Genomic DNA, 40507 nt, shown 5'->3' with positions numbered 1-40507 from the left:
GCTCCGACGTCGGCGCCGGCCGCACCAAGGCCGTCCAGCAGGAGGACGGCTCCTGGCACATCGAGGGCGTCAAGCGCTTCATCACCAGCGGTGAGCACGACATGGAGGAGAACATCCTCCACTACGTCCTCGCCCGCCCCGAGGGCGCCGGCCCCGGCACCAAGGGCCTCAGCCTCTTCCTCGTCCCGAAGTACGAGTTCGACTGGGAGACCGGCGAGCTCGGCGCCCGCAACGGCGCCTACGCGACGAACGTCGAGCACAAGATGGGCCTCAAGGCCTCCAACACGTGCGAGATGACCTTCGGCGACAAGCACCCCGCCAAGGGCTGGCTCATCGGCGACAAGCACGACGGCATCCGCCAGATGTTCCTCATCATCGAGTTCGCCCGCATGATGGTCGGCACGAAGGCGATCTCCACCCTCTCCACGGGCTACCTCAACGCCCTGGAGTACGCCAAGGAGCGCGTCCAGGGCACCGACCTGGCCAACTTCATGGACAAGGCCGCCCCCAAGGTCACCATCACGCACCACCCCGACGTGCGCCGCTCGCTGATGACGCAGAAGGCGTACGCCGAGGGCATGCGCTCCCTCGTCCTCTACACGGCCACCGTGCAGGACGAGATCCAGCTCAAGGAGGCCGCGGGCGAGGACGCGAAGGCCCTCCACGGCCTGAACGACCTCCTGCTCCCGATCGTGAAGGGCTACGGCTCCGAGAAGGGCTACGAGCAGCTCGCGCAGTCGCTCCAGACCTTCGGCGGCTCCGGCTTCCTGCAGGAGTACCCGATCGAGCAGTACATCCGGGACGCCAAGATCGACACCCTCTACGAGGGCACCACCGCCATCCAGGGCCAGGACTTCTTCTTCCGCAAGATCGTCCGCGACCAGGGCGCGTCCCTGAACGCGCTCTCGGAGGAGATCAAGAAGTTCCTCGCGGTCGGCACCGGCGGCGAGGAGCTGGCCGGCGCCCGCGACGCGCTCACCAAGGCCGCGGTGGACCTGGAGGGCATCGTCAAGAAGATGCTCGACGACCTCATGGCCACCGGCGAGGACGTCAGGAACATCTACAAGGTCGGCCTCAACACCACCCGCCTGCTCATGGTCTCCGGCGACGTCGTCGTCGGCTACCTGCTCCTCAAGGGCGCGGCCGTCGCCGCCGAGAAGCTGGCCGCCGGCGCGACCGGCAAGGATGTCGCCTTCTACCAGGGCAAGATCGCCGCCGCGAAGTTCTTCGCCGCGAACGTCCTGCCGGGCGTCTCCGCCGAGCGGCGCCTCGCCGACGGCGTCGACGGCGGCCTGATGGACCTGGACGAGGCAGCGTTCTGAGAACACGCCTCGTCCTACTCGGAACGGCCCGTCCCCGGGGAGGGGGGCGGGCCGTTCCCCCTTTCCTCAAGGCTCGGTTCTCCCCCAGCTCCGCTGGGGGGACCCCCACCGGGGCGCTACAGCCGGGCTCACTCGCCGGGTTCCGCGGGCGGAGGCACGGACTCTGCGGCCCTCACCACCGGCCCCGGGCGCGGGAAGGGGTCCCCGTATGGTGGGCCCATGAGCAGCGCAGCTTCCCGACCGGCGTCCGCACCCTTCGGGCCCGGACACACCGATGACCTGATGTCCTTCCTCGCGGCCTCGCCGTCGCCGTACCACGCGGTGGCCAACGCCGCGGACCGGCTGGAGAAGGCGGGCTTCCGCCGGGTCGAGGAGACCGCGGCGTGGGACGGGACGAGCGGTGGGAAGTTCGTGACCCGCGGCGGCGCGATCATCGCCTGGTACGTGCCCGAGGGCGCCGCCCCGCACACCCCGTACCGGATCGTCGGCGCGCACACCGACTCCCCCAACCTGCGCGTCAAGCCCCAGCCCGACATGGGCGCCCAGGGCTGGCGGCAGGTCGCCGTGGAGGTCTACGGCGGCACCCTCCTCAACACCTGGCTCGACCGCGACCTCGGCCTCGCCGGCCGCCTCACCCTCCGCGACGGCAGCCACCGCCTGGTCAACGTCGACCGGCCGCTGATGCGCGTCCCGCAGCTCGCCATCCATCTCGACCGCTCCGCCAACGACGGTCTGAAGCTCGACCGGCAGCGCCACATGCAGCCCGTGTGGGGCACCGGTGAGGTCCGCGAGGGCGACCTCGTCGCGTTCGTCGCGGGCGAGGCCGGCGTGGAGGCCGAGGACGTGGCCGGCTGGGACCTGATGGTCCACGCCGTCGACGCCCCCGCCTACCTCGGCCGGGACCGCGAACTCGTCGCCGGGCCGCGCATGGACAACCTGCTGTCCGTGCACGCGGCCGTCGCCGCGCTCGTCGAGGTCGCCGGGCGCGAGGACCTCCCGTACATCCCGGTCCTCGCCGCCTTCGACCACGAGGAGAACGGCTCCGAGGCCGACACCGGCGCCCAGGGCCCCCTCCTCGGCACCGTCCTGGAGCGCTCCGTGTACGCCCGCGGCGGCGGCTACGAGGACCGGGCCCGCTCCTTCGCCGGCACGGTCTGCCTCTCCTCCGACACCGGCCACGCCGTCCACCCCAACTACGCGGAGCGGCACGACCCGACGCACCACCCGCGCGTCAACGGCGGCCCGATCCTCAAGGTCAACGTCAACCAGCGGTACGCCACCGACGGCACCGGCCGCGCCCTCTTCGCCGCCGCGTGCGAGAAGGCGGGCGTGCCGTGGCAGTCGTTCGTGTCCAACAACGACATGCCCTGCGGGACCACGATCGGCCCCATCACGGCCGCCCGCCACGGCATCACCACCGTCGACATCGGCGTGGCGATCCTCTCCATGCACAGCGCCCGCGAGCTCTGCGGCGCCGAGGACCCCTACCTCCTCGCCAACGCCCTGGTCGCCTTCCTGGAGGGCTGACCCCTCAGGCGTCCATGCCCGCGAGGATCAGCGGGAGGCGGCTCGCGCCGTCTCCCGTGATCCGCACCGGGACGCCCCAGTCCTGCTGGTGGACGTGGCAGGCCGGGTACTCGTTGGCCGGGTCGTCGTCGCAGGACGCGGCCATCGCCGAGACGTGCAGGACGCCCTCGGCGAGGTCCGGGTTCAGCACCAGGTCGCGGAAGAGGTCCGTGCCCGTGCCCTCGCCGGAGAGCAGCAGCTCCGGCGGGGTCGAGGAGACCAGCAGGCGGGTCGAGGGGCCGTACCGCTCGTCCAGCTTCTGGCCCGTCGGCGCCTGGAAGACGACGTCGAGCCGGAAGGCGCCCGGCGCCACGTCGGTGGCCTCGCGCTTCGTGCGGTGGGCGACCGCTTCCACCCGCACGGCCTCCTCCGGGAGCCGCAGCCGGGTGAGCCGGTGGCGCGCCGACTCGACGACGACGATGTCGTCGCCGACGAGGACCGCGTCGCTGGGCTCGCGCAGATCGGTCGCGAGGGTGGTGACCTCGCCGGTGGCGGGGTCGTAGCGGCGCAGGGCGTGGTTGTACGTGTCGGAGACCGCGACCGAGCCGTCGGGCAGGGCGGTCACGCCGAGCGGGTGCTGGAGCAGCGCCTGGCCGGCGGCGCCGTCCCGGTGACCGAAGTCGAAGAGGCCGGTGCCGACGGCGGTGTGCACGGTGCCGTCGGTGTCGACGTACCGCAGGGCGCTGGTCTCCGAGTCGGCGATCCAGAGGCGGTCCTCGGTGGCGGCGAGCCCGGACGGCTGCGCGAACCAGGCCTCGGCGCCGGGGCCGTCGACGAGCCCCTCGTTCGTCGTCCCGGCCGCGACCTCGACGGTCCCCGTCCCGGGGTCGTACGTCCAGATCTGGTGCACGCCGGCCATGGCGATCCACACCTTGCCCTGCCACCAGGCGACGTCCCACGGCGAGGACAGGTCCACGTCGAGCGCGGGCCCGGAGGTCGGCGAACCCTGCCACCACTGCCTGCCGGTACCGGCGATCCGCTCCACCTCGCCCGTCGCCGGGTCGAAGCGCTGCAGCGCGTGGTGCACGGTGTCCGCGACGACGACCGTCCCGTCCGGCAGCAGCGCGAGCCCCTGCGGCTCGCGGAAGACGCCCTCGCCGCCGATCCGGCGCAGGACGGTCTCCCCGTCGGCGGCCAGCTCGACCAGCTGGTGCCGGGTGGTGTCGGAGACGAGGATGTTCCCCTCCGGGAGGACGACGGCCTTCCCCGGGAAGCGCAGATCGGTCGCGACGGGCTCCGGCGGCACGTACGGCCCGTCGCCGCGCCGCAGCGTCCCCTTCGCCTCGTGCTCCGCCTCCAGCTCCTCGACCAGCGTCCGGAGCGCGTTGGCGTGCCCCTCGCCCGCGTGCTGGGCGACGACGTACCCCTCGGGGTCGATCACGACGAGCGTCGGCCACGCGCGCACGGCGTACTGCTTCCAGGTCGCCAGCTCCGGGTCGTCGAGCACCGGGTGGTGCACCTCGTACCGCTCCACGGCGTCGACGACCGCCTGGTGCTCGGCCTCGTGCACGAACTTCGGCGAGTGCACGCCCACGATGACGAGCGTGTCCCGGTGCTTCTCCTCCAGCTCCCGCAGTTCGTCGAGGACGTGCAGGCAGTTGATGCAGCAGAAGGTCCAGAAGTCCAGCACGACGATCTTGCCGCGCAGGCCGGCGAGGGTCAGCTCGTCGCCGCCGGTGTTGAGCCAGCCGCCCTTGCCGATCAGCTCGGGGGCACGGACACGGGCACGCTTGCGGGGTGCGGGCGCAGGGGTGGGCGCCGGAGCAGCATCGTTCATCCTTCAAGCTTGCCATCCGCCCGTGAACGGGCCGTGAAGGGCCCGCCACGACCCCACGCGAGCGCACAGGCGTGCGGACGTACGTGCGTACGGGTGGATCGGTGGGGCCGGGTGGGGGGTGCGGGCGTGTCCCGGGGCGAGTCGGGGGCCCGGCGGGCGATGGCATGGGCGCATGACGCATGCGGGCAGATCATCCGACTACTCGCGCATCCGGGGGAGGCGGGCCGTCCGGGCCGGTGCCGGGATCCTCGCCGGGGTGCTCGTCCTGCCCTGCCTCGTCCTCGCCGCCGGGGCCCCCGCGCGGGCGGGCGGCGCGGGCGACAGGGCACTGCGGCTGACCGTCACCGTCAACGGCCGCGGGGACGACGGGGAACGGCCGGCCCCCGTACGGGCCGGCGGCGAGGTGGTGAAGCGGTACCGGCTGGTGAACCGGGGCGGCGCCGATCTGCACGGGGTGCGGGTGCGCGACCCCGGACTCCCCGCGGGCGTCGCCGCGCGCTGCCCGCGCCGGACCCTCGTCGGGCTCACCTCCATGGAGTGCGCCGCCCGCTTCCGCGCCCTTCCCGGGACCCGCGAAGGCACCGTCCGCGCCGAGGGCCGGATCCCCTCGCTCGGGCTCGCCGTCGCCGCGACCGCCCGCAGCGGGTACAGCGGTGTCCTCGGGGCCCTCGTCCTCGGCGAGCGGGTGCGCGTCGCCGCGCCCGCGGCGAAGGGCGCGGCCACCGTCACGTACACCGTCGCCAACCGCGGGAACCGGCCCCTGTACGACGTACGCGTCACCGATCCCGGGCTCGGGCTCGGTGGGCGCGGTGTCGACTGCGGCGCGGGCCCGCTCCGGCTCGCCCCCGGCGCCTCCGCCCGCTGCACGGCGACCTTACGGCGCCCGCCGGGCGTCCACCGCAGTACCGGTCTCGCCACCGCGACCGACCGGGTCGCCACCTACGCCCCCGACGGGCGCCGGCTCGCCGCGCCCCTGCTCACCGCCCGTACCGGCGCCTCCTTCACCGTGCCGGAGCCGGCGCCTGAGCCCGTACGGGAGGCGCCTCCGGAGGGGCGCGGGGGGTCGGCTGCTGCCGGTGCGCCCGGAACCCCCGGGGCGCGCGGAGCGGCCGGCGCGCCTGGTGCGGCCGGTGCGCCCGGCGTGCCCGGCGTGCCTGGTGCGACCGGTGGTGCGGCCGCCGCGCCCGTACCTCCGCTGACGGGCGTCCTGCCCCTCGGCCCGCCCGGGGCGGAGGCCGCCGTCCCCGGGGCCGCAGTGGTCGGGGAAGGGGCCGGGGCCGGTGTCGGGGCCGATGCCGGTGTCGATGAGGGGCTGGTGGAGCCCGCACCGGCCGCGCCGCCCGCCCCTGCCGCACCCGAGGCCGCCGACGCGTCCGACGCCGTCGACTCCGCCCGCACCGGAGGCACCGGAGGCACCGGAGAGGCCTCGGCCGGGGGGCGTACCCCGCCCGATGCCGCCCGGCAGGCCGCGACGCTCGACGGCGAGGGGTTTCTCGGGCGGTTGCGGCGGCGGGGACGGGAGGCGGACGAGATGGGGGTGGTCGTGATGCTGCTGCTGATCCTGGTGCCGGCGGCGCTCGCCGCCGCGCTCCTCGGGAACCGGAGGACCTGACCCGTGGCCGTGCTCGAAACGCTCTTCGTCGTGCTCGGGGTCGCCCTGCTCGGCGCGCTCGCCGTCGTCGTCAAGACGCGGCTCTTCCCCCTCCCCGAGAGCGAGGAGCCGCGCGAGGACGTCGCCGAGTACATCGCCATGATGGTCTCGGTGCTCTACGCCATCGTGCTCGGCCTCTGCCTGGTCTCGGTCTGGGACACCCGCACCTCCGCCTCCGACCACGCCCAGGCCGAGGCGAGCGCCCTGCACCAGACGTATCTGCTCGCCGACGCCTTCCCCGGCGACCGGCGCGAGCCGCTGCGGGCGGCGGCGCGGACGTACGCCGACCACGTGGTGGACGTCGAGTGGCCGATGATGGCCGCCCGGCAACCGCTCGATCCCTCCGGCTGGCGGCTGCTCGAACAGCTCCGGCGGGCGGGCGAGGTCGACGACACCGCCACCGTCTCGCAGCAGATCGCCGCGCAGGAGGTCCTCGCCCAGCTGGGCAACGTGGACGACGCCCGGCGCAGCCGGGAGGCGGCCGCGCAGGAGCGGCTGTCGCCGGTGCTGTGGGCCGGACTGATCATCGGCGGTGTCCTGACCCTCGCCTTCATGTTCATCTTCGGCATCCGTCACACCCGCACCCATGTGGTGATGGTGATGGGTCTCGCCGGTTTCATCGCCTTCACGGCGCTGCTGGTCCATCAGCTCGACGAGCCCTTCGGCGAGATGCTCGGCACGCCACCGGAGGCCTTCGTCCGCTACTTCGGGTGATCCCGCTGTTTCACGTGAAACAGCGAGAGGGAGACATTGCGCATGAAATACCTCGTGCGGGACAAGTTCTTCGCCATCGGCGACGACTACTGGATCGAGGACGAGGACGGCCGGCCCGCCTTCCTCGTCGACGGCAAGGCGCTCCGGCTGCGCGACACACTGGAGCTGAAGGACCGTGACGGGCGGGTGCTCGTCACGCTGCGGCAGAAGCTCGTCAGCCTGCGCGACGCGATGACGATCGAGCGGGACGAGCAGCCGCTGGCGACCGTCCGCCGCAAGCGGCTCTCACTGCTGCGCAACCACTACCGCGTGACGCTCGTCGACGGCACCGAACTGGACGTCAGCGGCCGGATCCTGGACCGGGAGTTCGCCGTCGAGTACGAGGGCGAACTGCTCGCCCACATCTCCCGCCGGTGGTTCCGCGTCCGGGACACCTACGCGGTGGACGTCGTCCGCGAGGACGCCGACGCCTCCCTGCTCATCGCGGTGGCGGTGTGCGTGATCCGGATGGCCGAGCGGGGAGGGGAGTAGCGGGAGGGGGACCGAGACGGGTGGGTCCTGTAAGGCTCTGGCCAACGCGGCTTGTTTCCGGCGCTCGGACCGGGAAACATACGGGTGCATCTGCAAAGTGATGTCGTCGTACCGCCATGGGGGCTCCGCGAGATGGGTTTTGACGAGGAAACTGCCGGCCTTCGGTCCACCGGGGCCGCCGCTGCGGCGCCGGCCCAGGAGCCGGCGGCCATGCGCCTGAACCAGCTGGACGACGGCACCGGCGGCCGGGGGATCGTCGGTGGCGGCGCCCCGGACCTGCGGACCGCGCCGGAGAAGAAGAGGGCGGCGGCGAACACCATCGAGACCGAGCTGGAGCCCAACACGGGCAAGGCCGCCAAGTGGGCCGACGAGGCCACCACCACGGCGATCTCCACCTTCGGCGGCTGGTCCGTCGCCGCCGGCCTGAAGACGGTCGACACCACCTGGAACAACCAGGTCAAGGCGCTGCTCGCGCGCCTCGCGCACGAGAAGGGCGCGCTGCGCGGCACCGTGACCACCCTCACCGGCCAGGACGTGGGCGTCCGCACGCAGATCGCGAGCGTGCCGCCGGTCTCCTCGATCTCCGGCTACTGAGGAGGGTCCCGCCATGCTGACCTATTCCGAGATCATGACCACCGACCTGGGCAAGCTCTCCGCCGCCGCCGACAAGTGGGACGAGATGGCGAAGGAGCTGCACCGGGTCGAGGGGCGCTACCGGGACAGCGTGCAGACGCTGCCCGACTCGCCGTTCTGGATCGGCGTGAGCGCCACCGCCGCGCGGACCAACTTCTCCGCGACCCGGTACGAGTACCAGGCCGCGCAGACCCAGGCGAAGGCCACCGCGACGCTGCTCCGCAACGGGCACCAGCAGTTCGTCGAGCTGAAGAAGCAGCTGGAGTCGGCCCGCGCCGACGCGGTGAAGGCCGGCATGAAGGTCTCCGAGGAGGGCCGGGTCGCCTACGACTACGGGCGGCTGACCCCCGGGGAGAAGCAGGCCGTCACCCACGACCCGGACTACGCCAAGAGCATCCGGGAGGCGGAGACCGCCTGGGCCGAGCAGCTCGACAGCTGTGTGAAGGCCTTCGACCTCGCCGACCAGGACCTGAAGAAGGACCTGGAGGCCGTGGTGAAGGACAGCGGCGGCGGCAAGAACGACGAGACGCTCGGGACCGGCTTCAACGGCGGCGCGGACAAGGTCGCCGCGGCCGACGACAAGGCCAAGGCCGACCGGATGGACCTCGCCTGGCTGGAGATGAAGGACAACGAGACGCTCGACGACTACATCAAGCGGCTCCAGAAGGAAGGCCTCACCCGGCTCACCGGCAACCCGCAACTCGCCGAGCTGGTGACCAAGTTCACCAACGGCGCGATCACGGCGGGCGCGTTCACCGGCGCGCTGACGGCCGTCGGCATGTACTCGTACAAGCTGTCCAAGGCGCTCCGGCCGCCCTTCGTGCACCCGACCGCGCCCGGCACGTTCCTCTCCAAGCACTTCAACATGCGGCTCGCGGGCGCCGCGCCCGGCAGCCTCCTCAGCAAGATCCCGCCGGGTCTCGCCACCGCCCTCACCGGCTCCGACGAGGCCGCCATGTGGGGCGGGTTCATGCGGAACGGCTCGTTCTTCATGCCGACGGCCGCCGAGGCCAACCTGATCAAGGTCGCCCAGAACGGCGGCCTCGCCAACGCGGCGAAGGCGGCCGGCTGGCTGCGCGGCGCCGGTGTCGTCGGCGGCGTCGCGGCCACCGCCTACGGCGTGGCCAACCTCACCACGTACAACACCGACATGATCAAGGCGGACCCGGCGAAGTTCGCCTCGGACCTGACCGGCACGGCCTTCAGCGCCTCCATGACGGCGCTGACCGTCGCCCCGACGCCGGTCACCCTCGGCCTCGCCATCGGTACGGGCGTGGCCTACGGCGCGGCCCTGATCTGGGACAACCACGAGGCCATCGGCAAGGGCCTGGAGGACGCCGGCGAGTGGGTCGGCGACAAGGCGTCCGACATCGGCGAGGGGATCAAGGACGGCGCGAAGAAGCTGGGCAGCGCGCTGAACCCGTTCGACTGAGCAGCGGCCGCGATACGACCGAGAGGGACACAGGGATCATGCACACCGACGTCACGCCCTTCGAGCTGCACCGGTGGAAGGAGGGCGGCCGGCACGACTACCGGGCCGGGTTCAAGGGCGTCTCGCCGGAGTTCGGCGAGATCGTCCTCACCGCCCCGCTGCCCCGCGGCAACGCGGAGGCGGCCGTCGTCTCCGAGCTGCGCGGCGGCCTGCTCCCCACGGCCTCCTTCGAGGCGCGCGGGATCCACACCGACGTCGTGAAGCTGCCCACCCTCAACCGGTCCACCCTCCGCGTCGGCGACCGGATCGTCCCCATGTCCCGCAACCGCGCGGGCTTCACGCTCGACCAGCGCGCCCTGCACCTGCGGTTCGCGGGCGACGAGTACCGGCTCTCCGCCCTCGACAAGCGCGGCTACGTCCTCACCCGCCTGCCGGACGACGAGGACCCCGGCGTCACCGTCACCGTCCACGAGACCGGACGCGGGAAGAAGGAGCGGCTCCAGGTCCGGGTCGCCGGCCGCGCGGAGGGCGGCGACCTGTCCCTGGCGCTGATCTTCGCGGGGGTGGACCGGTCCGCGCTGACCCGGCTGGGCGCCGTGAAGGCGGGGGTCTCGCGGGTGACGCACCTGTTCGCCGAATCGCAGTACTGATCCGCCCCTGTTCCGCACCCCCTTCTCTTCTTCCGAGCGAGTGAGCGAAAAAAGATGCCTTCCTTCGATGTGACCCGGTCCCGTTTCCGCCTCAGTGACGACCACGTGTTCGTGCTGGCCCAGATGGCGACCGGGCAGCCGGTCCCGGAGGCCCTGGAGGGCGCGCGGGCGGCGCTGCGGGAGGCCGACCTGATCAACGCGGCCGGGGAGCTGTCCGCCCTGCTGCTGCCCCTGATGAAGACCGTCGTCCAGCCGAACGTGATCGTCTCCCTGGAGGCCGGCGGCCGCCAGGGCACCCTGCTCCACGGGCTCCTCATCGGCGAGGAGAACGTCGTCTGCCACGAGAGCTGGCCGGGCGAGGAGGAGGCCGTCTACCGGCTCGTGGAGCCGCGCACGGTGGTGTGGACGCTCGCCGACCTCGTCGCGCTCCGCCAGTCCGGCGGCGCACCGGCGGACGAGGCGGTCGTGGAGACGACGATCGGGGCCCTGGAGGCGGGCCTGGCCGCCCTGGAGAAGGCGGCGTCGACGCCGGGCGCGGACGAGCGGGCGCTGGTGGCCGCGGCCCTGGAGGCGGCGGGCGGACCGGCCGCCCCGCTGGCGGACCTGATCGTCGAGCTGCGCTCCCAGTGGCGCGTCACCGCCGCGTGGCAGGGCGGCCCGGAGGACGAGCGGCGGGTCGTGGCGCGGATCGTGGCGGCCTGGGACTGCGGGCCGCTGGGCTACTGGCTGCGCGAGCTGCCGGCCGAGCCGGTCGCCGAGGGCTCGGTCACTCCGGAGAGCGCCTTCCGGCTGCGCCGGGTGACGCCGAAGCGGCTGTGGCAGTCGCTGACGGACCTCCTCCCCGACGCCGCCGAACTCGCCTCCTGAGCAGGGGCCCGGGGCGCCCGGGCCTCAGGCCTCGGGCGCCGTCCGGGGCCTGTACGTGACCTGCTCGACCGGGTCCTCGTGCGGGTGGAAGAGGGCGGGCAGTCCCTCGACGGTGAGCTCGCCGCGCAGCCAGGCGAGGAGCGTCCCGGTGAGGGTGCCGGTGAGCGGCCGGCCCACGCGCGCGTGGCGGGGGTCGACGATCAGCGGCCAGGTGTCGGGGTCGTCGCCCTCGGCGAGCCAGCCGAGCTGGTCGCCGTCGATGGTGGTGGCGAACGGCAGGAAGCCGCGGGGTTCGGGCCAGACGGCCAGCGGATGGAACTCGGGGTAGTCGGCGCGCAGGGAGCGGTAGTTGCCGGCGTACCACTCGGCCCAGGGCGCGAGGTCGTGCGGCCCGTTGCCCCAGGGGAGCGGGAAGCGCAGCCAGTCGCACCAGGTGCCGGCGCCGTACGTCTCCATCAGGCGGACGTACTCGCCGGGGAGTTCGGTGCCGAGCTGGTCGTAGGTCCACTCCCAGTCGCGCGGGCCGAGGTACGGCTCCGGGGGTGGCGGGACGGCGGCGGCGAGGGTGTCGAGTCCGGTGCCGCCGCTCGCGAACGCGGCCCGCTGCCCGGGCGTCGGCACGGGGCGGCGCGGCGGCGGGACCCACGGCCCGGTGGCGTCCTCGGCGCGGCCGCTGCGGGCGAGGGTCCGGGGCAGGCCTTCGTCGACGAGGAGCGCGAGGGTGGGCAGCAGGGTGGTGCCGGGGCGGCGCCAGGGGTCGCGGCCCTCGGCCTTCTCGTGCGGGTCGTGGAGGAGCACGGGCCAGGCGTCGGGGTCGTCGGAGGCGCCGGTGTCCCAGAAGAAGGTGCCCGAGGTGCGGGTCTCGGCGAAGGGGAGCACGCCGGGCGCCATGCGGCGGTACTCCTGGACGAATCGGCCGTAGTCGAAGAGGCCGTGGCCTTCGGCGTACGGCGTCTGGATCCAGAACCGCTCGCCGAGGAGGACGGGGCCGTAGACGGTGGCGATCGCCTTGTAGTCGGCGGGCAGCCGGAGCCCGATCCACTCCTCGACGGCGTCCCAGTCGACGGGGATCGCGGGCCCCTCGGGCGGCGGCCCGAAGAGCCCGGCGAAGGCGGCGACGGCGGCGGTGTCCCGGGGGTCCGTGCTCATCGGACCCTGGTCCGGCGGGGCGCGGCGACGCCGAGGACGCGGTCCTTGAGGGCCGGGAAGTCCTCGCGGATCGCGGCGGGCTTCGCCGGGTCGAGGACGGCCCGCAGGACCTCCTCGCCGGGCCCGGCCTCGGCGAGGATCTCGCCCCAGGGGTCGACGACCAGCGAGTGCCCGGCCTGTTCGACGCCCGCGTGGGTGCCGGCGGTGCCGCAGGCGAGGACGTACGCCTGGTTCTCGACGGCCCGGGCCTGGGCGAAGAGCCGCCAGTGGGCGCGGCGGCGGGCGGGCCAGCCGGCGGGGACGACGAAGGCCTCGGCCCCGGCGTCGACGAGGCCGCGGAAGAGCTCGGGGAAGCGCAGGTCGTAGCAGGTGCCGACGCCGACGGTGAGGTGCGGCAGGTCGAAGGTGACCAGGTCCTCGCCGGCGGCCAGCAGGACGGCCTCGCCCTGGTCGAAGCCGAAGCGGTGGATCTTGCGGTAGGAGGCGACGAGTTCGCCGTCGGGGGAGAAGACCAGCGAGGTGTTGTAGAGGGAGCCGCCGGCGGACTCGACGAAGGAGCCGGCGTGCAGCCAGACCTCGGCGTCCCGGGCGGCGGCGGCCATCGCCGTGTAGGTGGGGCCGTGGAGGGGCTCGGACTCGGCGGCCCAGAGGTCGGCCGAAAACGCACCCGTGGGCCACAGTTCGGGGAGGACGACGAGGTCCGCGGCCCCGCGCTCCTCCCGTACGAGGCGGGCCGCCCGGGCCCGCCGGTCGGCGACCGGTTCGTCCGGGTCTACCGCGATCTGGATCAGCGAGGCGCGCACACTACCACCGTCCTGGCGTTGAAGCCGTCAACACCGGCCTACGATCGTCACACGAAAGCACTGCCGGGGTGCTCCCGGGGAGCGTAACTTAGCGTCCGAGCCTCCCATTCCGCTGTCGCCCAGTCGTGTTTTCAGCCCGCACCGAAGAACGTCGAGGGGTCCCGTGACCGTCCATCCCAGCCTCCAGAACTACGCCGACGCCTGGACCCACTCCATCGAAGCGATAGCCGAGCTGGTGCAGCCGCTCGTGGAGGGCGAGTGGAACCGGGCGACCCCGTGCCCCGGCTGGTCGGTCCGGGACATCGTGTCGCACGTGATCGGCCTGGAGACCGAGATGCTCGGGGATCCCCGGCCGATCCACTCGCTCCCCCGCGACCTGTACCACGTGCGCAGCGACTTCGCCCGCTACATGGAGGTGCAGGTCGACGTCCGCCGGCACCACACGGCGCCGGAGATGACCTCGGAGCTGGAGTACATCCTGATCCGACGGGCCCGTCAGCTGCGGAACGAGACCCGCTCGCCCGAGCACGTCATCCGGGCGCCGCTGGGCGGGGAGCAGACGCTGGAGCAGGGGTACCGGCTGCGGGCCTTCGACACCTGGGTGCACGAGCAGGACCTGCGGTTCGCGCTGGGGGTGCCGGGGAACCTCGACTCGCCGGGCGCCTTCGTGGTGCGGGACATGCTCCTGTCGGCGCTGCCGAAGGTGGTCGCGAAGGACGCGGGCGCGCCGGCGAACTCGGCGGTCGTGGTGGACGTGACCGGGCCGGTGGAGTTCCTGCGGACGGTGCGGGTGGACGCGGAGGGGCGTGGCTCGATCGACGGGGCGCCGTCGCTGGGCCCGGCGGTGACGCTGGCGACGGACTGGGAGACGTACGTGCGCCTGGCCTGCGGCCGGGTCCGGCCGGCCGAGGTGGCCGACCGGGTCAAGGTGGAGGGCGACCGGGAGCTGGCCGAGGCGATCCTCGACCGCTTCGCGGTGACGCCGAACTGACCGGCCGGGGCCCTACACGGGCACGTGGACGGCCTCCACGCGGCTGGCGACGAGGCGTTCGCGCTCGCGCCGGTGGGTGCGTGACTTGAGGCGCAGGATCTGGACGACGCCGAGCGCTTCGAGGACGAAGACGGAGGAGAACGCGATCCGGTAGTCGTCGCCGGTCGCGTCGAGGAGCACGCCGACGGCGAGCAGCGTCGTCATCGAGGCGACGAAACCGCCCATGTTGACGATGCCGGAGGCGGTGCCCTGACGCTCGGGCGGGTTGGCCGGGCGGGCGAAGTCGAAGCCGATCATGGAGGCCGGTCCGCAGGCCCCGAGGACCAGGCACAGGGTGACGAGCAGCCACATCGGGGCGTGGTCGCCGGGGTACGCGATCGTGGCCGCCCACAGCAGGGCGGTGGCGGCGACCGTGCCGAGGGCCAGCGGGGCGCGGGCGCCGCCGTGCCGGGCGATGATCTGGCCGTAGGCGAGGCCCACGGCCATGTTGGAGAGCACCACGAGGGTGAGGAGTTCGCCCGCGGTGCCCCGGTCGAGGCCCTGGGCCTCGACGAGGAACGGCAGCCCCCACAGCAGCAGGAAGACCATCGCGGGGAACTGGGTGGTGAAGTGCACCCACAGGCCGAGCCGGGTGCCGGGCTCGCGCCAGGACTCGGCGATCTGCCGGCGGACGTAGGCGGCGCCCGCGTGGCGGACGGGGGCGGGCTCGTACCCCTCCGGGTGGTCCTTCAGGAAGAGGAGCAGCAGGACCAGGACGAGGACGCCGGCGAGGGAGCTGCCGACGAAGGTGGTGGTCCAGCCGAGGCCGTGCAGGGCGCGGGAGAGGACCACGGTCGAGATCAGGTTGCCCGCCATGCCGATGAGGCCGGCGAGCTGGGCGATGAGGGGGCCGCGGCGGGCCGGGAACCAGCGGCCGCCGAGGCGCAGGACGCTGATGAAGGTCATGGCGTCGCCGCAGCCGAGGAGGGCGCGGGAGGCGAGGGCCATGGGGTACGTCGGGGAGAGCGCGAAGCCCAGCTGGCCGAGGGTGAAGAGGACGACGCCGAGGGCGAGGACCTTCTTGGTGCCGAGCCGGTCGACCATGAGGCCGACGGGTATCTGCATGCCCGCGTAGACCAGCAGCTGGAGTATGGAGAAGGTGGAGAGCGCCGAGGCGCCCACGTGGAAGCGGTCGGCGGCGTCCAGTCCGGCGACGCCGAGCGAGGTGCGGAAGATGACGGCGACGAAGTAGACGGCGACGCCGACGCCCCAGACGAGGGCGGCGCGCCGGCCGCCGGGCGGGTCTCCGGGGAGGGTGACGGCCGATCCGTATCCGTCGCGGCTCACCTGCCCTCACCCCGGACCAGGGTGCCGACGCGGCCGAGGTGGCCGCGGACGGCGGCGGCGGCGCCGTCCGCGTCGCCGGCCCTGAGGCGGTCGAGGATCTCGGCGTGCTCGGCGATGTTCTGGGCGACCCGGTCGGGGTGGGCCTGCATCACGGCGACGCCCATGCGGAGCTGCCGGTCGCGGAGCTGGTCGTAGAGGCGGGCGAGGATCTGGTTGCCGGCGTGCCGGACGATCTCGGCGTGGAAGCTGCGGTCGGTGTCGGCGACCTCGGCGAGGTCGCCGGCGCCCGCCCGCCGCTCCTGCTCGGCCAGGAGCTCTTCGAGCCGGGTGAGGAGCGCGGGCGGCGCGGGCACGGCCCGGCGCACGGCGAACTCCTCGACGAGCAGCCGGGTCTCGACGACGTCGGCGATCTCCTGGGCGGAGACGGCGAGGACGAGGGCGCCCTTCTTCGGGTAGAGCTTCAGCAGCCCTTCCATCTCCAGCTTGAGCAGCGCCTCGCGGACGGGGGTCCGGGAGACGCCCACGGCCTGGGCCAGCTCCCCCTCGGTGAGCAGGGTCCCGCCCTCGTAACGACGGTCGAGGACCGCCCGCTTGACGTGGCTGTAGACCCGCTCGGCGGCGGGCACCTGCTTGACGGGCTGCTCCGCGGAGGGAGGTGCGGCTGATGGCATGCGCACAGCATAGATACAAGGGGTGTACAACTAACAGGCCCGTCCGCGATGCGGACGGGCCTGTTTCACGTGAAACGCGGCGGGCGGGTGACTACGCCCAGGTCATGAGCCGCTTCGGCTGCTCCAGGACCGCGGCCACGTCGGCCAGGAACTTGGAGCCGAGCTCGCCGTCGACCAGGCGGTGGTCGAAGGAGAGGGCCAGCGTGGTGACCTGACGCGGCTTCACCTTGCCCTTGTGGACCCAGGGCTGGAGCTTGATCGCGCCGACCGCGAGGATCGCGGACTCGCCCGGGTTGAGGATCGGCGTACCGGTGTCGACGCCGAAGACGCCGACGTTGGTGATGGTGAAGGTGCCGCCCTGCATCGCCGCCGGGGTCGTCTTGCCCTCGCGGGCGGTGGCGACCAGCTCGCTCAGGGAGCGGGACAGCTCCGGCAGGGTCTGGGCGTGCGCGTCCTTGATGTTCGGCACGATCAGACCGCGCGGGGTGGCCGCGGCGATGCCCAGGTTCACGTAGTGCTTGAGGACGATCTCCTGCGCCGCCTCGTCCCAGGCCGCGTTGATCTCCGGGTTGCGGCGGACCGCGACCAGGACGGCCTTGGCGATGAGGAGGAGCGGATTGATCCGCAGGCCGGCCATGTCCTTGTCGGCCTTGAGCTCCTCGACCAGCTTCATCGTGCGCGTGATGTCGAAGGTCACGAACTCGGTGACGTGCGGGGCGGTGAAGGCGGAGCCGACCATGGCCGCCGCCGTCGCCTTGCGGACGCCCTTGATCGGGACGCGGGTCTCCCGGGCGTCGGCCGCCTGGACCGCCACCGGGGCGGGCGCCGCGGCCGGGGCCGGGGCCGCCACGGGCGCCGCCGGGGCCGGGGCGACCGGAGCGGGCGCCGGAGCGGCCGCGCGGTGCACGTCCTCACGGGTGATGACCCCGTCCGGGCCGGTCGGGACGACCGAGGCCAGGTCCACGCCGAGGTCCTTGGCGAGCTTGCGCACCGGCGGCTTGGCCAGCGGACGCGCGCCGGCCGGGCCGTGCCCGTTCAGCTGCTCGGGGACCACCGCGACGGGCGCGGCGGCGGCGGGCGCGGAGGCGGCCGGAGCGGCCTTGCGGGCCCGGCGCTTGGTGGAGCTCGCGGCCACGCCGTAGCCGACGAGGACCGGCTGGCGGCCCTCCGGCTCCGGCTCCGCCGCGGGGGCCGGTGCCGTGGGGGCCGGGACCTCCGCGGCGGGGGCGGCGGCCGGGGCCGGCGCCTCCGCCGGGGCGGCGCCGCCGACGTTCACCGAGATGATGACCTGGCCGACGTCGACCGTGGTGCCCTCGGGGAAGACCAGCTCGTGGACGGTGCCGTCGAAGGGGATCGGCAGCTCCACGGCGGCCTTGGCCGTCTCCACCTCGCAGACGACCTGCCCGTCGGTGACGGTGTCACCGGGCTGGACGTACCACTTGAGGATCTCGGCCTCGGTCAGGCCCTCGCCCACGTCGGGCATCTTGAATTCGCGGATCGTCATGGTGGTGCTCTCCTCAGTACGCCAGCGAGCGGTCGACGGCGTCGAGCACGCGGTCCAGGCCCGGCAGGTACTCCTCCTCCAGGCGCGCCGGCGGGTACGGCGCGTGGTAGCCGCCGACCCGCAGGACGGGGGCCTCCAGGTGGTAGAAGCAGCGCTCCGTGATCCGGGCGGCGATCTCCGCGCCGGAGCCGAAGAACACCGGCGCCTCGTGGACGACGACCAGGCGCCGGGTCTTCTCGACCGAGGCCTGGATGGTGTCGAAGTCGAGCGGGGAGACCGAGCGGAGGTCGACGACCTCGATCGACTTGCCCTCCTCGGCGGCGACCGCCGCGGCCTCCAGGCAGGTCTTCACCATGGGGCCGTAGGCCAGCAGGGTGAGGTCGGTGCCCTCACGGGCGACCCGGGCCTTGTGGAGCTCGCCCGGAATGGCCTCGGTGTCGACCTCGCCCTTGTCCCAGTAGCGGCGCTTGGGCTCGAAGAAGATGACCGGGTCGTCGCTCTGGATCGCCTGCTGGAGCATCCAGTAGGCGTCGGAGGAGTTCGCCGGGGTGACCACCTTGAGGCCCGCGACGTGCGCGAAGAGCGACTCGGGGGACTCGGAGTGGTGCTCGACGGCGCCGATGCCGCCGCCGTACGGGATGCGGATGACGACCGGCATCTTCACGGTGCCGAGCGAGCGGGCCCGCATCTTCGCCAGCTGGGTGACGATCTGGTCGTACGCCGGGAAGACGAAGCCGTCGAACTGGATCTCCACGACGGGGCGGTAGCCGCGCAGCGCGAGGCCGATCGCGGTGCCGACGATGCCGGACTCGGCGAGCGGGGTGTCGACGACGCGGTCCTCGCCGAAGTCCTTCTGGAGACCGTCGGTGATGCGGAAGACACCGCCGAGCTTGCCGACGTCCAGGCCCATGACGATGACCTTGGGGTCGGTCTCCAGGGCCTTGCGCAGCGACTCGTTGAGCGCCTTCGCGAGGGGAAGCTTCTGAACAGCCATGATTACTCGGCCTCTCCGTTCGCGAAGGACGCCTGGTAGGCGGCGAACTGCGCGCGTTCCTCGTCGACGAGCGCGTGCCCGTCCGCGTACGTGTGGTCGAACATCGCCATGTGGTCCGGGACCGGCATGGCGCGGACGACCTCGCGGACGTGCTTGCCGAGGTTCTCGCTCTCGGCCTCCAGCTCCTCGAAGAAGGCGGCGTCGGCGTGGCCCTCGTTCTCCAGGTACGTCCGCAGGCGCAGGATCGGGTCCTTCGCCTCCCACGCCTCGCGCTCCGCGTCGCGGCGGTAGCGGGTCGGGTCGTCGGAGGTGGTGTGGGCCGCCATCCGGTAGGTGAACGCCTCGACGAGCGTCGGGCCCTCGCCGCGGCGGGCGCGCTCCAGGGCCGAGCGGGTCACGGCCAGACAGGCGAGGACGTCGTTGCCGTCGACGCGGACGCCGGGGAAGCCGAAGCCGCGGGCGCGCTGGTAGAGCGGGACGCGGGTCTGCTTCTCGATGGGCTCGGAGATCGCCCACTGGTTGTTCTGGCAGAAGAACACGACCGGGGCGTTGTAGACCGCCGAGAAGACGAACGACTCGTTCACGTCGCCCTGGCTGGAGGCGCCGTCGCCGAAGTAGGCGAGCACGGCGGAGTCCGCGCCGTCCTTGGAGATGCCCATGGCGTAGCCGGTGGCGTGCAGGGTCTGCGAGCCGAGGACGATCGTGTACAGGTGGAAGTTGTTGCTGCTCGGGTCCCAGCCGCCGTTGTTCACGCCGCGGAACATGCCCAGCAGGTTGGTGGGGTCGACCCCACGGCACCAGGCGACGCCGTGCTCGCGGTAGGTCGGGAAGACGTAGTCGTCGTCCCGCAGGGCGCGGCCCGAACCGATCTGCGCGGCCTCCTGGCCGAGCAGCGAGGCCCACAGGCCCAGCTCGCCCTGGCGCTGGAGGGCGGTCGCCTCCGCGTCGAAGCGGCGGGTGAGGACCATGTCGCGGTAGAGCCCGCGCAGCTCCTCGGCGCTCAGGTCGATGTCGTAGTCGGGGTGCTGGACGCGCTCGCCTTCGGGCGTCAGCAGCTGAACGAGCTCGGGCTCCCCGGCCGGGGCCTGGTCGGCCTTCTTTGCGCCGGCGCTGGCGCCGGTGGTGCGCTTGGCGCCGCTGCTGCGTCGCGTCGTCTTGCGCGCGGCAGTGCTCTCCACGGTCACGTGCGTGCTCCTCCGTCGGTCCGGCCCCCGGGTTCGCCGGTGGGCCAGTGCGGCTCTCCGCCTTATCCGTACCCTGCGCACGGGGTGGGTGCGACGCGGCCGGGGTCGGGCGTGACAGTTGTCCCGGCGAACGCCGTCAGAAGGCACGTTACCCATCACGCCGCATTCCTGCGAAACCCCTCTTGACCTGCGAATTTGCTTGGATTTCCAAGTAAATTGGGAAAAGCGGAAGCTCGCCCTGGTCAGCGCGTTGGGCAGCGGCCCGACACCCTCGTCGGAACATCCGGCACCGTAACCCGCGCACCCCGGGCACCGGAAGAGCCAATATGTGAGACTGGCTTCGTGCGCGAAGAAGGAAAAATCCGGGTATTTCTGCTGGATGACCATGAAGTCGTCCGGCGCGGCGTCCACGAGTTGCTTTCCGTGGAGGACGACATCGAGGTGGTCGGCGAGGCCGGAACCGCGGCAGACGCCCTGGTCAGGATCCCCGCGACCCGCCCCGACGTGGCGGTGCTCGACGTGCGGCTGCCCGACGGCAGCGGTGTCGAGGTCTGCCGCGAGGTCCGCTCCCAGGACGAGTCGATCAAGTGCCTGATGCTGACCTCGTACGCGGACGACGAGGCGCTGTTCGACGCGATCATGGCCGGGGCCTCGGGATACGTCCTCAAGGCCATCCGGGGCAACGAGCTGCTGAACGCGGTCCGGGACGTGGCGGCCGGCAAGTCGCTGCTCGACCCGGTGGCCACGGCGCGGGTCCTGGAGCGGCTGCGGGACGGCAACAACCCGAAGGGGGACGACCGGCTCGCCCACCTCACCGAGCAGGAGCGCAAGATCCTCGACCTGATCGGCGAGGGCCTCACCAACCGGGCCATCGGCGAGCGCCTCCACCTCGCGGAGAAGACCATCAAGAACTACGTCTCCAGCCTGCTGTCGAAGCTCGGCATGGAGCGCCGCTCCCAGGCCGCCGCGTACGTGGCGCGCATGCAGGCCGAGCGGCACTGAGACCCGCGCCGGGCCCGGCGGGACCCCCTCCCGGCCCGGCGGTCTCACCCGGACGGAGCAGTCCGGGGCCCGCGGACGGCATTCGGGACCTACGTCCCCGCCGACGCGGGGCCCCGGCCCCTTTCCCGACAGGGCGCCGGTGGCGGACAGTGGAGTCATGTCCACCGAGGAGATCCGTGCCATCGAACTGCTCGGCCGTGCACCGTACGGCCGGATCGCCACGAGCATGCGGGCGATGCCCTTCGTCGCCCCCGCCCGCCACATCGTCTCGGGCGACAGCGTCCTGATCCGCATGCACGAGGGGCTCGGCTACCACCAGGCCTGCAGCGGCAGCGTCGTCGCCTACGGGGCGGACGACCTCGATCCGGAGTCGGGCACCCTGTGCTCGGTGCAGTTCACCGGCACCGCCGAGATCACCGAGCCGACCGAGGCCGAGCTGGCCGCCTTCGGCCCCGAGCCGCAGACCGTGGACGGCGAGCCCTTCGTCCCCGTCTACATGCGGATCGAACCCCAGTTCGTCACCGTGCACACCATCGACTACGGCCCCGCGGCCGCCTCCGCACCGCGACACCTCCACCACGCGGCGTGATCTAACATCTGCGGAGTGCCGCGCTCATCTGAACATTCCGCTCCTCCGGTCGGCGCCCTGCTGCGCCGCCATCCGCACGTCGGCGAGCCCCTGTCCTGCGTCCCCGTCACCGAGGGCCTGCTCAACCGCGGCTACCGCCTCGCCACCACCCGCGGCCGCTACTTCCTCAAACAGCACCTCGACGCCCCCACCGCCGACCGGGCCACCATCACCCGCCAGCACCGCGCCACCCAGCGGCTGCACGCCCTCGGCCTCCCGGTGGCCCCGCCGCTGCCCGACAGCCGCGGCCGCACCGTCGCCGTCATCGGCGGCCGCTGCTACGCCCTGCACCCCTGGGTCGAGGGCCGGCACCGCGACGGCGCCCAGCTCACCACCGGCGGCTCCCGCCGCCTCGGCGCCCTCCTCGGCCGCGTCCACACCACCCTCGACCGGGTCATGGAGCCCCCGCCGCCCGGCGAGCGGCACGACAGCGCCCGCCCCGAGGACACCTTCGCCGACATCGCCGAGCTGATCCGCCTGGCCCGCGCCCACCGCCCGTACGACGACTTCGACGCCCTCGCCGAGCACCGGCTGCGGGAGCGGCGCCGGCTGCTCGCCCAGCACGCCCACCGGCGCCCTCCGGCGCCCGCCACGGCCGGCTGGGTGCACGGCGACTTCCACCCGCTGAACCTGCTCTACCGGGGCGCCGAACCGGCCGCGATCGTCGACTGGGACCGCCTCGGCGTCCGCCCCCGGGCCGAGGAGGCCGTCCGGGCCGCCGCGATCTTCTTCGTACGCCCGGGCGGCGAGCTGGACCTGGAGAAGGTGCGGGCGTACGCGCGCGCCTACCGGCGGGCCGCCGGCGCCGACGGCGCCGAGCTGGCCGCGGCGGTGCACCGGGTGTGGTGGGAGCGGCTCAACGACTTCTGGACGCTGCGCTGGCGCTACCTGCTGAACGACCGCAGGGCCGACCCGCAGTTCCCCGCGGTGTCGGCCCTGGCCGTGTGGTGGACCCGGGAGTACGACGCCGTCCGCGACGCCTTCGCCGCCTGACGCCCGCCGTCGCCCGGGGAGGTGGCTACGGGGTGGACCCCGTGTCGCCCTCCGGACCGCCGGTCGGCGGCGGGTCCGGGTCGCCGTTGTCCCCGCCGGTCGGGTCGGGCTCGCCGGTGGCGCCGCCGTCCGTCGGCTCGGTCGTCGTGTCGCCCGTCGGCGTCGGCGCGGTCGTCGTGTCGTCGGTCGGCGTCGGAGCCGTGGTCGGCTCGTCCGTCGGCGTCGGAGCGGTCGTCGGCTCCATCGTCGGCGTCGGCGCGGTCGTCGGGTCCTGCGTGGCCGGCGGCCACGGGTTCTGCGTGGTGCCGCCGTCGCCGGACGTCGGCGGCTCGTAGGTGTCCTCGGACGGCTCCTCGGACGGGGTGGGCTCCTCGGAGGCCGTGGACGGCGCGGTCGAGACCGTCGTCGGGGTCGTCACCGGGCTCTTCTTGTTGCCCTCGTCCCCGGCCATGCGGACCGCGAAGACGACACCGGCGACGATCGCGACCAGCGCGAGCGCCGCGAAGAGCACCCTCCTGGTCCGCCTGCCCCCGCCGCCGTCCTGGCCGCCGTAGCCGCCGTTCCCGCCGCCCGGGCCGTAGCCGCCGGTGCTGCCCGTGCCGTCGTAGTAGCCGCCGTCGTCCGGGTTGGGAGGCGGAAGGATCTGGCCCTGGGAGGTCTCGCCGAGCGGCGGGTGCCCCATGGCCGTCGTCGCCGCCATGCCGTGGCCGGGGGTGTGCCCGCCCTCGTGCGCGGCCACCGGGCCGGTGCTCCAGGTGCCGGTGTGGCCGCCCTGCTGCCGGAGCATCTCCAGGCCGTACTGGATCAGCCCGCGGAACTCCTCGGCGCTCTGGAACCGGTCGTCCGGCTCCTTCGCGAGCGAGCGCATCACCAGGCCGTCCAGCTCCGGCGGCGTCGAACCGCGGACCTCGGACGGCGGGACCGGGATGTCCTGCACGTGCTGGTAGACCACCGACAGCGGCGTCTCCCCGGTGAAGGGGGGCCGCAGCGAGAGCAGCTCGTAGAGCAGGCAGCCCGTCGCGTACAGGTCGGAGCGGTGGTCGACGGCCTTGCCGAGCGCCTGCTCCGGGGAGAGGTACTGCGGGGTGCCCATGACCATGCCGGTCTGGGTCATCGTCGCCTGCGCGCCGTGCAGCGCGCGGGCGATGCCGAAGTCCATGACCTTCACGGCGCCGGTGTTCGTGATGATCACGTTGGCCGGCTTGATGTCGCGGTGCACGATGCCGTGCTGGTGCGAGTACGCCAGTGCCTCCAGGACGCCGGAGACGATCACCAGCGCCTGCTCGGGGCCGGGCGCCTCCGTGCTGACCAGCAGGTCACGGATGGTGCGGCCCTCGACGAGCTCCATCACGATGTACGGCACCGGGCGGCCGTCCACGACGTCCTCGCCGGAGTCGTACACCGCCACGATCGCGTGGTGGTTGAGGCCGGCGACCGACTGTGCCTCGCGCGTGAACCGCGCCTTGGAGACCGGGTCCTCGGCCAGGTCGGAGCGGAGCAGCTTCACCGCGACGGTGCGGCCGAGCCGCACGTCCTCGGCGGCGAAGACCTCGGCCATGCCGCCGCGCCCCAGACGGTGCGTCAGGCGGTAGCGGCCGTCGCCGACGACCCGCCCGAGCCCCCACGACTCCCCAGCGGCGCCCGGCACACCGCCACCTGCGTCGGATCCGGGTCCCATGAGTCCTCGCCGTCGTCTGTGCGTGCCGTGTGTCCAGTCGTCACGCTACAGGCTTCGTACGACAACACGGTCCGCGATGACCGGCCATCCAACCCTTCTCGTGTACGCCTGTGCAAATTCCGTGAGTTTCGCCCGCCTCTGCGCGACGCGGGCGGTGCAGAGGGTCACGGAACGGGCACTCGGCTTGACGTGTCAGGGGCCTCGGGCAGACTTGGCGCAGAATCAAGCCGGATGCGGACTTCCGGCCGGGATACGACGGACCGACGCCGCGGGGCGCAGGGGGACAGCACACATGAGCCACGACGGCGCTCAGGGCGGCCGCTACGCGGGCGGTTCGGTCGCGAACGGCCGCTACCAGCTGCGCGACCTCCTCGGCGAGGGCGGCATGGCCTCGGTCTACCTCGCGTACGACAGCGCGCTGGACCGACAGGTCGCGATCAAGACGCTCCACACCGAGCTGGGCCGCGAGGCGTCCTTCCGCGAGCGGTTCCGCCGCGAGGCGCAGGCCGTGGCGAAGCTCTCGCACACCAACATCGTCTCGGTCTTCGACACCGGCGAGGACACCCTCGACGGCGGTCTGATGCCGTACATCGTCATGGAGTACGTGGAGGGGCAGCCGCTCGGCTCCGCCCTCGCCTCCGACGTGCGCCAGTACGGGGCGATGCCCGCCGACAAGGCGCTGAAGGTGACGGCGGACGTGCTCGCCGCCCTGGAGGTCAGCCACGAGATGGGGCTCGTCCACCGCGACATCAAGCCCGGCAACGTGATGATGACCAAGCGCGGCGTCGTGAAGGTCATGGACTTCGGCATCGCCCGCGCCATGCAGTCCGGCGTCACGTCGATGACCCAGACCGGCATGGTCGTCGGCACCCCGCAGTACCTCTCCCCCGAGCAGGCCCTGGGCCGGCCGGTGGACGCCCGCTCCGACCTTTATTCGGTCGGCATCATGCTCTTCCAGCTGCTGACGGGCCGCCTGCCCTTCGACGCGGACTCGCCGCTGGCCATCGCCTACGCGCACGTGCAGGAGGAGCCGGTCGCGCCGTCCTCGGTGAACCGGTCGGTGACGCCCGCCATGGACGCGCTGGTCGCCCGCGCGCTGCGGAAGAACCCGAACGAGCGGTTCCCGAGCGCCGCCGCCATGCGCGACGAGTGCCTGCGGGTGCTCTCGGCCGGCCAGTCCGCCGCCCCGGTGATCGTCGCCGGCGGCCCGGTCAACAGCGGCTCGGGCGTCGGCTCGGCCGTCTTCCCGCCGGTCGGCCAGACCCCGCCGCCGCACGCGCCCGCCCCGCACGTCCAGCAGCCGTACCAGCCGCCGACGCCGCAGCCCGGCCCGTACGGCCCGCCGACCCCGGCGCCCGTCCCGGCGCCCGGCCCGGGCTACGGCTACCCGCAGCAGGCGCCGGCCCCCGCCTACCAGACCCCGCCGCCCGTCTCCTACGCGCCCGCTCCCACGCCGGCCCCGGCCGCCCCGGCCCCGCGCCGGAACATGCCGGTGCTCGTCGGCGCGGTCCTCGTCGTCCTGATCGCCGTCGGCGGCACGCTCGTCGCCCTCAAGCCGTGGGAGAAGGAGCAGGACCCCACCGCGGGCGGCACCGGCGGTCCGACCGGCGGCACGAGCCAGACCGAGACGCAGACCGCCGCCCCCGGCCACAAGGGACCGGACCTGTCGAAGACGATCGAGACGAAGGAGTGCACCGAGCCGCGGGAGTCGAGCGACGACCCCGAGAAGTTCGAGGTGCCGGATCTCACCTACAAGAACATCACCTCGGTGAAGGACTGCCTCCGGGCCGCCGGCTGGAAGACCGTCAAGGAGATCCCGGTGAACGAGAACACCTACGGCGAGGGCACGGTCCTCCAGCAGTACCCGAAGGCCGGCACGGACATCTCGGCGGAGGACGCCGAGTTCACCCTGGACGTCTCCACCGGAGACCCACAGCAGTAACCGCCCGGGATGCCGGACCCGCCCCGTTATGTGACGCTGAGTCGGACACCTCGGCGGCACGGCAGGGAGGGTTTCCCGGTGACTCCCACACGCGGCGGGAACGGTGGCGTACGGGTACGGGCAGGAGTCCACGGACAGGTGCGGGTGCGGGGCCTCGGGTCCCGTACCGCCCTCCGGACGGCCGCGCTCGCCCCCGCCCTGGCCTGCGCCTTCACCCTGTACGGCGCCGGCGGCGCCACCGCCCTGGGCCCCACCGCGGGCCCCACCGCGCCCGGCGCCTCCAGCCCCGCCGAGCCGTCCTCCCCGGCCGCCCCGCCCACCGCGACCGGCGGCCCCTCCGCCACCACCCGGCCGGGTACGCCCCCGGGACCTGGCGCCACCGGCCCCACCGGCACCGGCACCCCCACCGGAACCCCCGGAACCACCGGAACCGCCGACCCCACCACGTCGCCGACCGCCACCGCCCCCTCCGGGACCGGCGCGCCCCGGCCCGGGAAGCCGGCCGCCCGCACCAGCGACGCACCCGCGCCCACCGGCTCCCCCTCCCTCGCCGGCCGGCCCGCGGGCGAGGGCCGGCCCAAGCCCGGCCGCGCCGAACCGGCGACGCCGACCCCGACGGCCCCGGAGGGCGGCGAGACCGGCGAGACCGCGGAGGCCCCCGGCTCCACCACCCCCGCACGTGACAGAACCGCAACAGAATCCGCCGCCGACCACCTCCCCGAGGAGGACGCGGAGGTACTCGGGGAGGACGCCTCCGCGCACCCCGAAGCGGCCCGCGCCACCCTCCCCGCCGCCGCCCCGCAGTTCGCCGTGGGGACCCCCGGCACCGCCTCCGACCAGCCCGTTCCCCTGCTCACCCTCGGTGTGGGGCTCACCCTGATGGGGCTCGGCCTCGGCTTCCTCGGGCTGCGGCTCCGCCGCCGCTGACGACCCGCCCGGCCCCTCCCGCTCCCCCCTGAGGCGGACCCTCCGCATCCCCCTCACGACGGTTGTCGCCCTCGGCATACCCGGTATACATACTCGGTATGTCGATCCGCCACGGGCTCCTCGCCCTCCTCGAACACGGCCCCCGCTACGGCTCCCAGCTGCGCACCGAGTTCGAGTCCCGCACCGGCTCCACCTGGCCCCTCAACGTCGGGCAGGTCTACACGACCCTCGGCCGGCTCGAACGGGACGGCCTCGTGGCCCAGAGCGGCGAGGACGGCGCCGGCCACGCGCTCTACGCGATCACCGACGCCGGCCGGACCGAGCTGCGCACCTGGTTCGAGCGGCCCGTGGACCGCACCAGCCCCGCCCGCGACGAGCTCGCCATCAAGCTCGCCATGGCCGTCGGAGCGCCCGGCGTCGACATCCGCGAGGTCATCCAGTCCCAGCGCCGCCACACCGTGAAGGCGATGCAGGACTACACCCGCCTCAAGGCCCAGGCCCTCACCGCCCTCGAAGGCACCGGCAGCCGCGAACGCGACGACATCGCCTGGCTCCTCGTCCTGGAACAGCTGATCTTCCAGACCGAGGCCGAGGCCCGCTGGCTCGACCACTGCGAATCCCGGCTGATCCGCCTCGCCGCGACCGCACCCGCGACCACGACCGCCACGCCCCCCGCCCCGCCCGGGCCCGGGGCGGGGACGGGGCCGGGGGGCGTGGGGGCCGGGTCGGGGGCGGCTCCGGGGGGCGGGGCCGTGGGCCGGGCCCGCTGACCGGGGCCCGAGCCCCCGTACGACCGTCTCCGTTCTTCCATCACACCGCTCACCGTGCGTTCTCCGCGCACCCTAGGGGGACCCTTCATGTCCACACCGCTCGCCGCGCAGCCCGTGCTGCGCCTGCAGAACCTGACCCGGGTCCACGGGTCCGGCGCCACCGAGGTGCACGCCCTGCGCGGCATCGACCTCGACGTGCACCCCGGCGAACTCGTCGCCGTCATGGGGCCGTCCGGCTCCGGCAAGTCCACGCTCCTCACCATCGCCGGCGGCCTCGACACCCCCACCTCCGGACAGGTGATCGTCGAGGGCACCGACATCACCACCGCCGGGCTGAAGGAACTCGCCGCCCTGCGCCGCCGCAGCGTCGGCTACGTCTTCCAGGACTACAACCTCATCCCCGCGCTGACCGCCGCCGAGAACGTCTCCCTGCCGCGCGAGCTCGACGGCATGTCGGCCCGCAAGGCGCGCGTGGAAGCCCTCGCCGCCCTGGAGGAGATGGGGCTCGGCCACCTCGCCGACCGCTTCCCCGACGAGATGTCCGGCGGCCAGCAGCAGCGCGTCGCCATCGCCCGCGCCCTCGTCGGCGACCGCCGTCTCGTCCTCGCCGACGAGCCCACCGGCGCCCTCGACTCCGAGACCGGCGAGTCCGTCCTCGCCCTGCTCCGCGCCCGCTGCGACGCGGGCGCCGCCGGCGTCCTCGTCACCCACGAGCCGCGCTTCGCCGCCTGGGCCGACCGGGTCGTCTTCCTGCGCGACGGCGCCATCGTCGACCAGACCGTGCGCAGCGAGGCCGACTCCCTCCTGACGGGCCGGGTGGCCGAGGCGTGAAGACCTGGTTCCACTCCTGGCGGGCGGCGGTCCGCATCGCCCGCCGCGACGCCTGGCGCGCCAAGGGCCGCAGCTCGCTCGTCCTCGCGATGATCGCCCTCCCCATCCTCGGGGTCAGCGCCGCCGATCTCACCGTCCGCAGCTCCGAACTGTCCGTCACCGAACGCCTGGAGCGGTCGATCGGCGCCGCCGACGCCGCCTTCCGCGACCCCGACTTCGGCGGTGTCCCGGTGCACCAGTCGCCCGCCGGCGACAACGTCTACCCGGCGAAGGAACCGGCGGAGAACGAACCCTGGCCGAGCGGCTCCACCGACCCGAGCAAGGTCATACCGGCCGGCGCCCGCTGGATCACCGACAGCGAGGGCGCGGCCAAGCTGACCACCGTGCACGGTCTGCTCCAGACCGACGTCCGGGAGCTGAAGGCCGACGACCCGATGGCCAGGGGCATCACCACGCTCCTCGACGGGCGTTACCCGCGGACGGCCGACGAGGTCATCGCCACCTCCGCGTTCCTGGAGAAGAGCGGGCTCTCGGTCGGCTCGACCGTTTCCGCTCGCAATTTCGACCGGCCCTACCGGATCGTGGGCTCCTACGAGCTCCCCGACGAGCTGGACGCCGCCCAGATCACCGCGCTGCCCGGGGCCTTCCTCGCCCCGTACGGAAAGGCCGCGGAGAAGGCCGGGGCGCTCGCGCCGGGCTCCAGCACCTCGTACCTGGTGCAGCGCTCCGGTGGTTTCACGTGGAACGACGTGCAGGAGATCAACGCCAAGGGCGTCTCCGTCGTCTCCCGGGCCGTGCAGCTGAACCCGCCCGCCGACTCCGAGGTCCCGCTCTACCAGCAGGAAGGCTGGGGCGACTTCGGATCCAGCGACGGCGCCGACGCCATGGTCCTCGCCTCCCTCGCCACCGTCGTCGGCCTGGCGATGCTGGAGATCTGTCTCCTCGCCGGACCCGCCTTCGCGGTCGGCGCCCGCCGCTCCCGCCGCCAGCTCGGCCTGGTCGGCGCCAACGGCGGCTCCCGCAGCCACATCCGCGCCATCGTCCTCAGCGGCGGCCTCGTCATCGGCGTCTCCGCCGCCGTCGTCGGCACGGTGCTCGCCCTGGTCCTCACCCTCGTCCTCCAGCCGTTCCTGGAGGACTTCATGGGGCAGCGGTTCGGCGCCTTCGACGTCCGGCCGCTCGAACTCCTCGGCATCGCGCTGCTCGCCGTCCTCACCGGCCTGCTCGCCGCCATCGTCCCGGCCGTCACCGCCTCCCGGCAGACGGTGCTCGCCTCGCTCACCGGCCGCCGCGGCGTCCGCTCCACCAGCAAGGTGCTGCCCGTCGTCGGCCTGATCGCGCTGCTCCTCGGCGCGGCGATCGCCCTCTACGGCTCCCTCGTCACCGACCAGTTCGTCATCGTGGCCGGCGGCTCGGCCATCGCCGAGCTGGGCGTGGTCGCCATGACCCCCGCCATCGTCGGGCTCTTCGGGCGGGTCGGCCGCTGGCTGCCGCTCTCCCCGCGGCTCGCGCTCCGCGACGCCGTCCGCAACCGGGGCCGTACGGCGCCCGCCGTCGCCGCCGTCCTCGCCGCGGTCGCCGGCACCGTCGCCGTCGCCACGTACACGTCGAGCAGCGACGCCCAGTACCGGGCCGAGTACACCGCCAGCCTGCCGCACGGCGCCGTGTCCTTCTTCCAGATGGAGGAGGGCGGCCGGGACGTTCCCGCCGTCGCCGACGCCGTCCAGCGCTACTTCTCCGTCGAGACCCGCGCCGACGTCTCCCGCGTCGCCGTCGGCAAGCCCGGCTGCCCCGCCTGGGGCGGCGGCGACGGCTGCGGCCAGTACGAGGTGATGACGCCGCCCGCCAACGTGTGCCCGATGTGGGTCGCCACCACCGACGGCAGCGATCCGTCCGAGAAGTTCACCCCCGAGCAGCGGCGCACGATGATGCGCGAGGACTGGCGCTGCAAGGAGACCGCGGGCGGCGGCGGGGTCTACGTCGACGGCGGACTCCTCGTCGGCGACGCCCGCCTCCTGAAGGTCCTCGGGATCACCGACCCCGGCGCGGCCCGGGCCCTCGCCGACGGCAAGGCCGTCGTCCTCTCCCGGCCGCTGGTCGACAAGGACGGCACGATCGGCATCAAGCAGATCACCGACATGAAGGCCGCCGAGAAGGCCATGTCGGAGAGCAAGCCCTCCCCGGGCAAGGTCTCCCGGATCGCCGCCCACCTGGTGCCCGGCGACCCGCGGAGCTACGGCCTCCAGGTCCTCATGACCCCCGCGGCCGCCCGGTCCGCCGGCCTCGCCACCGTGCCCGTCGGCGCCTACTTCAGCACCGACGCCATGCCCGCCACCGAGCAGCGCCAGAAGCTCGACGCCGAACTGGCCACGCTCGGCGCCGGGGTGGACCTCACCGTCGAGGAGGGATACGTCTCCGACGACAGCATCTTCCTCCTCGCGCTGACCGTCTTCGCCGGCCTCGTCACCATCGGCGCCGCCGGCATCGCCACCGGCCTCGCGCAGGCCGACGCCGAGGCCGACCTGAAGACGCTGGCCGCCGTCGGCGCCCCGCCGCGCGTCCGCCGCACCCTCAGCGGCTTCCAGTGCGGGGTGGTCGCAGCGATGGGCGTCGTCCTCGGCTCGCTCGCCGGACTGCTCCCCGCGGTCGGCCTGCGGCTGACCGAGGAGCGCGAGCAGATCCGCTACCACGAGCAGACCATCGCGGAGGGCTGGGGCGGCGACCTCACCCCGCCGTACGTGCCGATCGTGGTGCCCTGGGAGACCCTTGCGGCCCTGCTCGTCGCCGTCCCGCTCGGCGCCGCGCTGCTCGCCGCCCTGGTGACCCGCTCGAAGGGGGCGGTGGCCCGCCGCGAGGCGACCTGACGTCTTTCCGCGGCCGACCGTGCCCGGGAAGGAGGGTGGATCACCCTTCTCCCCGGGCACACCTGGTGGTGAAGCGTCTGTGCGAGAGAATGGCGGCATGGAGATGCCGAGGAATGACAGGTCGCCGGAGAGCCCCCAGGTCCTCATCGTGGGACAGGACGGGATGGCACTCGGCGGCGCCCAGGGCGACGACGAACCCCGTGAGGTCCCGGTGACGGAAATGGTCGAGCAGCCGGCGAAGGTCATGCGGATCGGCAGCATGATCAAGCAGCTTCTGGAGGAAGTTCGGGCGGCACCTCTCGACGAGGCCAGCCGGATCAGGCTCAAGGAGATCCACGCCAGCTCGGTGAAGGAGCTGGAGGACGGCCTCGCGCCGGACCTGGTCGAGGAGCTGGAGCGCCTCTCGCTCCCCTTCACCGACGAGGCCATCCCCTCCGAGGCCGAACTGCGCATCGCGCAGGCCCAGCTGGTGGGCTGGCTGGAGGGCCTCTTCCACGGCATCCAGACCGCGCTGTTCGCCCAGCAGATGGCGGCCCGCGCCCAACTGGAGCAGATGCGGCGGGCCTTGCCGCCCGGCGCCTCGCACGATGACGACGACGAGACCGGTGGCCGCGGCCACGGCCGCGCGGTCGGCTCGGGGCCGTATCTGTAGGTCGGTCGCAGCCGTGGGACGGTCGTAGCCGTAGGACGGTGGTACGCGAGAGGGCCCGGCGCTTCGGAGGCGCCGGGCCCTTTCGCGTACGACCACGCTCCTACGGGGCGAGCAGCAGGACCTTGCCGACGTGGGCGCCGGACTCCAGGACGCGGTGGGCCTCGGCGGCCTCCGGCATCGGGAGCGTCCGGTCGACGACCGGGCGGACCGTGCCGCCCTCGACCAGCGGCCACACGTGCTCGCGGACGGCCGCGACGATCGCCGCCTTCTCCTGGAGCGGACGGGCGCGCAGGGTGGTCGCCATCACGGCGGCCCGCTTCGCGAGGAGCGCGCCGAGGTTCAACTCGCCCTTGACGCCGCCCTGGAGGCCGATGACCACCAGCCGGCCGTTCACCGCGAGGGCCTGGATGTTCCGTTCCAGGTACTTGGCGCCCATGATGTCCAGGATCACGTCCGCGCCCGCCCCACCGGTGGCCTTGTGGAGCTCCTCCACGAAGTCCTGGGTGCGGTAGTCGATCAGCACGTCCGCGCCGAGCTCGGCGCACCGGGCCAGCTTCTCCGGGCTGCCGGCCGTGACGGCGACCTTCGCGCCGACCGCCTTGGCCAGCTGGATCGCCATCGTGCCGATGCCGCTCGCCCCGCCGTGCACCAGGAGCGTCTCCCCGGGCCTCAGGTGGGCGATCATGAAGACGTTGGACCAGACCGTGCAGGCGACCTCGGGGAGCGCCGCGGCCGTGGCCAGGGCGACGCCCTTCGGGACCGGGAGCAGCTGGCCGGCCGGGACGGCGACCCGCTGGGCGTAGCCGCCGCCGACGAGGAGCGCGCAGACCTCGTCGCCGACGGACCAGCCGGAGACTCCGGGGCCGAGGGCGGTGATCCGTCCGGCGCACTCCAGGCCGGGGTAGGGCGAGGTGCCGGGCGGAGGGTTGTAGAAGCCCTGCCGCTGGAGGACGTCGGCGCGGTTGACGGCGCTCGCCACCACCTCGACGAGGACCTCGCCCTCGCCGGGCACGGGATCGGGCACCTCGGCCCAGACGAGGGCCTCGGGGCCGCCGGCTTCCGGAATCGTGATCGCATGCATGGGCGCGAGGCTACTCCCGGTCCGATGGGGCCGCTCAGTCCTCCGGCGGCGTGGTGAGCGGGATGCCGGGGGCGGCCCGGACGATGGTGATGACCCGGTCCGTGAGCTGGAGGGGGCTGGCCGCCGGGTCGTCGTAGCTGAGCAGCCGGTGGCCGCGCAGCACGCTCACCACCAGGTCGTCGGTCTCCCGGACGCTGCGGCCCGCCTCCGCCTTGGTCACCGGGCGCTCGACCAGGTCGAGGCCGGAGCCCTGCTGGATCAGGTCCTCCATGACCGTGCCCGCGCTGGGGCTGAGCACGGAGAGGCCGAGGAGCCGGCCGGCGGCCGAGGCGCTGGTGATGACCGCGTCGGCGCCGGACTGGCGGAGCAGCGGCGCGTTCTCCTCCTCGCGGACGGCCGCGACGATCTTCGCGCCCCGGTTGAGCTGGCGGGCGGTCAGGGTGACCAGAACGGCCGTGTCGTCGCGCTGGGTGGCGATGACGATCTGGCGGGCCCGCTGGACCTCGGCCCTGAGCAGCACGTCGCTGCGGGTGCCGTCGCCGACGACGCCGACGAAGCCGTCGAGGTTGGCGGCCTCGATGACCTTGCCGGAGGGATCGACGATGACGATCTGGTCCTTGCGCAGGCCGGTGGCGCAGAGGGTCTGGATCGCGGACCGCCCCTTCGTCCCGAAGCCGACGATCACGGTGTGGTCGCGCAAGTGGGACCTCCACTTCTTGAGGCGGAACTCCTCCCGGGTCCGTTCCGTGAGGACCTCGAGAGTGGTGCCGACCAGGATGATCAGGAAGAGCACGCGCAGGGGCGTGATCACCAGGATGTTGACGAGCCGCGCGGAGTCGCTGAACGGGACGATGTCGCCGTATCCGGTGGTGGAGAGGGTGACGGTCGCGTAGTAGGCGCAGTCGAGGAAGTCGACGGTCTCGTTGGCGTTGTCGTGGTAGCCGTCGCGGTCCACATAGACGATCAGGACCGTCAGGAACAGCACCCCGAGGGCCATGAGGAGACGCCGGCCTACCTGGCGGAGCGGGTCGACGGAGCGCCGGGGCAGATGGATCCGCGCACCGGTGACCTTCTCGTCGGCATGGCGGGCCATGACGTCACGGCTGGGAAGTTTCACGTGAAACATGCTCCTTGAGCGAACGGCGGCTCGGTCGGCCAGGGGAGGGCGAGGAGCTCAAGGCGCTGTCCGGGCTCGGCTCCGCCGGGCGGGACCACGGCCATGGCGTCGGCGGCGGCGATGCCCCGCAGCATGGCCGGCCCGTTGTACCGCAGGGGCACGACGACGCCGTCCCGGTGGACGACGGGCACGAGCCGGGTGTCGTACGGGTGGCCCTGCACGGGCTCGTGGAGGGGTGCCCGGGACGCGCCCGGTCCGGCGGCGGGGGGCGCGTCCGGTGGGGCCGCCAGCGCGTCCAGGAGGGGCGCGGCGAGGGTGAGGAGGCCGGAGACGGCGGCCAGGGGGTTGCCCGGCAGCCCGACGAGGTGGCGTCCCGCGTCCAGCCGGGCGAGCAGCATCGGGTGGCCGGGGCGGACCTTCACCCCGTCGACCAGGAGGGTGGCGCCGGCCTTGTCGAGGACCGGGTGGACGTGGTCCACGGGTCCGGCGGCGGTGCCTCCGGTGGTGACGACGAGGTCGGCGGCGGATGTGGTGACGGCCGTGTACAGGGCGTCGGCGTCGTCGCCGATCCGGCGGGTCGCCAGGACCTCGGCACCGAGGGCGGCGAGCCAGGGCCCGAGCATCGGGCCGAGCGCGTCACGGATCAGGCCCTCGTGGGGGAGACCGGACGTCAGCAGTTCGTCGCCGAGGACCAGGACCTCCACCCGGGGGCGGGGCACCACGGCGAGCTCGTCGTATCCGGCGGCGGCGGCGAGACCGAGGACGGCGGGACCTACGGGGGCCCCGGCGGGCAGCAGCGCGTCGCCGGCCCGGCACTCCTGGCCCCGCGGTCGGATGTCCTGGCCGGTCACGACGGACCGGAGGGGGTACAGCAGAAGCGTTCCGTCCGCGCCGGGTTCGGTGCGCGAAGGTTCGGTGCGCGAGTGTTCGGTGCGGATGACGGCGGTGGCGCCGGCGGGGACGCGGGCGCCGGTGGCGATCCGCACCGCCTGCCCGGGGGCGAGGGCGGCGGCCCCGGCGTGCCCGGCGAGGACCGCCTCGTCGCGCACCGCCCAGGGCCCCGGTCCCGGCCCCGCGACCGCCCAGCCGTCCATGGCGGAACTGTCGAACGAGGGCAGATCGGTGAGGGCCCGCAGCGGTTCGGCGAGGGTCCGTCCGAGCGCCTGCGCGAGCGGCACGCGCACCGCCGGACGCGCCACCGCCGTCCGCGCCGCGTTCCCGGCCCGGGCGGCCAGGACGCGCGCCTCGGGCCAGGGAGTGGCGCGATGGTGGCCGTGCTCGGGTCCGTGCGCGTGTCCGTGCTCGGGTCCGTGCGCGTGTCCGTGCTCGGGTCCGTGCGCCGGGCCAGGGGGAGGGGCAGGTTGTCCGGGGGTCATCCGGCCTCGTTCTTCTCGGCCGGCTTCGCCTGCTCGGCCTGCTCGGCCTGCTCCGCTTCCCAGCGCAGGGCGAGGGCGGCGGCCTTGCGGGAGGCCTCGGCCACGGCTTCGGCGGGCGCCGTACCGCCCTGCGCGGCCTTGGCCGCCGCGTAGCCGACGAGGAAGGTCGTCAGGGGCGCGGCGGGGCGGGCGACGTTGTGGGCGGCGTCCCGGGCCAGGTCGAGCAGGACGCCGGTGTCGACGTCCAGGTCGATGCCCAGTTCGGTCTTGACTGCGGTGATCCATTCGTCCAGCACGGATCCATGGTCCCTGATGCGCGCCCGGGCCGTGGCGATGTCCTCCCAGGTGTCGCAGTCGAACGAGGCCGCGGGCTCGTCGGCCCCCACCGGGACCCGGACGAGCCGCAGGGCCCCGACGAGCGCCCGCAGCGGCAGATGGTCGAGCTCGCCGCGCGCCTGCCGGAGCCCTTCGAGCTCCCGGCGCAGGGCGTCGCCCCGGTAGACGGCGACGAGCGGCTGCTCCCGCCCGTCCGCGTCGACGAGCAGCGCCCCTTCGGCGGCCGGTTCGGCGTCGAGCGCGCCCAGCAGCCGCAGCACCGTCCCCTCGCCGAGGAACGGCAGGTCGGCGGAGAGCACGAGCAGGAGTCCGGAGTCCCCGAGCGCGGTGGCCCCGAGCGCGGTGGCCCCGGCGGCGAGGGCGGCCACGGGCCCCGTCCCGATCCGCTCCTCGCGGGTCCAGTCGACGGGCCGGACGGTCGGGCGGGGGTCGCCGACGACCACCGTCCGGCGCGCCCCGGCGCAGGCGGCGAGCACCCGGTCGAGCAGGGTCCGCCCGCCGACCCGTACTGCTGGTTTGTCCGCACCGCCGAGGCGCCGCGCGGCGCCTCCGGCGAGCACGACGGCGTCGAATGCGGTGGTCACCCCAGCAGTATGGGCCGCCACCCCCGACGCCCGCCCGGCCGGTCCCCTGGATGAGACGGGCCGGGGCGCCGGGGCACGACGGACGCGGCGGGGTCAGACCGTGCGGAGCAGCACCGCCGGCTGTTCGACGCAGTCCGCGACGTACCGGAGGAAGCCGCCGGCCGTGCCGCCGTCGCAGACGCGGTGGTCGAAGGTGAGCGAGAGCTGCACCACCTGGCGGACGGCCAGTTCGCCCTGGTGGACCCAGGGCTTGGGGATGATCCGGCCGACGCCGAGCATCGCCGCCTCGGGGTGGTTGACGATCGGCGTGGAGCCGTCCACCCCGAACACCCCGTAGTTGTTGAGGGTGAAGGTGCCGCCGGTGAGGTCGGCCGGGGTGAGCGTGCCCTGCCGGGCCGTCTCGGTGAGCCGGGCGAACTCCTCGGTCAGCGACTCCGCGGTGCGGGTGCCGGCGTCCCTGACCACGGGGACGACGAGCCCGCGCGGGGTCTGGGCGGCGAAGCCGAGGTGCACCTGGGGCAGCCGGACGATCTCCCGGGCGGCCGTGTCCACGGTGGAGTTCAGCTCGGGGAAGCGGCCCAGGGCGTGGACGCAGATCCGGGCGAGGAGGGCGAGGAGCGAGATCTTCGGCCCGCCCGCCGCGTTCATCGCCGCCCGCGCGGCCATGAGTTCGGTGGCGTCGGCGTCCACCCAGCAGGTCGCGTCGGGGATCTCCGTACGGCTCCGGGAGAGCTTGTCGGCGACGGCTCCGCGCAGCCCGCGCAGCGGGATCCGCTCGGCGCCGGGTGCGGCGGCCGCGGCCGGTGCGGCCGAGGCGGGCGCGGCCACGGCGGGGGCCGCCTGCGCCACCGCTGCCGCGGGCGTCTCGCGCGCGGTGAGGGCGCGCTCGACGTCGGCGCGCAGGATCAGGCCCTCGGGTCCCGAGCCGCGCACCTCCCGCAGGTCGAGGCCCCGGTCCCGGGCCAGCTTCCGCACCAGCGGGGAGATGACGGGGACCGGCCCCCCGGCGGCGGTGCCCGCCGGGGCGGGCGCGGCGGAGACGGCGGGCGCGGCGGGGACGGGCGCGGGGGGCGCCGCCGGGGCCGCTGCCCGGGCATCCGGGGTGGGACCGGCCGCCGCATGCGGCGTGGGATGAGCGACGGCCGGAGACTGGGGCCGGATCCGGCGCCGCCGGGCCGCCGGGCCCGCGGTGCCGTAGCCGACGAGCACGTTGCCCGAGTACTCGGAGGACACGGCCGCGTCGGCCGCCTCGGCCGCCTCGGCGGCGGGCGCGGTCGCGGGCACGGAGGCCCCCGCCCCCGCGTCGGCGGACGCGCCGACCGCGACCGTCAGCAGCGGCGCGCCGACGGGCAGTTCGGTGCCCTCCTCGCCGAAGCGGGCGGTGACCACGCCCCCGTACGGGCACGGCACCTCCACCATCGCCTTGGCGGTCTCGACCTCGACGACGGGCTGGTCGATCGCGACGACGTCGCCGACGGCCACCAGCCAGCGGACGATCTCCGCCTCGGTGAGTCCCTCACCGAGGTCGGGCAGCTTGAACTCCAGGACCTGTGCCATCAGTTCCCCGCCTCCCACTGGAGGCGGGCGACCGCGTCCAGGACCCGGTCGACGCCCGGCAGGTGGTGCCGCTCCAGCATCGGCGGCGGGTAGGGGAGGTCGAAGCCCGCGACCCGCAGCACCGGCGCCTCCAGGTGGTGGAAGCAGCGCTCGCCGACCCGGGCGGCGATCTCCGCGCCGGGGCCGGCGAAGCCGCCGGACTCGTGGACCACGACCGCGCGGCCGGTGCGCCGCACCGAGGCGGCGACGGTCTCCTCGTCGAACGGCACGAGCGAGCGGAGGTCGACGACCTCCAGGTCCCAGCCCTCCGCGGTGGCCGCCTCGGCCGCCTCCAGACAGACCGGCAGCGAAGGGCCGTAGGTGATCAGGGTGGCGCTGGTGCCGGGCCGGCGGACCACGGCCTTGCCGATGGGCTCCACGCGCGCGGGTGCCTCGGGCGACCAGTCGGACTTCGACCAGTAGAGCCGCTTGGGCTCCAGGAAGACGACCGGGTCGTCGGAGGCGATCGCCGCCCGCAGCAGGCCGTAGGCGTCCTCGACGGTCGCCGGGGTGACGACGTGCAGGCCGGGCGTGGCCATGTAGTAGATCTCGGAGGAGTCGCTGTGGTGCTCGACGCCGCCGATCCCGCCGCCGTACGGCACCCGGATGACCATCGGCATCGGCATCGCGCCGCGCGTCCGGTTCCGCATCTTCGCCACGTGCGAGACGAGCTGCTCGAACGCCGGGTAGGCGAACGCGTCGAACTGCATCTCGACCACCGGCCGCAGGCCGTACATGGCCATGCCGACGGCGGTGCCGAGGATGCCCGCCTCGGCCAGCGGCGTGTCCGTGCAGCGGTCCTCGCCGAACTCCTTGGCGAGCCCGTCGGTGACCCGGAAGACCCCGCCGAGGGTGCCGACGTCCTCGCCCATCACGTGGACGGTCGGGTCCTCGGCCATCGCGTCGCGCATGGCGCGCTGGAGCGCCTGCGCCATCGTGGCCGGCTTGGTCCGGCCCGCCGCCTTGGCGGCCGCGCCGGTCGTCGCCGTCGTCATCGGCTCTCGCCCTCCGCTTCGAGTTCGGCCCGCAGCTGCGCCGCCTGCTCGCGCAGCTGCGCGGTCTGCTCGGCGTAGACGTGGGTGAAGAGGTCCATCGGGTCGAGCACCGGGTCGGCGTTCATCCGCTCGCGCAGCTCCGCCGCCATCGTCTCGGCGGCCTCGGCCGCGGCGCGGCGGCCGTCCTCGTCCAGCAGGCCCCGCTCGGTCAGCTCGCGCTCCAGGAGCAGCACCGGGTCGTGTGCCCGCCAGGCCTCGACCTCGCCCTCCGCGCGGTAGCGGGTGGCGTCGTCGGCGTTGGTGTGGGCGTCGATCCGGTAGGTGATGGCCTCGACCAGGGTCGGACCGCCGCCGCGACGCGCGCGTGCCACGGCCTCGGTGAGCACCTGGTGGACGGCGACCGCGTCGTTCCCGTCGACCAGCCGGCCCGGCATGCCGTAGCCGACGGCCTTGTGGGCGAGGGAGGGCGCGGCGGTCTGCTTGGCGAGGGGCACGGAGATCGCGAAGCCGTTGTTCTGCACGAAGAAGACCACCGGCGCCTGCCAGACGGCGGCGAAGTTCAGCGCCTCGTGGAAGTCGCCCTCGCTGGTGCCGCCGTCGCCGACCATGGCGAGCGCGACCACGTCGTCGCCCTTGAGGCGGGCCGCGTGGGCGAGGCCCACGGCGTGCGGCAGCTGGGTGGCGAGCGGGGTGCTCAGCGGCGCCACGCGGTGCTCGCGCGGGTCGTAGCCCGTGTGCCAGTCACCGCGCAGCAGGGTCAGCGCCTGCACGGGGTCGAGGCCGCGGGCGACGGCCGCGAGGGTGTCCCGGTAGGACGGGAAGAGCCAGTCCCGCTCCTCCAGGGCGAGGGCGGCGGCGACCTCGCACGCCTCCTGGCCGGTGGTGGACGGGTAGACCGCGAGCCGGCCCTGCTTGGTCAGGGCGGTCGCCTGGGCGTTGTACCGGCGCCCGCGGACCAGCTCCGCGTAGAGCCGGCGCAGCAGCGCGGGGTCGGCGTCGGCCACCGCGTCGGTGCCGAGCACGCGCAGCGGCTCGGCGTCGGGCAGCAGCGGGGCGGGATCGGTCCGCGGCCGCCAGGCGGGCGGCGGCGTGGGCCGGTAGGCCGTCTCGGCGAGCGGCTCCTGGACTGTCGAACTGCGCTGTTGCAACGAGTCCACCTCCTCGTGGGAGCGGGCATAAGACCCGAAGGCGGGTGGCGCGGGTGTGGCGCGCCTCACCTACCGATTGTTCGGTCGTGGAGGCATTTTGGCTACAGGCACCTCCAGCCTGTGGACAAACGGTTCTCCACAGCCTGGGATAGAGGCAGGTCGTCCAGCGGAGAGAGGCGGGGGCACATGGCGGATGAACAAATGGCCGTCACCCGGGGCGGC

36 protein-coding genes (1 of these 36 cut by a window edge) are annotated in these 40507 nt (G+C 73.8%); 20 read left to right on the top strand and 16 right to left on the bottom strand.

Features of this window, described 5'->3' with window-relative positions:
* The coding region (locus AB0E19_RS18415) for an acyl-CoA dehydrogenase (RefSeq protein WP_362180674.1) at positions 1 to 1322 on the top strand (1322 nt) is incomplete at its 5' end.
* A 219-nt stretch (positions 1323 to 1541) separates the two neighbouring features.
* Positions 1542 to 2849 carry a M18 family aminopeptidase gene (locus AB0E19_RS18410; protein ID WP_362180671.1) on the top strand — a complete coding sequence of 436 codons (1308 nt, stop codon included), beginning with the start codon at positions 1542 to 1544 and terminating at the stop codon, positions 2847 to 2849.
* A 4-nt stretch (positions 2850 to 2853) separates the two neighbouring features.
* On the opposite strand, the gene AB0E19_RS18405 is transcribed toward AB0E19_RS18410, so the two are convergent.
* Positions 2854 to 4665, bottom strand: a complete 1812-nt coding sequence (locus AB0E19_RS18405; RefSeq protein WP_362180668.1) for an NHL domain-containing thioredoxin family protein — start codon at positions 4663 to 4665, stop codon at positions 2854 to 2856.
* 172 nt (positions 4666 to 4837) lie between these two features.
* Here AB0E19_RS18405 and AB0E19_RS18400 point away from each other — a divergent pair, with 172 nt between their 5' ends.
* From AB0E19_RS18400 to AB0E19_RS18370, 7 genes are all read left to right on the top strand, one after another.
* Entirely contained in the window at positions 4838 to 6277 is a 1440-nt protein-coding gene (locus AB0E19_RS18400; protein WP_362180665.1) for a hypothetical protein, read from the top strand.
* Between the two features lie 3 nt (positions 6278 to 6280).
* On the top strand, positions 6281 to 7030 hold the full coding sequence (locus AB0E19_RS18395; protein WP_362180662.1) for a hypothetical protein: 750 nt from the start codon (positions 6281 to 6283) through the stop codon (positions 7028 to 7030).
* Positions 7031 to 7072: 42 nt separating this feature from the next.
* Positions 7073 to 7561, top strand: a complete 489-nt coding sequence (locus AB0E19_RS18390; RefSeq protein ID WP_362180659.1) for an LURP-one-related family protein — start codon at positions 7073 to 7075, stop codon at positions 7559 to 7561.
* A gap of 210 nt (positions 7562 to 7771) precedes the next feature.
* On the top strand, positions 7772 to 8155 hold the full coding sequence (locus AB0E19_RS18385) for a hypothetical protein (RefSeq protein ID WP_362180656.1): 384 nt from the start codon (positions 7772 to 7774) through the stop codon (positions 8153 to 8155).
* Positions 8156 to 8168: 13 nt separating this feature from the next.
* A complete protein-coding gene (locus tag AB0E19_RS18380; RefSeq protein ID WP_362180653.1) occupies positions 8169 to 9626 on the top strand; it encodes a hypothetical protein in 1458 nt (485 codons plus the stop codon).
* Positions 9627 to 9664: 38 nt separating this feature from the next.
* Positions 9665 to 10276 (top strand): hypothetical protein, encoded by a 612-nt coding sequence (locus AB0E19_RS18375; protein ID WP_362180650.1) that lies wholly within the window; start codon positions 9665 to 9667, stop codon positions 10274 to 10276.
* A 69-nt stretch (positions 10277 to 10345) separates the two neighbouring features.
* A complete protein-coding gene (locus tag AB0E19_RS18370; RefSeq protein ID WP_362180647.1) occupies positions 10346 to 11143 on the top strand; it encodes a histidine kinase in 798 nt (265 codons plus the stop codon).
* Positions 11144 to 11167: 24 nt separating this feature from the next.
* On the opposite strand, the gene AB0E19_RS18365 is transcribed toward AB0E19_RS18370, so the two are convergent.
* Both AB0E19_RS18365 and AB0E19_RS18360 read right to left on the bottom strand, forming a co-directional pair.
* The gene (locus AB0E19_RS18365) at positions 11168 to 12292 is read right to left on the bottom strand and encodes an SMI1/KNR4 family protein (RefSeq protein ID WP_362180644.1); all 1125 of its coding nucleotides are present in this window, start codon (positions 12290 to 12292) and stop codon (positions 11168 to 11170) included.
* Positions 12289 to 13095, bottom strand: a complete 807-nt coding sequence (locus tag AB0E19_RS18360) for a carbon-nitrogen family hydrolase (RefSeq protein WP_362180640.1) — start codon at positions 13093 to 13095, stop codon at positions 12289 to 12291. Before AB0E19_RS18360 ends, AB0E19_RS18365 begins: the two co-directional genes overlap by 4 nt.
* Positions 13096 to 13258: 163 nt before the next feature.
* On the opposite strand from AB0E19_RS18360, the gene AB0E19_RS18355 reads away from it, so the two are divergent.
* Complete coding sequence (locus AB0E19_RS18355; RefSeq protein WP_362180637.1) at positions 13259 to 14086, top strand: maleylpyruvate isomerase family mycothiol-dependent enzyme; 828 nt, start codon at positions 13259 to 13261, stop codon at positions 14084 to 14086.
* Between the two features lie 12 nt (positions 14087 to 14098).
* On the opposite strand, the gene AB0E19_RS18350 is transcribed toward AB0E19_RS18355, so the two are convergent.
* From AB0E19_RS18350 to pdhA (AB0E19_RS18330), 5 genes are all read right to left on the bottom strand, one after another.
* Positions 14099 to 15412, bottom strand: coding sequence for an MFS transporter (locus AB0E19_RS18350; RefSeq protein WP_362180634.1), 1314 nt, complete (start codon positions 15410 to 15412; stop codon positions 14099 to 14101).
* Positions 15409 to 16083, bottom strand: coding sequence for a GntR family transcriptional regulator (locus AB0E19_RS18345; RefSeq protein ID WP_362180631.1), 675 nt, complete (start codon positions 16081 to 16083; stop codon positions 15409 to 15411). Before AB0E19_RS18345 ends, AB0E19_RS18350 begins: the two co-directional genes overlap by 4 nt.
* A gap of 91 nt (positions 16084 to 16174) precedes the next feature.
* Positions 16175 to 17587 carry a dihydrolipoamide acetyltransferase family protein gene (locus AB0E19_RS18340; RefSeq protein ID WP_362180628.1) on the bottom strand — a complete coding sequence of 471 codons (1413 nt, stop codon included), beginning with the start codon at positions 17585 to 17587 and terminating at the stop codon, positions 16175 to 16177.
* Between the two features lie 13 nt (positions 17588 to 17600).
* A complete protein-coding gene (locus tag AB0E19_RS18335) occupies positions 17601 to 18581 on the bottom strand; it encodes an alpha-ketoacid dehydrogenase subunit beta (protein WP_362180625.1) in 981 nt (326 codons plus the stop codon).
* A 2-nt stretch (positions 18582 to 18583) separates the two neighbouring features.
* Positions 18584 to 19765, bottom strand: a complete 1182-nt coding sequence (gene pdhA, locus AB0E19_RS18330; protein ID WP_362180622.1) for a pyruvate dehydrogenase (acetyl-transferring) E1 component subunit alpha — start codon at positions 19763 to 19765, stop codon at positions 18584 to 18586.
* A 342-nt stretch (positions 19766 to 20107) separates the two neighbouring features.
* Between pdhA (AB0E19_RS18330) and AB0E19_RS18325 the strand changes: the two genes are divergently transcribed.
* The 3 genes from AB0E19_RS18325 (at position 20108) to AB0E19_RS18315 (ending at position 22388) form a co-directional block, all read left to right on the top strand.
* Positions 20108 to 20767, top strand: coding sequence for a response regulator transcription factor (locus AB0E19_RS18325; protein ID WP_189944774.1), 660 nt, complete (start codon positions 20108 to 20110; stop codon positions 20765 to 20767).
* 157 nt (positions 20768 to 20924) lie between these two features.
* Positions 20925 to 21356, top strand: a complete 432-nt coding sequence (locus AB0E19_RS18320; RefSeq protein ID WP_362180617.1) for a pyridoxamine 5'-phosphate oxidase family protein — start codon at positions 20925 to 20927, stop codon at positions 21354 to 21356.
* A gap of 15 nt (positions 21357 to 21371) precedes the next feature.
* Positions 21372 to 22388, top strand: a complete 1017-nt coding sequence (locus AB0E19_RS18315; protein WP_362180614.1) for a phosphotransferase — start codon at positions 21372 to 21374, stop codon at positions 22386 to 22388.
* 25 nt (positions 22389 to 22413) lie between these two features.
* Here the strand turns inward: AB0E19_RS18315 and AB0E19_RS18310 are convergent, their stop codons facing one another.
* Entirely contained in the window at positions 22414 to 24066 is a 1653-nt protein-coding gene (locus AB0E19_RS18310; protein WP_362180611.1) for a protein kinase, read from the bottom strand.
* Between the two features lie 292 nt (positions 24067 to 24358).
* Between AB0E19_RS18310 and AB0E19_RS18305 the strand changes: the two genes are divergently transcribed.
* The 6 genes from AB0E19_RS18305 (at position 24359) to AB0E19_RS18280 (ending at position 32052) form a co-directional block, all read left to right on the top strand.
* Positions 24359 to 26008, top strand: a complete 1650-nt coding sequence (locus AB0E19_RS18305) for a protein kinase (RefSeq protein ID WP_362180608.1) — start codon at positions 24359 to 24361, stop codon at positions 26006 to 26008.
* Between the two features lie 78 nt (positions 26009 to 26086).
* Complete coding sequence (locus AB0E19_RS18300) at positions 26087 to 26935, top strand: hypothetical protein (RefSeq protein WP_362180605.1); 849 nt, start codon at positions 26087 to 26089, stop codon at positions 26933 to 26935.
* A 98-nt stretch (positions 26936 to 27033) separates the two neighbouring features.
* Positions 27034 to 27705 carry a PadR family transcriptional regulator gene (locus AB0E19_RS18295; RefSeq protein ID WP_362180602.1) on the top strand — a complete coding sequence of 224 codons (672 nt, stop codon included), beginning with the start codon at positions 27034 to 27036 and terminating at the stop codon, positions 27703 to 27705.
* An 87-nt stretch (positions 27706 to 27792) separates the two neighbouring features.
* A complete protein-coding gene (locus AB0E19_RS18290; protein ID WP_360602892.1) occupies positions 27793 to 28536 on the top strand; it encodes an ABC transporter ATP-binding protein in 744 nt (247 codons plus the stop codon).
* Positions 28533 to 31400 carry an ABC transporter permease gene (locus AB0E19_RS18285; RefSeq protein ID WP_362180598.1) on the top strand — a complete coding sequence of 956 codons (2868 nt, stop codon included), beginning with the start codon at positions 28533 to 28535 and terminating at the stop codon, positions 31398 to 31400. The genes AB0E19_RS18290 and AB0E19_RS18285 overlap by 4 nt, the downstream gene beginning before the upstream one ends.
* A 97-nt stretch (positions 31401 to 31497) precedes the next feature.
* A complete protein-coding gene (locus AB0E19_RS18280; protein ID WP_362180595.1) occupies positions 31498 to 32052 on the top strand; it encodes a bacterial proteasome activator family protein in 555 nt (184 codons plus the stop codon).
* Positions 32053 to 32152: 100 nt separating this feature from the next.
* Here the strand turns inward: AB0E19_RS18280 and AB0E19_RS18275 are convergent, their stop codons facing one another.
* The 7 genes from AB0E19_RS18275 to pdhA (AB0E19_RS18245) form a co-directional block, all read right to left on the bottom strand.
* Entirely contained in the window at positions 32153 to 33133 is a 981-nt protein-coding gene (locus tag AB0E19_RS18275) for an NAD(P)H-quinone oxidoreductase (RefSeq protein WP_362180592.1), read from the bottom strand.
* A gap of 34 nt (positions 33134 to 33167) precedes the next feature.
* The gene (locus tag AB0E19_RS18270; protein ID WP_362180589.1) at positions 33168 to 34259 is read right to left on the bottom strand and encodes a potassium channel family protein; all 1092 of its coding nucleotides are present in this window, start codon (positions 34257 to 34259) and stop codon (positions 33168 to 33170) included.
* Positions 34247 to 35626 (bottom strand): molybdopterin molybdotransferase MoeA, encoded by a 1380-nt coding sequence (locus AB0E19_RS18265; RefSeq protein ID WP_362180586.1) that lies wholly within the window; start codon positions 35624 to 35626, stop codon positions 34247 to 34249. Before AB0E19_RS18265 ends, AB0E19_RS18270 begins: the two co-directional genes overlap by 13 nt.
* Positions 35623 to 36546 carry a DUF6457 domain-containing protein gene (locus AB0E19_RS18260; RefSeq protein WP_362180583.1) on the bottom strand — a complete coding sequence of 308 codons (924 nt, stop codon included), beginning with the start codon at positions 36544 to 36546 and terminating at the stop codon, positions 35623 to 35625. Before AB0E19_RS18260 ends, AB0E19_RS18265 begins: the two co-directional genes overlap by 4 nt.
* Before the next feature lie 93 nt (positions 36547 to 36639).
* The gene (locus AB0E19_RS18255) at positions 36640 to 38103 is read right to left on the bottom strand and encodes a dihydrolipoamide acetyltransferase family protein (protein WP_362180580.1); all 1464 of its coding nucleotides are present in this window, start codon (positions 38101 to 38103) and stop codon (positions 36640 to 36642) included.
* Positions 38103 to 39137, bottom strand: a complete 1035-nt coding sequence (locus tag AB0E19_RS18250) for an alpha-ketoacid dehydrogenase subunit beta (protein ID WP_362180577.1) — start codon at positions 39135 to 39137, stop codon at positions 38103 to 38105. Before AB0E19_RS18250 ends, AB0E19_RS18255 begins: the two co-directional genes overlap by 1 nt.
* The gene (pdhA, locus tag AB0E19_RS18245) at positions 39134 to 40294 is read right to left on the bottom strand and encodes a pyruvate dehydrogenase (acetyl-transferring) E1 component subunit alpha (RefSeq protein WP_360602910.1); all 1161 of its coding nucleotides are present in this window, start codon (positions 40292 to 40294) and stop codon (positions 39134 to 39136) included. Before pdhA (AB0E19_RS18245) ends, AB0E19_RS18250 begins: the two co-directional genes overlap by 4 nt.
* A 177-nt stretch (positions 40295 to 40471) precedes the next feature.
* Between pdhA (AB0E19_RS18245) and AB0E19_RS18240 the strand changes: the two genes are divergently transcribed.
* On the top strand, positions 40472 to 40507 hold the start of the coding sequence (locus tag AB0E19_RS18240) for an Lrp/AsnC family transcriptional regulator (protein ID WP_362180574.1). Its footprint extends 531 nt past the window's final position; only the first 36 of its 567 coding nucleotides appear in the window; the start codon lies at positions 40472 to 40474; its stop codon lies beyond the right edge, outside the window.

Source organism: Streptomyces sp. NPDC047974, assembly GCF_040653375.1.
Taxonomy (GTDB): domain Bacteria; phylum Actinomycetota; class Actinomycetes; order Streptomycetales; family Streptomycetaceae; genus Streptomyces.
The sequence above is the reverse complement of the archived record's forward strand: the minus strand, read 5'-3'. Positions and strand labels throughout refer to the sequence as shown.

What these genes read in the sequence shown, in the direction of transcription:
- AB0E19_RS18250 (WP_362180577.1), bottom strand. Translation starts at nt 39,137, where the DNA reads ATGACGACGGCGACGACCGGCGCGGCCGCCAAGGCGGCGGGCCGGACC.
- AB0E19_RS18320 (WP_362180617.1), top strand. Translation starts at nt 20,925, where the DNA reads ATGTCCACCGAGGAGATCCGTGCCATCGAACTGCTCGGCCGTGCACCG.
- AB0E19_RS18405 (WP_362180668.1), bottom strand. Translation starts at nt 4,665, where the DNA reads ATGAACGATGCTGCTCCGGCGCCCACCCCTGCGCCCGCACCCCGCAAG.
- AB0E19_RS18410 (WP_362180671.1), top strand. Translation starts at nt 1,542, where the DNA reads ATGAGCAGCGCAGCTTCCCGACCGGCGTCCGCACCCTTCGGGCCCGGA.
- AB0E19_RS18335 (WP_362180625.1), bottom strand. Translation starts at nt 18,581, where the DNA reads ATGGCTGTTCAGAAGCTTCCCCTCGCGAAGGCGCTCAACGAGTCGCTG.
- AB0E19_RS18270 (WP_362180589.1), bottom strand. Translation starts at nt 34,259, where the DNA reads ATGTTTCACGTGAAACTTCCCAGCCGTGACGTCATGGCCCGCCATGCC.
- AB0E19_RS18375 (WP_362180650.1), top strand. Translation starts at nt 9,665, where the DNA reads ATGCACACCGACGTCACGCCCTTCGAGCTGCACCGGTGGAAGGAGGGC.
- AB0E19_RS18290 (WP_360602892.1), top strand. Translation starts at nt 27,793, where the DNA reads ATGTCCACACCGCTCGCCGCGCAGCCCGTGCTGCGCCTGCAGAACCTG.
- AB0E19_RS18380 (WP_362180653.1), top strand. Translation starts at nt 8,169, where the DNA reads ATGCTGACCTATTCCGAGATCATGACCACCGACCTGGGCAAGCTCTCC.
- AB0E19_RS18385 (WP_362180656.1), top strand. Translation starts at nt 7,772, where the DNA reads ATGCGCCTGAACCAGCTGGACGACGGCACCGGCGGCCGGGGGATCGTC.
- AB0E19_RS18345 (WP_362180631.1), bottom strand. Translation starts at nt 16,083, where the DNA reads ATGCCATCAGCCGCACCTCCCTCCGCGGAGCAGCCCGTCAAGCAGGTG.
- AB0E19_RS18255 (WP_362180580.1), bottom strand. Translation starts at nt 38,103, where the DNA reads ATGGCACAGGTCCTGGAGTTCAAGCTGCCCGACCTCGGTGAGGGACTC.
- AB0E19_RS18365 (WP_362180644.1), bottom strand. Translation starts at nt 12,292, where the DNA reads ATGAGCACGGACCCCCGGGACACCGCCGCCGTCGCCGCCTTCGCCGGG.
- AB0E19_RS18400 (WP_362180665.1), top strand. Translation starts at nt 4,838, where the DNA reads ATGACGCATGCGGGCAGATCATCCGACTACTCGCGCATCCGGGGGAGG.
- AB0E19_RS18265 (WP_362180586.1), bottom strand. Translation starts at nt 35,626, where the DNA reads ATGACCCCCGGACAACCTGCCCCTCCCCCTGGCCCGGCGCACGGACCC.
- AB0E19_RS18295 (WP_362180602.1), top strand. Translation starts at nt 27,034, where the DNA reads ATGTCGATCCGCCACGGGCTCCTCGCCCTCCTCGAACACGGCCCCCGC.
- AB0E19_RS18340 (WP_362180628.1), bottom strand. Translation starts at nt 17,587, where the DNA reads ATGACGATCCGCGAATTCAAGATGCCCGACGTGGGCGAGGGCCTGACC.
- AB0E19_RS18280 (WP_362180595.1), top strand. Translation starts at nt 31,498, where the DNA reads ATGGAGATGCCGAGGAATGACAGGTCGCCGGAGAGCCCCCAGGTCCTC.
- AB0E19_RS18275 (WP_362180592.1), bottom strand. Translation starts at nt 33,133, where the DNA reads ATGCATGCGATCACGATTCCGGAAGCCGGCGGCCCCGAGGCCCTCGTC.
- AB0E19_RS18305 (WP_362180608.1), top strand. Translation starts at nt 24,359, where the DNA reads ATGAGCCACGACGGCGCTCAGGGCGGCCGCTACGCGGGCGGTTCGGTC.
- AB0E19_RS18310 (WP_362180611.1), bottom strand. Translation starts at nt 24,066, where the DNA reads ATGGGACCCGGATCCGACGCAGGTGGCGGTGTGCCGGGCGCCGCTGGG.
- AB0E19_RS18390 (WP_362180659.1), top strand. Translation starts at nt 7,073, where the DNA reads ATGAAATACCTCGTGCGGGACAAGTTCTTCGCCATCGGCGACGACTAC.